This window comes from Microcoleus sp. S1D4, from assembly GCF_036700765.1.
Classification (GTDB): Bacteria; Cyanobacteriota; Cyanobacteriia; order Cyanobacteriales; family Microcoleaceae; genus Microcoleus.
This window is the reverse complement of sequence record NZ_JAUBPP010000004.1, coordinates 57,672-115,342: the sequence shown is the minus strand read 5'-3', so window position 1 is coordinate 115,342 and position 57,671 is coordinate 57,672. Positions and strand designations below refer to the sequence as shown.

The window sequence follows — 57,671 nt, the reverse complement described above, 5'->3', positions numbered from 1 at the left end:
TACGAAAACATCAATCTACCTTTCGGTTGAGGGACAATTCGCCCTAATTCCTGAACAGTCTCAATCCACTCCTGCATAATCACCTCTACATTTTGCAGTGCTGCTTGATAAGTTTCACCATCAGCAGCACATCCGGGCAATTCAGGCACTTCTGCAATAAATGCCTGGTCTTCCTCTACAATTGTTAATTTGGATAAGGGATAATTATTTTACCGCTAACAGCTAAGTTATCATAGCTACTGGCTTAATCTGGAATTCCCCACTCACCTATATCAACTTCTTCGCCAGTTTCTTTTGCTCGTAAAAGAGCAGTTTGAATCTCATCGCCTAACTGCGAAAACTTGACTGTTTGACGACGGGTGGGTTCCCATCGAGGCATATTGAAGAAAGGTCTACTTACATTTTCTTCTTCTACCGTTTTAATTACTGTTTCTTTGCCATCCCATTCATAAGTTATATGGAAAGTAGTTACAAGTGTTTGACCCGCGTAGCTATGATGTTTTTCCTTAACTATATACATAATCCCCTCACAACCTTACTTGATTTTTTTATGAACCTCTCAAACTTTATGAATTTGATTATTACAATTATAGCATTCATTTTGGTTGGCAATAAATACTTTGTAAATATGATAATTTAACTAATTTTTGAGCTTTTAAATTCTGCCTCATTGCTTGGCATCAATTAGTAGAGAGGTTTTATACAACGTCTTTACTAATTGATGCCTACTACAATCCTATTCTACCCCCTCAATCCGATCTTCCACCTCCTGATACAACTCGCGCAAGCGATCCAAATTACTCTCCGAAGTCTCCCAATAACCCCGGCCATTCACCTCAAGCAAAGTGCTGACAATCTTGCGGAACGAATGAGGATTCAGATTCAGCAAACGCTTCTGCATCTCCGCATCTTCGATAAAAGTGGTGTTGACATCCTCATACACCCAATTATCCACCGCGCCCGCAGTCGCACTCCATCCAGTCGTATTCACCAGACGCTTAGAAATCTCCCGCACGCCCTCATATCCGTGCGATAACATCCCCTCGTACCACTTCGGATTCAGCAGCTTAGTCCGCGAATCTAAACGCACGGTTTCTGATAGCGTCCGCACCTGCGCGTTGGCTGTTGTCGTATCAGCAACAAAGGATGTTGGTTGCTTCCCGTCGGCCCGCAAACTGCCGATCAATTTAGTCGGATCGGAATCGAAATAGTGCGACACGTCGGTTAGCGAAATCTCCGCAGAATCTAAGTTTTGGAAGGTGACATCAGCAGTTTTTAAGGATGACTCAAAAATCTGCCTGTCTTGTTCCATAGTTCCCGGATTGTCGGAAGAAAAGGCGAAGGATTTGCGGGTTAAATACATTTCCTGCAACTCGGCTTCGCTTTCCCAAGTGCTGTTTTCTACCGCCAAGTTGATGTTAGATGAATAGGAACCAGAAGCATTGGAAAACACGCGGGTTGCTGCTTGGCGCAAATTGATTCCCATTTCTTCCGCTTGCTTCAAGGCGTGTTTGCGGACGAAGTTCATTTCTAAAGGTTCGTCGGCTTCCGCTGCCATTTTCACGGCTTTATCTAACAAATTCATTTGGTTGATGAACAAGTCGCGGAATACGCCAGAACAGTTAATTACTACGTCGATTCGAGGCCGTCCCAACTCTTCTAAAGACAGCAATTCCAGTTTGTTTACCCGGCCCAAAGCATCGGGTACTGGCTTGACTCCCACCATCCACATTACTTGGGCGAGGGATTCGCCGTAAGTCTTGATGTTGTCGGTTCCCCAGAGCACAACGGCGATGGTTTCGGGATAGTTTCCGCCGTTATCGGTGCGCTGTCTTTCTAATAGTCTGTCAACGACAACTTTAGCAGACTTCACCGCACCCGTCGTCGGGATTGACTGCGGATCTAAAGCGTGCATATTCTTGCCAGTCGGCAAAACATCCGGGTTGCGAATCGGATCGCCGCCGGGCCCGGGGATAATGTATTCGCCTTCTAGGGCGCGCAACAAAGCGCCTAATTCGTTGTCGGCACAAACTTGCTGCAAGCAGAATTCCAGATACTCAAACAGCGGTTTAATCGGTTCTGGATCGACTTTTTTGTAACCGGCTGCGTGCAAGGCATCAATCCAAGGTGTTTTCTTGCCCATGTTGAAGAAATTCAACTTGGAAACTAGGGAAACTCGGCCTTCAGCGTCGGTTTGTTCCTTCACCAAAGCGCTGACTGCATCCCGACAGGCTAGGGTGATGTTTTGCAGCAATTCGACATCAACTAAAATGCCTTTGTCGCTGTTAGTGTAAACTTCTTCGATATCGCGTCCCAGACTGTTAGCGATAATTCGCGGTAAGCTGATCAAGTTGTCTTCTTCGCGATCTAAATTGGCGATATTTACTAAAGTTGCGATCGCCTCTTCGGCAGTTGGCGGCTTACCGATAATATGCAAACCGCAAGGTAACAACCGCGATTCAATCTCCATCAACTTGCGGTAAACCAAGCCAACTAAATTGTCCCGTTCCTGGGCAGTCATCCCCGCAGCAACCCCTCTTTCCTGTTCGGGAGGTAGGTCAATATCTTTGTCTAAATTGACCAAACGGCATTTTTCGACGATCGCATCCACAATCGGCACACCGCGCCCAGTCTCTTTCAAAGTTTGATAGGAAGCAATTAACTCGCTGAGTTCCTGCAAACCTTTGTACAACCCAGCATTTTCAGCCGGAGGAGTCAGATAACTGATTGTTTCAGCATAACTGCGGCGCTTAGCAATTGTTGCCTCACTAGGATTATTAGCAGCGTAATAATAGAGGTTAGGAATCTTGCCGATCAAACTGTCAGGATAACAATCGACAGACATTCCCATCTGCTTACCGGGCATGAATTCTAGGGAACCGTGAGTGCCGAAGTGCAGCACCGCATCCGCACCCCAAATGCGCTCCAAATATGTGTAGTAAGCAGCAAAACCGTGGTGCGGGCTGGCGGAACGAGAGAATAACAACCGCATCGGATCGCCTTCGTATCCAAAAGTAGGTTGCACTCCGATAAACACATTGCCAAAATGTTTGCCGTAAATTAGCAAATTTTGTCCGTCGCTGTTCAAATGTCCCGGAGGCGGGCCCCAATTTTCTTGCAATCGTTCCGAGTAAGGAGTGAATTCTTCATACTCAGCTACGGACATCCGGTGAGCAATATTTAACTCAGGACTTTGGTATTGGGCTGTGGCGTCGTGGATGACTTCTTGCATCAGCTTTTCGGCAGATTCCGGCAGTTCTGGCAAGTCGTAACCGTTGCCTTTTAGGGCTTTCAATACTTCGTAAATTGAGCCGAAAACGTCGAGGTAAGCGGCTGTTCCGACGTTGCCTTTATCGGGAGGAAAACTGAAAACTGTGATCGCAACTTTCTTATCTAATTTTGGTTTGCGGCGCAGCATTGCCCATTTCATGGCACGCTGGGAAATTGCTTCGATTCGGTCTTGTAGGGCGATCGCCTTGCCAGTTGCGCCATCTCTTCCCGACAAAATAATCGGTTCGATCGCACCATCCAACTCAGGAATGGCAACCTGCAAAGCAACTTGAATCGGGTGCAAGCCCAAATCGCTATTTTCCCACTCTTCCGTCGTTTGGAAAACCAGCGGCAAAGCCACCATATAAGGGCAATTGAGCTTTTTCAAAGTATCGATAGCCTTTGGGTGATCTTGTTTCGCCGGGCCACCTACCAAAGCAAAACCAGTCAGAGAAACTACCGCATCAACTATCGGCAGAGGTGTAACACCTTTGGCCCCGACTTCCAAGAAAAAAGTCTCAACTGGTTTAGAGAAGTCCAAACCGCCGGCAAAAATCGGCAAAACCCGCGCCCCCATTGCCTCAAATTCCTGCACGATTGCGACGTAGTGCGCGTCATCTCCGGTAACTAAGTGAGTGCGCTGCAACACTAAACCGATGCAGAGTGCGAGGGGGTCTTTGAGGTCTGCGGAAATATCTGTGCGGGCATTATACCAGTTCAGATATCCTTTGACATCCTCAAACATTCCTGGTGCCAAGGGATGCCAAATCCCCATATCTGGGTAGACAACCGGTTCTTGAAAACTTAGCTGTTCCTGGCCTTTGAAGACATATTTATGGGACAGCATCAGCAGGAAGTTTTCCAAGTTTTCTTGGGAACCGCCCAGCCAATACTGGAAACTCAGCATAAAGTTGCGGGCATCTTGGGCTTTGTCGATCGGCAAATATTTCAGCACTTTCGGCAAAGTTTGCAGCAGTTTCAGCATTCCGTCTTGGAAGGAACTCCCGGATTTTTCCTTCCGTTTTTTCATGAATTCGCCGATCGCGCTTTTGCTTTGTCCCAACTGCGCCATCGAGAAACTGCCCATTTTATTCAGGCGCATCACCCCCGGCATCGACGGGAAGACAACGGCGACATCCAAGCTGTCGCGCAGCGGTTCTACAGCCGCTACCACTTTTTCGGCCAAATCTTCGATAAAAATTAGAGAAGCAATAAATACGTTGGCATCGGCCACATCCCGCTTGAAGGCCTCGTAATTTTCCGGGCTGCGGAGTTCCTCGATCAGGTAGCCGCTGATTTCTATTGCCAGATTCGGATTTTTGTTATTTATCGCTCGAACCGCTGCCGACAGGGCGCTTTGATACTGCGGTTCTAGTACGACATAGACCACCTTCATGAGCGATCGCCCCTGCAAGTTTTCCGGCACGACGTGGCGAATGGTGGGCTTGACGTGAGTGAACATCCGGTTAGGCTCCTTTAAGATGCTGTTTTCGGCAATCGGGAATTTTTTTATCCCATAAGCATTTTTACCAGAAAACGCTTGCCATTGGGCGATTTGAGCCTGCACATGACACAATTCGACAAATTTATGACGATTTTTCGTTACATTATTTGACAAATTCCTTGAGCAAACACTCCAAATTTTATTAGTAAATCTTTACTTGACAGAAAAACAAATATATGAATTCATAAAATATGATAAAAAAATAAACGATAGACCAATCTTTGAGAAAAACGCTCCTGACCAAGGTTCCAAAGTTTGTAGAACTAATTAAACTGGCGATCGAGCAATTAATCAAATGCAGAAAAAAATCAGTTCCGAATCTGCAATTTTCCGTTCTGATGAGTTCCGCATGAGAAAATTTATATATTGGTCGGGAACTTAAAACAGTTTCATAAATTCAGTATTGTATAAGTTCCCGATCCGCGATCGATCGCCAGCGAAATTAATTGCTTTTTATTGTCAGGCTCATCAAAACCCTAGGGGGAAAACATGGCTAACTACGCAATTTTCGACGAACAATACTACCTAGCTCAATATCCTTGGGTCAAACCCGCCATTGATGCAGGAATCATCAAATCCGGCAAAGAACACTTTGAAAAATACGGTCAAGCCGGCGGCTTAACTAAAATATCGCGGTATTTTGACGAAGCTACTTACCTCGCCGCCAACCCAGACCTTCAACCCTTCGTCCGCACAGTCAATCCCAACGCACCTTTTGCAACCGGTCTCGATCACTTTATTCAATTCGGCTACGATGAAGGACAGCGCCGGGCCTCCGTATCTCCCGAATACAACGAAAGCTTTTATTTAGCAAACAACTCAGAACTGCAACCGTTTATTCAGAACGGAACTTTCAAATCTGGGTATCAGCATTTCATTCAATTTGGCGCAAAAGAAGGTCGTTTTGGAACTTCATTTTTTGAACCGGAATACTTAAAGAAAAATCCTGATATTGTGCCATTTGTCAACTCGGGAAATTTGAAAACCGGTCGGGAACACTTCTTCAATTTCGGCAAAAACGAACCCAGCCGGTCTGCGACTTTTGTTGGCAGCCGCAGCAACGATGTCATCACTGGTGCGGGCGCAGGAAATGCCGAACTTATCGGAGTGGAAGTAGGCATCGATCGCAACGGGAACCGGCAGTATGAAAGCTTTGGCACCAATGAATTCGATGTGCTGACCGGCAGTCCGGGCATTGATACATTCGTCCTCGGAGTTCCAGCAGCAGCCCAGAATCCCTCCGCGACACCCCTGTATACGGGTAACGGTCAAGCTACAATTCGGAACTTCGACATAGAAAACGATTTGATCCAACTGCAAGGAAATTCTTTAAACGACGGCTACACTCTGAATCCCGTTGGCAACAATTTATCAATCCAGCGTTTTGGAGATGTGCTGGGCGTGATTGAAGGAGGTGCAACTTTGGGTTTGACTTTCCAAGAATCTAACGGTAACGGTACTTTCTTAATTGGTTAGTCATTAGTCATTAGTCATTGGTCAGTAGTCATTAGTCATTAGTTAGTAGTCAGTAGGGGCAGTTCCCCGTGCGGGCCGTCTTAGTAGTGATTAGTGATTAGTCATCAGTCATCAGTCACTAGCTAATGCTGTTGATTGATGACTTTTGATTGGTTGGGCAATTGTGCCGTAAAATAGTTTGATCGATCGCACTTTTTATTCTTACTTAAAAAAGCAAAAATGAATTACGATATCTTTGACGAACAATACTACCCGTCGCTTTGACACGATCGCTGTTATTGAAGGCGGCGCAAATGTCAAGTTGAATTTATTACCACAACTTAATGGTTCTCTACTTCTACTTGGGTAGAAATCTCGAAGCTATTGGGGATTTGGCTGATTGTTGCTGGGGAGTGCGATCGCTAATTGAGCTTTAATGAGATTAGACAATGAAAAAAAAATCACCCGATAGGGTGATTGTCTCAATTCCAGATGATTGATAAATTGCACAAACAGCCAATTAAAGCCGCAGGAGGAAAACATGGCTAACTACGCAATTTTTGACGAAAAATACTACCTTTCTCAATATCCTTGGGTCAAGCCAGCAATTGACACAGGAGTTATCAAATCTGGACAAGAACACTTTGAAAAATACGGTCAAGCCGGCGGCTTAACTAAAGTATCGCGGTATTTTGACGAAGCTACCTACCTGGCTGGCAACCCAGACATCGCTGCCTTAGTCCGCACCCCCAACAACCCAAACGCTCCTTTTGCGACCGGGCTAGACCACTTTATCCAATACGGTTACGAAGAAGGTCGCACTCGCGTATCGCCTGAGTATGACGAAGCGTTTTATGTAGCAAATAACCGACAGTTGCAGCCGTTTATTCAGAATGGAACTTTTAAAAATGGCTACCAGCATTTCATTGAATTCGGCATCGAAGACGGTCAGTTTGGGACTTCATTTTTTGAAACAGAATACTTACAAAAAAATCCCGATGTTCGGCCGTTTGTCGAATCGGGAGCCTTGAAAACTGGTCGGGAACACTACTTCAATTTCGGCAAAAACGATCCTAGCCGCTCTGCGACTTTTATCGGAAGTTCCGGGAATGACATGATTGCCGGTGCTGGGGTGGGAAATACCGAATTAATTGGAACTGAAGTAGGTTTACGTACAGGTAATGGCTTTGGCGAGGGCCGAGTGTATGAAGGTGACGGCAGCAATGAATTCGATACTCTCATTGGCGGTAGCGGCCGCGATAAATTCGTACTCGGAGACCTTATAGAAGGCAGTAAGGGGAATCCGGCCGGAACCGCAACATTCTATATCGGGCCGGGTTTTGCGACAATTCGGAACTTTACGAAAGGTGAGGATAGCATCCTGCTAGGAGATAATTTATCACCTTTCTCAGATCAATTCTTGATATTGCCGATCAACAACAATCGAGATTTAGCTATCCAAACGAACGGCTTGTTCGTCTCCCGTCCAGATGGAAGTCCGGGAATTAGTAGCTTTGACACGATCGCTGTTATTGAAGGTGGCGGAAATCTCAGTTTGAATGTATTACCAGAATCTACTGTTTTTAGATTTTTACTTGGCTAGAAATCTCTAAGCTATTGGGCATTTGGCTGATTGTTGCTGGGGAGTGCGATCGCTAATTGAGCTTTAATGAGATTAGACACTGAAAAAAAAATCACCCTATAGGGTGATTTTCTCAGTTCCAGATGATTGATAAATTGCATAAACCGCTATTTAAAGCCGCAGTATAAAAACATGGCTAACTACGCAATTTTTGACGAACAATACTACCTTTCGCAATATCCTTGGGTTAAACCTGCCATTGATGCAGGAATCATCAAATCTGGGAAAGAACACTTTGAAAAGTTCGGTCAAGCTGGCGGCTTAACCAAAGTATCGCGGTACTTTGACGAAGAAACTTATCTAGCTCAAAATCAAGATATTGCTCCCTTGGTTCGCACCCCAAACAATCCAAACGCGCCTTTTGCTTCAGGTTTAGACCACTTTGTTCAGTTTGGCTACGAAGAAGGTCGCACCCGCGTATCGCCTGACTACGACGAAGTTTTTTATTTAAAACGTCATCCGGAGATAACTCCATTCGTGGACAACGGAACTTTTAAATCTGGGTTTCAGCATTTTATCAAATTCGGAAAAACAGAAGGTAGGTACGGCACAAGTTTCTTTGAACCGCGTTACTTGCGAGACAACCCTGATGTGGCCGCAGTTGTGGAGGCTGGAGGTTTAAAAACCGGGCGAGAACACTATCTCAAATTCGGGCAATTCGAGGCAAATCGCTCTGCAATTTTTACTGGAACCAACGGAAACGATATCGTAACTGGCTTTCAAACAGGTAAAAATCAAATCAATGGACTTCAGGTGGCTTTATCCAAGAATATATTTACTCCCAATAGCTATGAAACTGTGAAATTCCAGGAATCCACCAGGGAGTTTTTCATTTCTACCAGTGAATTCGATACCCTGATTGGCACTCCCGGCTCTGATTACTTCGTTCTGGGTGATGTTTTTCCTAACAATCGACCGAGTTTGATTGGCCCAATTACATTCTATATAGGTAACGGCGAAGCAACAATTGTCAATTTTGAAAAAGGTAAGGATTTTATCCAGCTTGCAGGGAGTTTGGATCCCTTTAACATATTTCCGTCAGGTGGAGACTTAATCATCGAAAAATTGGGAGACACAATTGCCAAAATTCTGGGCGGTGCAAATCTAAATCTGAAACGGGTTTACATCGTAAATCCTTTCAATATTCCTGACATAGGTTATGTATTTCTCGGCTAGAAAGCAATTAATACTAACGAGAAACCCGATCGCTCCCAGCAACCGGGTTTCTCAACAACTAAGCCCGATCGCCCTTGCCTATTCCGGCAACTCGCCAAAGCGATCGCGGTATCTAACTACCAATTCTTCAGCCGTCAAATACCTGCTACCTCTTTCATCAAACCAATACAAAACTTCTAACTGCCTTTCTCCCTCCCTATATCGACCTCGACCAATGCCTAAACCCACTTCCGGCATCCAAAAAGGTTTGCCAATTTGTTGTTCGTACTCGCCGTTTATCGTTTGGCAAACTTCAAACGGTTGATCGAGTTTTGATTTTCGTTATCCACAGGAGTATCATCCGAAGAAGGAAGCTCGGCACCGGTTGGCAAACGCATTTCTCGATCGAGTGGTACCATGATATAAAAATGGCAAATTTATTAATTAATTGTATCATCCAGAAACCGGATTTATTCAATTAACCCGGCTTCTAAGTCTTTAATATATATCTTGGAAAAGTCAAATTCACCCCCCGCAAGTCCCCCCTCCCGCGGGGGGAAACAAGAAATAATCTTGCCTCCTCCCCGCGAGTTCGGGGAGGGTTGGGGTGGGGTGCACTGTATTTTTGCAAAAGTTCTAATGCCGATCGCGCGCCAGCTTCAAAACCTCAACCACATCTTGATGATGTTCCGAAGATGCCCAAATTAAAGCAGTCCAAGTATTATTATCCTTAGCTTTAATATCAGCACCCGCCTCCAGCAAAACCTGCACAACATCAGCGCGCCCGCTACCCGCCGCACTCATCAAAGCCGTCAAACCAAAATTAGTTTTAGCATTCACATCCGCCCCCGCATCCAGCAAAAGCTGTACAATCTCGCTATGTCCGGCAGCAGCGGCACTCATTAACGGCGTCCACCCGTCATTATCCTGACTGTTAGCATCCGCGCTTGCTGCGAGGATTTTTTTGACAATTTCAGCGTTGCCAGCCTCAGCCGCAGCGGTCAAAGCCGTCGCGCCTTCGCCATCTTTGGCGTTGATATCTGCGCGTTGTTCGATCGCACTTTCCACAGCCACAATATCACTCATCTTGACGGCATCAATTAAATCGGTCATAAATTCTCCGTTGTATCCTTTCAAATATTAAATCCTATGGCAGTCGATATTTTAATCCTCTCCAACGGGCCCGGAGAATTAGCAACTTGGGTGCGTCCCGCCGTGCAAGCATTGCGCCAGCAATTGGCAAACAGCGGCACAGAAGCCCGAATCTCGGTAGTGCTGTCCCCCTGTCCGCACGCCACGGGGAAAGAAGCACAAATCGCATCTTCCTATCCAGAAGTGGACAGAGTGCAAGCACCGGAGCATTTTTTTTCATTCCTATTATCGGGCAAAACTGCCCAAAATTGGGATTGGCACGAAACCGGAGTTGTTTTATTTTTAGGTGGCGACCAATTTTTTACAGTTGTTATTGGCAAAAGGCTAAAATATCGCACTGTTACTTATGCGGAATGGGACGCGCGGTGGTATCGCTGGATTGATAAGTTTGGGGCGATGAAACCGGAAGTTTTTGCTAAAGTTCCGAAAAAATATGCTGATAAATTTACGGTTGTGGGAGATTTGATTGCAGAAGTAGGCGATCGCCAATCGGAGGCAAAAGACGGCGCACCGCCCCCACGGGAAATAGAATTAATTGGATTGTTACCGGGTTCTAAGGCGGCGAAATTAGCTTTAGGTGTGCCTTTATGTTTGGCGATCGCCCAATCCATCCACCGCATCCGACCTCAAACACGCTTTGTAATTCCGGTTGCGCCTACCATAGATGTGCAAACTATAGCAGGTTTTGCCGACCCAAAACAAAATCCTTGCCTGCATTTATTTGACAGCGCCAGCGCCGAACTGCATTTAACAGAATCGCCGTTTTTGCAGACAGCAAATAACTTAAAAATAGAACTTTGGACTGAGACTCCAGCTTATGATTTACTATCGGAATGCAGTTTGTGTTTGACTACTGTGGGGGCGAATACTGCGGAATTGGGTTCCTTAGCTGTACCGATGATTGTGTTGATTCCGACGCAGCAGTTGGATGCGATGAAGGCTTGGGATGGTTTGCCGGGATTGCTGGCAAATTTGCCGTTAGTCGGTTCTGTTTTTGCGACGGCGATTAATTGGGCAATCTTGCAATTGGGGAAGGGAAAACTTTATGCTTGGCCGAATATTTGGGCTGGGGAGGAGATTGTGCCGGAGTTAATCGGGCGGCTGGAAGCGGATGCTGTGGCGGATTTGGCGATCGACTATTTGAGCCATCCTGATAAATTAGCACGAATGGGCGATCGTTTGCGTGCAGTTCGAGGAGAATCCGGTGCCGCGAAAAAAATTGCTGAATTGGTTTGTCAAGAAATTGAGGTGCAATAATCAATAAAACCTTGTAAATATCGTAGGGTGCGGATCTATCAACCATCTCCAAATAAACTCGAAAATTTGGCAGCGACGCACCTTACAAAAATAGCTTAACCTTGTAAATATTGTAGGGTGCGTCGCTATCCACCATCTCCAAATAAACTCGAAAATTTGGCAGCGACGCACCTTACAAAAATAGTTTAACCTCGATCGTGCTTAGCAATCACCCAAACAGCGTGGATCGTACCCGGAAACAAGAAAAAACAGCTTAGAACCAGGTTGATCCAAAAATCTCTGCCGATGCCGACAGTCAAAAATACGCCTAGAGGGGGAACAAAAATTGCAGCGAGTAGGCGAATTAAATTGCTCATCTCAGTTACTCCAAACGACTTTTCTCTTTCAATTTAGCTTCACTGACTGACAGAACCTTTCCCGAAAAACTTAGGCGGTGCTGCCATAGTGTAAACTTCGGTTTCCTCGGCGATTACCCGCCGCAAGTGACCGGGAACTTGCATCAACCCCAACAGTGTAATCCCATCCAACATCCGCAACCCGCCGGTTGTTTTTTCGGCCAGTATTTTGTCGGTAACTTCGGGTTCTGGCCGCGTGTTTATTTCCTGGCTTGAAGCTATGGCAAAACCCCAAGGAGCTCCGTAGGTAGAAATAAAGCTGGTGCAGGATTGAACGTTGGGAAATACCGATTTCAGGGTGTTGACGATGCGGGCGTGCATTTTCATTTCTGCCGGAGAAACGGGGCCCGCTTGTACTACAAAATATCCGTCAGGTGACAGTATTTTGCGGACTTTCTCAAAATACTCCTTGGTAAATAACTGAAAAGATGGGCCTTCTTCAATAGGATCTGACAAGTCAGAAATGACAATATCCCAATCGCTGTCGGTATTGTCTAAATAATCCAAGGCGTCGCCGATTACTACTTCGCAGCGCGGGTCGTCAAAGGCATTTTGGTGCATTTCTGGCAGGTGTTCGCGGCAAGCTTCTACTACTTCGCCGTCAATGTCGATCATCACGACTTTTTCGACTGTTTTCCAGCGCAGCACTTCTCTAATTGTAGCTCCTTCTCCGCCGCCGAGCACGAGCACTTTTTTGGGCGAACCGTGAGCAATCATGGCTGGGTGCACGAGGGGTTCGTGGTAGAGAAACTCGTCGCCGGTACAAGATTGCCATTTGCCGTCCAAAACTAAGCCTTTGCCGTAGGTACCGGTCTGAACTACGTACATTTCTTGATAGGCAGTTTTCTTGTAAGCGAGGACGCTGATGATGCCGTGAACGTAAATATCCCAGGGGGTAATGTACTCGCTCATCCAAAAGTCTGCACGAACTTCGCTACCTGACATCAATTACTCTCCAAATATAGAATGCTGTCTCGATGTTGTCACAAGTAGTATTTCTTAGCACAAAATGGTGCGGGTGCGTAAGTGCGATCGACACACAAGAGTGAAATTTCTCAGCAATCGTATAGTGTGATTGCGTTCTGGGAGATAGGGCACTTGGCTCGTTAGTTGAGATTGCTTGTGGTCGATCGCCCTGGGCGGCTTTTGTACAAATCTTGTCACTCATCTGGCAATTTTTCACGCCCTGGCCCTCCGACAAATGCGCGATCCTCTCGAATGCAAGCAACCCTTGCGGAGTGCGGTGCGATCGACCCCGGGCGATCGCAACGGGAACGATGGCGAGTGCAGGGATGAAAAACTGCGATCGGTTTTAACTTGCTTTGTTGTTAATCTCTTGACATTTTCAATGAATATTAGATAAGATTTTTAGGTCGAGCAAAATAAAGGAGTTATTAATTTTATCAACAAAAATGCCAGAGCGAGCTGCGACTAAATTATAAGTAAGTTAAGCGTGCAACTCAAATTCACAATCTAACTTTTGTGAGATTATTTTTGGGTTTAAAGTAATAGCAAATGGAACCAACAGACTGGGAAAATGCAATTAAAAATGTTGAAGATGAAAATTTAAGCTTGCGACAAAAATTAGAAATTTCGGAAACCGAACGCAGCCTACTAGAACTCCAGAATCAAGAAAAAGAATTTTTGCTAAAAACAGTTACTCAAGAATTTCTCGATTCAGAAAATAAATTAAAAGCAAGAATGTCTCAACTAGAAAAAGCTCTGGAAAATCAGCAAGCAATGCAGATCAAATTGATCGAAGCTGAAAAAATGTCGGCTTTGGGGATTTTGGTGGCTGGTATAGCTCACGAAATCAACAATCCAGTCAACTTTATCTATGGCAATATTACCTATGTCAATGACTACACTGGCGACATTTTAAAATTACTCGAAATGTACCAGAGTAGGTATCCAGAAACTGATACGGAGATTGAGGATTTTATTGAAGAGATTGACCTGAACTTTCTGCGGGAAGATTTGTTAAAAACTCTTTCGTCAATGAAAGTTGGCTCCGAACGCATCCGCGAAATTGTGCTGACTTTACGCAATTTTGCGCGGGTTGACGAAGCTGAAAAGAAACCTGTTAATATTCACGAAGGAATTGACAGCACTTTGTTGATTTTGCAGAACTCAACTAAGGAAAAACCGGATTGTAAAGCTATTAAAATTGTTAAAAATTATGGGCATCTACCGAAAGTAGAATGTTATCCAGGACAATTGAATCAGGTATTTATGAATATCATTAATAATGCTATTGATGCGCTGCGGGAGCAAGAAAAAAACCGATCGCCAGAAGAGATGGAAGCCAACCCCAGCCAAATTGAAATTACTACTTCTAGTCTTGCAGAAGATTGGGCTAAAATTAGCATCAAGGATAATGGTATGGGAATGGATGAAGTTGTAAAAGGGAAAATCTTCGATCCGTTTTTTACAACTAAACCAGTGGGGCACGGGACTGGTTTGGGGCTGTCAATTAGTTATCAAATTGTGGTGGACAAACACGGCGGGAGGTTGGATTGCATATCTGCAGTGGGAGAAGGGACTGAGTTTGCGATCGAGATTCCGATCGTCGCCAAACCCCGAAGTTAAGGCGGTAGGGGGGCTTTCGACTTCGTGAGCGGGTAAAGAGGGGGAGAGGGGGAGAGGGGGAGAGGGGGAGAGGGGAAGAGGGGGAGAGGGGAGAGGGGGAGAGGGGGAGATGGGGATATGGGGAGAGGGAGAGGGGGAGAGGGGGAGAGGGGGAGTTCACTGGTTCTCTGGCTCTGCTTGGGAACCTATATCACTCTTGCTCTGCCTCGACACAGAGTTAGGGAGGCAGAGCCTGCGGATCTGCGTTACCAGGAAGAGCTTGGTAACGAGTAAAACGAGTAAAATATAGGTTCTGTCTAAGTCTCGATCGACTGCGGTAAACTGAGGGATAATCAAAACGCCCTTTGATTGCGGCTCCTCCTAGTTTGATGTGCAACCCTATGTCTACTGTCACTTTTGGTTTATCAACCCCTGCAGCCGCAGAGCCGGGGGCATCCTACGATAGCAACCAAGCGCCCCAGCGCCCCAGCGCGCCAGCAGAGTGGATCGAGGTGTTGGTGGACTCTCCTTTCAGGGGCGCGGGGGACTTGCCGGGGGAGGAAAACAAACTATTTACCTATCGCTTACCAGCCCAATTGAACGTGCAGCCGGGGGATATTTTGAGCGTACCCTTTGGCAGTCAACAGGTAGGGGCGATCGCCATTCGGTTCGTTTCTCAACTGCCAACCGACTTAGATCCGGCGCGGGTGAAAGATGTCGAAGATATTGTCACTACGGGATTTTTTCCGGCTAGTTATTGGCAACTACTAGAACGAGTATCTACTTATTATTGCACGCCATTAATTCAAGTAATTAGAGCTTCGCTACCGCCCGGTTTATTAAGCCGTTCTGTGCGCCGCATTCGCTTAATTAAAGAAGCTATTTCTCCCAATGCCGAAACATTTCTAAATCCCGCTGCTAGTCAAATATTGCAATTGCTGCAAGCTCAAAAAAACGGCGATTACACTTGGAAATATCTTCAGGGACAAGTCAAGGGAAGCTATCGGGGATTGCGAGATTTGTTGAAACGGGGTTGGGTAGAAAGTTATATAGAGCCGCCCAATCCTCCCAAAGCACAATTCAAACCGGCAGTGACATTAATTCCTAGCGCCTTTGTTGTAGATTTAACCAAGCGACAACAAGAAGTATTAGAAGTTTTGCGGCTGGGCGGCGGTGAAATGTGGATGAACGATTTGCTGAGAATTTGCAGTACGAGTTCCTACGTTGTCAAAAAATTGGCAGAAAAAGGTTGTATTGTGATCGATCAAAGGGAAGTGCTCAGGGCCGATCGCGCAATTGCTCAATTACCCGATGCGCCGAAAAATTTAACTCATTTTCAAGCTGAAGCTTTAGCGTTTATTAACAGTTTTTCGGGATTCCGTCAAGTGCTGCTGCACGGCGTTACAGGTTCCGGGAAGACTGAAGTGTATTTGCAGGCGATCGCCCCAATCCTAGCCAGCGGCAAATCCGCCCTCGTGCTCGTCCCCGAAATCGGGTTGACACCGCAACTTACAGACAGATTCCGCGCCCGTTTTGGCGAGCAAATTTGCGTGTACCACAGCGCCCTATCCGACGGCGAACGTTACGATACATGGCGGCAGATGCTCGCTGGAACCCCGCAAATTGTCATCGGCACGCGATCGGCCATTTTTGCACCATTGCCTCACCTCGGCTTAATTATCCTCGATGAAGAACACGACAGCAGCTTCAAACAAGACCAACCAGCGCCCTGTTACCACGCCCGCACTGTTGCCAAATGGCGCGCGGAATTAGAAAATTGTCCCTTAATTTTAGGTTCTGCAACGCCAGCCTTAGAGACATTAGTGGGGACGCGCCGAGATTATCACTCGTTACCAACTATCCATTATTTATCATTACCAACTCGCATTTATTCCCGCCCGATGCCGCCCGTGGAAGTAGTCGATATGCGGCAAGAATTGCGGCAAGGAAATCGTTCAATTTTCAGCACTTCCCTGCAAAACGCCCTGGAACAATTGCAAGCAAAACAACAGCAAGGTATTCTATTTATTCACCGCCGAGGACACAGTACCTTTGTCTCTTGTCGGAGTTGCGGCTACGTGATGGAATGCCCGAATTGCGATGTTTCGCTTTCCTATCACCACGTCGGCGAAGGAACCGCAGAAATATTGCGCTGTCACTACTGCAACCACACGGAACGACACCCTCAAAACTGTCCAGATTGCAGTTCTCCTTACTTCAAAAACTTCGGCAGTGGCACCCAGCGAGTGGAACAGGAATTAACCAGATTGTTTCCCGAATTGCGGGGGATTCGGTTTGATAGCGACACTACTAGAAATAAGGGCGACCACCGCAGATTGTTAACTCAATTTGCGAAGGGGGAAGCTGATATTTTGTTGGGGACGCAAATGCTGACGAAAGGGTTAGATTTAGCAGGAGTCACGTTGGTAGGAGTTGTGTCTGCTGATGGGTTGCTGAATTTATCGGATTATCGGGCCAGCGAACGGGCTTTTCAAACATTAACTCAAGTGGCGGGCCGTGCGGGGAGAGGTGACGATCCGGGGCGGGTAATTATCCAAACTTACACTCCCGAACATCGGGTAATTCAAGCGGTGAGGCGGCATGAATATGCGGGTTTTGTGGAGACGGAATTAGCAGAAAGGGCGCTGTTGAATTATCCACCTTCGGGGCGGTTGGTTTTGTTGCGGTTGAGTAGTGTTGATGCGGCGGAAGTTGCGGTGACTGCGGTACAGTTGGCGTCTGTTTGTCAACAGTATATCGATCGACTTTCGGTGACTGGCTGCGAGATGTTGGGGCCTGCGCCGGCGGCGATTATGCGGGTGGCGAATCGCTATCGGTGGCAGATTTTGCTGAAGTTACCTGTGGATGAGTCTGTGGATTTGTCGGATTTGATCGGGTTGCGCGATTCCCTTCGGGATAGCTTCGCTTCACGCACTTCGCGTTCTGTTAGTCTAACTATTGATGTCGATCCGTTGAATTTTGGTTGATTGGTGGTGGAAAAGATAAGACGGCGGTTGAAACCTGAAGAAAACAACGTAATTTAAACTGCCGGGTATTCAACCCGCGTCGGCGGGTTTTGTCTGTATAGATGCGGTTTCAACCGCCCGGTCTTCTTTGCAATACCAGTGCGATCGCCCATTGATCAAAAATACATGATATCACAATCCTTCCGGGCAGGGTTCACCAACAATCCTTCATTCCCACCAACAATTGAAAAAAACCGCCTCGCCCAACCAACAATTTAAATGTACATTGGATTTATTGTAACAATCTAAATTGTGAATGGTCAACCGCAGATTAAGACTGATTAACGCCGATGCAATTGCGAACTTCAATCGTCTTGCAAGTTAATCTTGCTTGAGTTTAACCATAAAGAAGCCGTCCATTTGATATTTGTGTGGCCAAACTTTCACCCATCCTTCGGGTGATGGCTGTACAGGTAAATCAATGGTTGGCGGTTCGATTTGCCAGTGAGGATTGTTGTCTAAGAACGATCGCACAACTTGTTCGTTTTCTAAGGGATGAATCGTGCAAGTTGCATAAACTAATACGCCGCCGGACTTGACAAATTTCGCTGCATTTGCTAATAATTCTGATTGCAGTTGGGATTGTTGTTGAATGTTTTCAGGTGTGTGCCGCCAGCGGGCGTCGGCGCGGCGGTGGAGGGTTCCGAGGCCGGAACAAGGTGCGTCTAATAAAACTCTGTCTGCTAGGTTGATAAATTCTGGGAATTGGCGGCTGTCTCCGGTATGAATTTTGATAGATTTCATCTGGAGTCTGTCTGCATTTTCTTTAAGTTTTTTGAGTCTGCTGGCGGTTTTGTCGCAGGCGTAAATAGTGCCTGTATCCTGCATTAATTCGGCGCTGTGGGTGGTTTTCCCTCCTGGGGCCGCGCAGGCATCGATGATGATTTCTCCAGGCTGTGGATCGAGTAAATGGGTGACTAATTGAGCGCTGCTGTCTTGGATTGTCCACCAACCTTCTCTATATCCGGGGAGGTTTTTAATTGCGCCGGTGCTGCTATTTAGTCTTAATGCTTGGGGTAAGTTGGGGATTCTGCTAGTTGAGATGTTGCAAGCTGTGAAGGCGGCTTCGATTTGGGCGATCGAGCTTTTTAAGGGATTTATTCTTAGGTCAATTTTGGGAGATTTGTTGAACCATTCACAGAGTTGTTCGGTTTCGGTTTCGCCTATTTGTTCGATCCACAATTTGACAATCCAGTCGGGGAAGCTGTGCAGAATTCCTAGGCGTTCGATTTGATTTTCCGGTAATGTTAGGAAATTCAAACTCCCCCTAGCCCCTTCTTGGTAAGGGGGGGGATTTGATGTGGTTTCAGTCTCTGGTTGCTGAGGGGAATTCGGAATACTCTTAGCCCCTTCTTCTAGGGGTAATGGATGGTGCGTGCGGGCCCCGCTTGAGGGGGTTAAACGGATGTATTGTCGCAGCAAACCGTTGACAAAACTGCTGAGTCCTGAAAATCCGTTTTCTTTTGCTAGTTGAACGGTGGTGTTGACGGCGGCGGAGGGGGGGATGTGGTTGAGATATTGCAGTTGATATAAGCCTAAATGTAGGATGGTGCGGATGTCTGGCGGTTGTTGGGAGGATTTTTTTGTTGCTAGTTTGTCGATGATAAAGTCGATCGACCGCATTCTCCTGACGCTACCGTAAACTAACTCTGTGACTAAACGCCGATCGAGGTCGTTGAGTTGAGAATTGCCTAAAGTGCGATCGAGGGCGGCATCTGCAAACGCACCTCGGCGGTGGACTTCGCGGAGTGCGAGAAAGGCTATTTGGCGCGGATTTTGCATGGCTGGTTGGTTGATATGTCAAGTTATTATAGGTTGTCTGAGGATTGAAAGCGTTGTTTTCACAAGATGAAACGAGGTTGATGTTAAGTGTATAATGTAAATAACTGCTTATTTATTTGACTATTTCGAGTTTCTATACCTGTAGTAAAAGGTGATTTCTGATGACTCAAATATCTGTAAAAAGTACAAGAAATATTGAGCAACCAACTCCTGCTGATGACGATGCGAGTATTCTGCAGCTGGAAAATGGCGATCGGCTTTCACGACCTGGATTTCACGATCGCTATCTCGCCATGCCGCAGGTCAAGAAAGCCGAATTAATTGAAGGAATTGTGTATATGCCATCCCCAGTACGTCACAGAAGCCACGGTAAACCCCATGCTGCGATTACTGGATTGTTGTTGAATTACCAAGTGGCAACACCAGGGGTAGATTTAGGGATTGAAACTACTGTATTTTTAGATTTAGAAAATGAACCGCAGCCCGACGCTTTGCTGCGAATTGAGAATGGAGGAAATTCGCGAATTACTGATGATGATTACGTGCAAGGTGCGCCAGAATTGATTGTAGAAATAGCTGCAAGTACAGCATCTAAGGATTTGCATGATAAGAAAAATGCTTATCGGCGAAATGGGGTGCAGGAGTATATGGTTTGGCAGATTAACAAACAACGTTTGCATGGGTTTAGGTTGGAAAAAGGCAACTATGTTTCTATCCAACCGGATGATAATGGTGTTATTTGCAGTAGAGTTTTTCCGGGTTTGTGGTTGGCTGTACCGGCTTTGTTTTCGGGAGATTTGGCGGAGGTGATGGCGGTTTTGCAGGAGGGGATTAATTCGCCGGAACACGCGGAGTTTGTTGGGATTTTGTCGGGAGAGTCGGGAAAGGGCGATTGAAATCAGTATAGACGTGGTTTCAACCGCTGTCTTGTTTGTTCAAATTTCGTCGGGATTGATGCCCATTTCTCGCAATTTGTCGGAAAGGCGATCGGCTTTTTGTCGTTGTTCTTCCATTTGTTGCTGTTAGTGTTTTTTTGGGTGAAGTTGACACCAACGGTTCTAATCGTTTCCCTACTCTATGGCACTATTCCTATTACCTGCAATCTACAGATTCTCCGATATTTTCAGCGGGTAACTGATGCCGAAACAGTTAAATTTACCTTTTTTTAACCTGTCTGCGCTGCCGATCGATCTTTGCCACAGCAGCACCCGCAACATCCGCCAAAATGCTCACTATCCGATACAACGCCACCGCACTCAAGATTATAGCCACAGAAAAGCGATCGGACAGCAGGGCGATCGCCGTTGCTTCAAATACTCCCATCCCTCCGGGCGCACCCGGTACAACTAAACCCACAACAAACGCAAAACAAAAAGCACCGAACAAGTTCGGAATATCAATCAAATTCACCGGATTTAAAGCCATTACCGTTAGCAAAAAACCGCAGCCCCGCAATCCGATAAAACACATTTGTCCGATTAACGGCACTAAAGGATAGCGTTTAATTGGTAAATTAATTGCCGGCGAAGACTTGACACCAGATGTGTTTTTAGCTAGATTGGAGCTAGACCCCAAACGCCAAGTTGGTCGATCGCCCGCAACCTCCTCAATCTCCTCCCCAATTTCCTCCCCAATCTCAGAATTTTCCCCGTTCTTCTTAGATAACTTCAACCGCTCCACAAATAGGACGATCGGATTTAAAATTCGGGGCTGAATCGCCGTTAAAATCGCAGCACAACCGAAAATCCGCAAAAAACCGTTGAATTTGTCAAAACAAATCAAACCAATCAGCACCCCCGCAGAAGCCATCAGCAGCGGTTCCAACAACACGCTGAGAATAGAAACTTTCGGCGAAATACCAGCCTTTTTTGCCTCCGAAATTCGACCCCAAAAATGCCAAATATTCCCCGGCAAATACTTGGCAATATTAGTTTTGAGAAAAATTTTAATCGCCCACCGGACACTTACAACTTGATTGAATTCCCGCAAAATCAACATCCACACCCAGCCGACAAAAATCAGAGACATTAAAGTAATGCCGAGGGCGATCGCCAGCAAGGGAAAACTTTCGGCTCGAATTTGGATGTTTGCAACTTCTCGCCAGTGAGTGAAAAAAGCTTTCGCAATAAATAAAAACGTCCCGCCCAGAATCACATAGCGAACATAAGGCTTTAAACGCGATTTCGCCAGCTTGAAAAAATTCTGAAGTCGATGCAAGTGTTGTTTTCCCATTTTCCGATCCTGATTAGTGAATTTGGGATTGTAGATTTCTTAACCACAATTTCATGTTTTATATCTAAAATTTAGATCGATCGTACTTAAGGAGTAAATTTCTATGGCCAGCCCGAGTCCAGACGGTCTTTCCTATCTTTTAGATGATAGTCCCAACAGTTTCGCATTAACTCCGGGCTTTTTGACTCCTTATCCTAACGGACTTTTTGCCCTCGGAGGTAACGATTTGATTGTCGGTTCCTCGGATGCCGATCGCCTCAACGGTGACAGCGGTAACGACAGACTCCTCGGCGGCAGCAATTCCGATACACTATTCGGTGGTGTCGGGAATGACTTGCTCAACGGCGGTACCGGCAATGACTTCTTATTTGGCAATTCTGGCAGCGATACCCTGCAGGGAGGTAGGGGAGATGATGACCTCTACGGCGGCCGTGGTAACGACGTTTTAGTAGGCGATGGAGGCACAGATACCCTGACAGGGGGTTTGGGCTCCGATACCTTCGTCCTCCGCAGCGACACGGCAGTCTCCGATCCCGCAGCCGCTGACATCATTACAGACTTTAACAGTTTTGTCGATGCGATCGGACTGACTGACAATCTTACCGAAGCTGACTTGATTCTCGAAGAAATCGCGATCGCCCCCGGCATTTCCAATACATTAATTAAAATTCGCCAATCCAATGCTATTTTAGGCTTGGTAGCCAACGCATCTCCACAAGACCTCGCCGATAAATTTATCTCTGCAAGCACCCTATTGGGAAACCAACTCAGCCAAGCCCGCGATTTAGGCGTTTTGGACAGCACTCAAACCATCACCGACTCGGTTAGCAGCGCTCAACCAGACGACATTTACCGCTTTACTTTGCCCGCAACTAGCGACTTTAAATTAACAGTCAACAATTTTACGGGTGATGTTGGCGTTGCTCTGATTAAAGATATTAATGGCGACAATTCTATTGACTTTACCGATATTATTGCTGCTTCTCAAGAACCTGGTTTATCGCCGGAGTCAATCGACCTCAAAAATTTGGCAGCAGGAACTTACTTTATCCGAGTTTCTCAATACCAAGGCAATACAAACTTTACCCTAAATCTGTCTGCAACCCCTCCAACTATTTCTGATAACAATCCAAGCAACGTGCCTGGTTTTGACAGTCGTTTCGGCTTCGGTTTGGTGAATGCGGCGGCAGCAGTTGCTAAGGCTGCGGGTGTTCCAACTTTTCCTGACGTTCCCGACTTGGGCGGCGACGAGTGGGGTCGAGATTTAATCAAAGCTCCAGAAGTTTGGGCGCAAGGCTTGACTGGAGACGGCATTGTAGTAGCAGTTATCGACAGCGGAATTGACTACAATCACCCGGATTTGACCGGGAATGTTTGGAGCAATCCGGGGGAAAGCGGCGTTGATGCGGGTGGTCGCAATAAAGCTAGCAACGGCGTTGATGATGATGGCAATGGCTTTGTGGACGATTTCCGGGGATGGGATTTTGTCAACGGCGATAATGACCCGATGGATGATAACAGTCACGGCACTCATATCTCGGGTTTAGTTGCTGCGAAAAAAGATGGAGTGGGAATTACTGGAACGGCTCCGACTGCGAAAATTATGCCTTTAAAAATACTCGATAGCGCCGGAGTGGGGACAATTAACAATGAAATTGAGGCGATTTATTATGCGGTAGCAAATGGAGCAAAAGTGATTAATGTGAGTTTGGGTGGCCAACAGTTGAACGATCGAGAATTGACTGCAATTCAAGCTGCCGAAGCTCGCGGCATACTCGTAGTTTCAGCAGCGGGAAATGATGCTCGCCCGCAGGTAGATTATCCGGCTCGGTTTGCAAATGACGTAGGAATTGCTGTCGGTGCGGTTAGCCGCAACGGCTTATTTGCCGATTTTTCTAACCGGGCGGGATCAGAGCTAATTAATTACTTTGTTGCTCCGGGTGGTGATGGTGGCAGGGCAGATTCTGGTGACGTTTATTCAACTGTACCGCTTTCTCTACCGGGGATTCCCTATCGATATTTTGCGGGTACTTCAATGGGAGTGCCGCACGTAGCTGGGGTGATAGCTTTGATGTTGCAGGCAAATCCGAGTCTGACTCCTGCTCAAATTAAGCAGATTCTGGCGGAAACTGCCAATCGATCGGTTTAAATTCAATCCGGTTTGTAGTCAGGATTGTAGTCCTTTCTCATCAAAATCTCAAGAAGGAATAAAGTCCTCACTACAAACTTGATCGTAGGTTTGTATTGATGACTTTAATCCTAATTTTGTATAGTTGCAGCGTCAACCATCAACTCCGATCCTTAATAATTGGCGGCGTAAATCAAGTCAAATTTGCGGCACAGAGTGATGCAGCAGTGATTTGGTCGATCGAATACTAAATCGTATTTCATCTCGCCCTCAATTTTGGTAATCGGCTGCTTTAAGGGGATGCCGTGAATGTCATATTGGCGGCGTTCTAAGGCACTCCAGTCGATAATTTTGATGTCGATTTGGTTCTGCAAGTCACTTGCAATCAGAAATAAGTGCATCTTGTCTTCAGCTTTCCCTGTCAAGGGAATTTTGATTAACACTGACTGAGTGACGATCGGTCTTTGGTCGTTGGGATGCTTCTGGGTGTCGCAGCTTTGCAGTTCGATATCGTAAGGTTCTACCTTAAATTTCTCTCCGCTGGCGATCGCAGACGAGTGCAAGTCTTTCAGGCACTTTTCTAGATGAGGGATCAGTCCTAACTCTGGATCGCACAGCAGTTTGCGAATATTGGAGGTTTCAGTTACTGTCATTGTAGATTTTTTATGTTATTTTTAGATGCTTAATTTCTAGCTTACCCCGAAAAGCAGCCATATTCTACTCTACTTGCGACATACTTTCAAAAATTTAGTTGCTGGGCCGTATTTCACAGCGAACCAGATATTTTTTTCCCCCAATCTTTTAGATTATTTCTTAGTAATTTTCCAGAGATTGAGATCGACATTACTAACCGCCGGATTTATTTGATAGTTTTGTTGGTCAATTGCCGATCGCAAATTTGAGGACGGTCTGTATAAAAACAAGTCGCTGAAACCGCCGGGAATTGTCGGGGGTTCAGGTTTTTTTCGTGCCAATTCTTGATTTTTGTAGCAAGAAGTATAGCAGCGCGGTTCTATTAGCAGTTTGACTTGTGGTTGCAAGCGATAACTCAAAGCCATCATGTATGCGATATTCGCATCGCTGATTATTAAGGGATTGCTGGCAGAATTGACAATCGCCGCTACTTCCAATTCGGCGCGCAGCCAGCCGCTGCCTTTGTTCCACCAACTATCGGCCCCAGAACTAACTCCACCGGATATGATGCCTGCACAAAACAGTGAGACTATAACTATTTTCCACAATCTTTGCTGTTTTAAGTTATCACATTTGTTGCTAATTTTTGTAGACAGCAGGTAAGCAACTGCTAGCTGAATTCCCACATAACAAGGAACTAAATATCGCGGATTTGCCGATCGCCTGCCGCCTTTAAGTATATCGGGTAATGCTAAAAATATTGCGGTTGTGGCAATTAATAACAATACCATCAACCACACCCGCTTTGGTGTTTGCCGGCACAGAAAATAAATCGCATAGCCGACTAAAGCTAGAATCGCGATACCAGCGGGAATTATCAAGGCTAGTTGTGTGGCACTGGCACTTCCATCAATGCCAATATCAAAAAATGCTATGCTGAGGGAGCCCACCCACCTGCTAACTAATCTTAAGAGATTTGTCTGTTCTGCCCATACTGTTGTGCTTCTAATTTGATTTAAATTTTCTACAGTATTTACGAGGGTAGGCATGAAGCCGATTAAAGCAATTAAAGCGGCTACATAATAGGCAATAAATGTTTTAATATCGCGCCAGTTGGCAATCAAGGCGACGTAGATTGCATGGGCGGCGGCGACGCAGACAAATAACAAGTGGGTGTAAAATCCCATTGCTGCTGTGACTGCGTAAAGCGCCCAGTGAGAAACCAGCCAAATTGGATTTTGATTTGCTTCGGGGCGCATTGCTCGCAGCAAGGCTGCACTCGATAAAATAGTAGTTAATGTCCACAAACTGTACTGTCTGGCTTCTTGGGCAAATAAGATTTGGTAGGGAGAAATCGCGAAAATTGCGATCGCTATCCATGCTACTGCTGAGGATTCAAATAACTCCCAAGCCAGCCAATAAATGGCGGGAAATACTAGCAAGCTAATCACGGCGGCCAAACTTCTCATTGCTGTAACTGAAGTGCCGAACCATTGCGCCCAAAATCGCGCTAGTACGTAATACAGCGGCGGGTGTTGCGGGTCTTCGGTTGCTAAGGAATTCAGGCTATCGCTTAAGGTTTTTTCGGAATTTACCTGCTGGTATTTTTGTAAATCCGAGGGCGAGGTTATTTTATTGTAGGAAATTTGCTTGAGCATTTCCGCTTCGGTGTAGCCGGAAACTCTTAAAGAAGTATAGGTTTCGTCTATCCAGTAAAATTTGCCATCGAGATTGACAAATCGAAATAAAATGCCGATTGCTAATACGGTGATTATCAGAAAGCTCAACCAATTTCTAGGTAAATTAAAACGCATTTTTTAAATATTTTTTACTTGGTTCGCAACTTACTCAAAATGGTATCTCCACCTTTTAGAGAATAAATTTTTTCAGTTTCATAGGGAGTCTTTTTTTCAATTTCTGCTTTTACTTCAGGGGAAATTCCGTATAAAAATATCTCCTTAAAATTTGGGGGAATTTCCACTGTTTGAGGCGGGAATACGATAAATTTAGTTTGGGGAACCAGCAGGTAACTCAGACTGAGTAAATTAGCGATTTTATCTACACTATACACCCACAAATCTGCAACCAGTAAAGGCCCAGAAGCTGAGTTAACCGTGCGGGCGATCGGGATGTTAATATAAGAACGGTCTTTATTCCACCAAGTGTCTGCCGGCAAATAGATGCAGCAAGAGATAATCCCAACAGATAGCACAGCAGCAAAAGCCAGCCTCCACAGCTTTTGCAACTGCACTGTAACTTGAGGAGATGTGATTTTGGAAGCAAAAAGATAGGCAACAGCTATTTGCATTCCTAGATAACAGGGAATCATGTAGCGCGTGTTGAGCGATCTAATTCCGCCAAAAATTATATCTGCGGGTAAAAAAATCACGACTATCACGCAGGTTAATGTCATAACAAACAACCAAACACGCTGTTCTGTATACTTCAGGAGTAAATAAAAAGAATATGCAACAATTATTAAAATCAAAAGTAGGAGCAATCTCGAATATAATCGCGGTACATTGGAGTCTATTCCTAGATCAAAAAATTGCTTAGCAATGTTATACACCCAATTGACAGCTAAGTCTGGAAGGGGAATCTTTAAAGACTGCCAAGATGTTTTTTGATTGACATTTTGGGAGTTGATTATAAAAACTAAAATCCAAGGAGAAAAAGCAATAATTCCGGTTATTGATGCTAGTAAATAGCCAATTATATTTTTTTTAAACCGCAGCTTTTCCGAGATAGCTACATATATTCCATGTCCTAGTGCTACCAGTGCAAATAATAGGTGAGAATAAAATCCCAGCGCTACTGTTACGGCATAAATTGCCCAACTACTGTTAGTTTTTAGACGCATTGCCCGCAGCAAAGCAGCGCCCGACAGCAAAATTACTAAGACAAATAAACTGTAAGGTCGAGCTTCTTGAGCGTAAACTATTTGAAAAGGCGATACAGCTAGTAAAGAAACTCCCAACCAAGCTGTTAGGGAGGATTCAAATAATTCTAAGCACAACCAATACATACAAGGCAAGGCCAGCAGGCTAAAAACTGCCGACATACTTCTAGTTACAGCTATTGAATCGCCGAACAGTTGCACCCAAAATCTGGTTGTGATAAAATACAGGGGAGCGAGTTGAGGTTCTTCTAATGCTAGACCTTTGACAGTATCGACTACGCTTTTTTCTGAATTAATCCGCTGGTATTTTTGTAAGTATTGAATTTCTCGAATTTTTCCGTCAACTACTTGCTCAATAAACTCTGATTCTGTATAACCGGACATCCGCAAAGAGGTATAAGCTTCATCTATCCAGTATACTTTTCCTCCGAGATTGCCGAAGCGAAAAAATATGCCTAAAAGTAATAAAACAACGATTAAATATCGCAGCCATTGTGGGGGAATCGCAGGGGAAAGTTTCGCGCTATCGCTGTTTTTAGGAATTTCCATAAATCAATAATTAATTAAATTTTAATGGCGACGATGGATTTATTTAACAATATATACCCTTTCTCAGAAAGATGAGGTGCTAGGAGTGGGCATAGGGCATAGGGCATAGGGCATCGCAACCAACAAGTAACAAGTAACAAGTAACAAATAACAAATAACAAATAACAACAGTTAACAGTCAACAGTGAATTTACTATTCCGATGAAGAGAGGATTTGATATAACCTCTCGAAATGTTCCGCCACAGGTTAAATTCAATGAATTCTGAATTTTTAGGTTGGTGGGGGCGGGTTTTTAAGATACCTCGTTAGGTGTCAAAAATTTTGGCGAACCCACCCCTACAAATTCTAGTTTTTACGATTTATGGTTGTTACGAACTTCTATTCAGAGGACACAAATCCGAACCATCGAATCAAAGAATGATTAATCGTCTACTCCTTCAATCGGCGCAAAACCTTGTCGCTGAATATTTTCGGTTATTGTGCGCGGTTCGAGGAATTGCAGCAAGTAATCCGGGCCGCCGGCTTTGGAACCAACTCCCGAAAGTTTGAATCCTCCGAAGGGTTGCCGCGATACCACTGCGCCGGTGATTCCGCGATTTATGTACAGGTTTCCGACTTCAAAATCGGCTTGGGCGCGATCGATATGCGAAGGCGTGCGAGAATACAATCCGCCGGTTAAAGCGAAATTAGTACCGTTAGCAATAACAATCGCTTCGCTGAAATTTTTTGCCCGAATCACCGACAACACCGGGCCAAAAATTTCTTCTTGGGCGAGAGTTGCAGTCGGCGATACTTCCGTAACAATCACTGGGCCGACAAAATAACCGGTTTCGGGTGCCGCCATTTCTAAGGCTATCTTAGCTTCGGCGCGACCTTTTTCGATGTATTCGCGGATGCGCGACTGGGCGGTGGCATCGATGACTGGCCCGACTTGAGTGCTGGGATTTTCGGCTGCACCGACGTTGAGCGATCGCGCAGCTTCTATCAATCTTTCCACAAAAGTATCGTACACCGATTCGATCGCAATTACGCGCGAACAAGCAGAACATTTTTGACCGCTATATCCAAATGCCGAATAAACCACCCCCGCCACGGCTTGGTCTAAATCCGCACTTTCATCGACAATAATTGCATTCTTGCCGCCCATTTCCGCAATTACTCGCTTCAGGTGTTTTTGGCCAGGTTGCAAAATCGCAGCATCCGCATAAATCTGACAGCCAACTTCCTGAGAACCGGTGAAGGTAATCATGTGAACATCTGGGTGTTTCACCATATACGCCCCCACGGTTGAACCTTTGCAAGGCACGTATTGAAATACGCCTTTAGGAATCCCGGCTTCTAGCAAAATCTCGGCTATTTTGGCAGCAATTACTGAGGAAAATTCCGCTGGTTTTAGTAAAGTACAATTACCAGCAACCAGCGATGCAACTGTCATGCCTACGGGAATTGCGAGGGGGAAATTCCAAGGAGAAATAATCAAAGAAATGCCGCGCGGCTGATAGGTGTAGCGGTTGTTTTCTCCGGCTACATCATAATTTTTCCCTTGTTCCAACCGTTCCATTTCGTCGGCGTAGTAGCGGCAAAAATCGATAGCTTCGGAAACTTCGGCATCGCATTCTCTGACTGGTTTCCCGACTTCAAATACCATCCAAGCTGACAGTTCGTGCCGCCGCTGTTCCATCAATTCTGCTGCTTTTCGCAAAACTCCGGCGCGCTGGCGGACGGGGGTTTTCCGCCAACTCGTAGAGGCTGCTTTTGCTGCTTCTAGGGCTTGTTTGGCTTGCTGTTCCGAAAGCAATCCGATTTTGCCGACTATTTCTGCGGGATTGGAAGGGTTGAGGGAATTGACTGTGGTTTCGGTATTTTGGTACTCGCCATCGATTAGGGGTAAATAGGTTTTTCCTAGGTTGGCGCGCACTGATTTGATGGCTGTTTCTGCTTGTTGCCGCAATTTGGTATTGGCGTAGTCGGTATCGGCGACGTTGGGGAATACTTTGCTGTAAACTAGCTGGTCGTTGCCGTTGGCTACTGGGGCGGCTAATAATTGTTCGATCGGCATTTCTTCGGAACTTTGCCGGATAAACGAACTGTTGGCGGTATTTTCCAGCAATCGGCGGATTAAATAAGCCATTCCCGGCAACAAATCGCCGTAGGGACAGTATACTCGGACGCGATAACCCCGATCGACCAAAAGCTTCGCCAATTTGTCGCCCATACCGTACAATACCTGCATTTCAAAGCGGCGGCGCGGTATGTTGAGAGTTTCGGCAATCGCGATCGCCCTGGCTTGCGATCGCACGTTGTGACTGCCAATTGCTGCATACAAAAAATCATGATTTTCTAGAAGCAACTGCGTCATTGCTTCAAAATTTGCATCCGTAGCAACCTTGTCATTGTATACAGGTTGTGGCCAATCTTTCTGCATCGCCTTGATAGTTTCCTGATCCCAATAAGCGCCTTTCACCAGCCGTACAGTTATGGGATTGCCGCGTTTCTTAGCCCACGCAATAATATCTTGCAAATCTTGTTTGCTGTCGCGCAAATATGCCTGCAATGTGATACCAATATCCGTGCGACTGCGAAACTCTTCCTCTAACAATAAGTCTTTGAGAATGCTGAGAGTTAAACTCTTATAGGCGTACTGTTCCATGTCGAAGTGAACGGCAGTTCCCAACTCCTGGGCGCGGCGCAATAACAGGCGAATTCTCTCGCTGACTTTCTCCTCGCTGCCTTTAGCATCCAGCGGGTCAAACTGAGAATAAAAAGCCGTTAACTTGACAGATACTTGCACTCGCGGCAAAGTTTCGCCATCAGCTTTGTCAATGGCATCTACCTGCGACCAATTATGCGCTGCCTTCGCCAGTTCCGCCATCAATTCCAAATAGCGGTTGAGATAACTTTCCGCTTCAGCTTCTGTAATCACAGCTTCCCCCAAAAGGTCAACTGTAAAACCCATTTTATCTTTGCGAAGTCGTTCTAAGGTTTTAATTACCTGCTTGATATTTTCCCCAGAAATATACTTGTGTGCCAAAGTTTCCACCGCAGGCGCAACCGTTGTCGCAGCCAATTGACCGGGGACAGAATCAGCGTTAGCAAAGCTGAGCAATTTTTTCAAAGCTTCGGGCAATTCTACCTCTTCCACAGTCAGGTATTCTTGCAAGTGGCGGGCAATTTCCGGCTTGCTGCGGAGGGCGGGCAAACAGTCAATAAATCGAAACAATTGGACGCGCAGTCCGGGGCTGGCCATTGCCCAATCCATCAGTTTGTCGTCCCAGCGCATTTGGTCTTGCAATTGGCCGAAAAACGATCGCTTTTTGTCTTGAGTAGCCTTCAGGATTTCTTTAGCTATTTCCTGAGTCTTGGCTTCGTAGATGCTTGGAGATACTTGTGCGACCATTGGTAATTAGTAATTAGTAATTGGTAATTGGCGGGGCGGGTTGATATATTTGGCAACTACCGCCCGAGCAAATTATACTTACTATTTTACTTCTATTTTAACAACGTAGTTTGCTTGGCGATCGCCCGAAATTTCAATAGTATAATCGCCGCTGCTTGGTAGCTGACCTTGCCACTGACTCGCGCTATCTGCAGTGCCGATTTTTTCACCGTTAGGAGCACTGATTGCCGCGTTAACTTGACCTTCTTGAACCTTGATTGTCATGCTTTGGCCGCTATTGCATTCTACCAAGTAGCGCTTGGATATATTGGCTCGCAAACTATTGTTGAGAGTAGTTCCCGTAGCACCTCCTGGAAAGTTAACTCGCTCAGTTACAGGAGTTTCCACCGCAGCGCCAGAAGGAGATGGAGAAGAGTTCGGCAACGGCGAAGCAAGTGGCGGAACCCCTGAGAGCGAGGGAATTGGAGTCTGACCGGCCGACGGCGGGATGGTGAGGGGCAGTGTCTGCTGGGGTGCTGGGGGAAGTCCGGGCCGGCGGTTGAGGCGCGCTGCTGGGACAGGCGGAGGGCTTTCCCGCAGGGGTACGTCAGCGGGTAGTCTGATTTGAATGTTCGCTCTTTCCTGATACATTTTCCACGCTAGGAAACTGCCGAGACTGAGCACTGAACCGACTAACATTCCGCTGAAAAAAATAGCCAAAATTTGCCAAATTTTAGTTGGTTTTGGTTCAGGATTTGCTGTGTGAATTATTGGAGGCGGATAAGTTGCGGGTTGAGTTGTTTCCGCAGCGATATCGGCGGCAAATGGAATTGCTTCTGTTTCTGTTTCAAGATTGGTAATGAAAATATCTTGTTTGACGGCAGTTTTAGTCGGACTTTGTGTGGCGGTATTGGTAGTTAAACTATTTTCGGTTTGGGGTGTTTCACTGGAAATTTCTGCTGCTTCAGAAGTGACAGTTAAATCATCTTCGATAGCGGCATTTTTCATTGGAGTTTCTGCTGGTGCGGAATCTGCATCGAAACTGCCAATTGTTTCTGGCTGCTGAGTCAATATTTGATTTTTTTCAAGTTCTTCACTCATGGGATAAAATTCTCGTATAAAGATTGCTTTTTAGCATTTTACGCGATCTGTGCGATCGGCTGCAGTGAAATAATACCGCAAGGCGATTGACAAACTGCCCGAAAACGCGATCGAGTAATCTGTCGGCTGGGGCGATCGGAAATTTACGAACTTTTAAAACCTATGATATTTATCGAGATGGACGATTGACTCGAACCAGCATTCCTTTGAGTGTTTCCACATTAGCAATAGCCTCCGAAATTCGTGCAGCCATCCTCTGTCTGTCTTGTTGGTCGTCTTTACAGACAATGATACCAGAATGGTTGGGTTGTGAAGCGTGCAGTCGGATAAAATCGATTCTATTGAGTGTTAAAACTGCGCGTTCCTTTGTAACAGCAAAAGCCAGGACATCTTCATCAGGAATGCCCAGATTTGCATTCCTCGCTTGTTGTACGGTAAACACATCGTGACCTAGAGCGCGAAGTAATTCAACTACTACCCTAGGGAATTGTTCATCTGCATACAAACGTGCCATTCTGTTAATCTATATCGTTCAAATTAATTGCTGCTTCAATCTCGTCAGGAAATGCTTCAGCATAAGCCCAGGCATTTTTCAAGTCGCTAGCGCTAAGATGCGGATAATCTTCTAAAAGTTGAGCATCAGTTGCACCTAATCGGCGAGACTCTACCAGTCCCCAAACAGAAATTCTAGTGCCTGCAATCCTGGCATTACCGCCGACAGTACCGGGAGTTTTTTCAATTCCCTGCCAGGTGTTGGCTAAACTTTGAGCTAATATCTGTATTGCTAGAGCTTTCTCAGGCGGAGTCAGGGAAAGCAGTTGCGGTTCTAATTCTTTTAGTGTCATAGTCTATGGCGGGTTTGGCTGCTGGGAATGTCGTATCTATATTATAGCGATCGAGCTTTTTGCAGGGTAGCCATCTCTTAAACTCCTAGCACAGTTTTGCTAAATATTAGCAGAGGAATGCGAGTCGGGATTTGCGGTGGGGTGGGGGCGGGTTTATGAGATTATTCGTTACAGGCGAGTATTGTTGGTGAAATCCGCCCCTACAAATTACCAATTTCCGACTCCCAATTCCCGATTACTAATTATTAGGCAAAGTCTGCCAAAAAGGCTGCAGTTCAGGCTTCCTCACAGTATTCGTTGCCGACTGCACGTTTCCTTTCAATTCTTGATAATAGCGATCGTTTAGAAAACTCACACTAACACCAGCAGGAAGCAGCAGTTGGCGCAATCTTTCTTGAGTGTAATCTCTGCCGTCAATCATCGGGCCGCGCGGATTAGAAACTAACAAATTGCCGTTGACTGGTACCGAATTGACCATATTCGGCCACCAAGCATAACCGCTGTAGCCAAACATCGCTGGAACTTGAACGATTTGGTCGTCTGTCAGTGAAAACTCTCTTTTCAACTTGTCTAATATCGGGTTAATTTTCTGCTTTTGCAAATTGAGATTGTGTTGCATTAAAGCTTGATTTTTCAAGGCGGCGCTGACTGTAGTTTCATTGCTCAAACCGCGATTGATAGTAACCTCGCCGTAACCTGTTTTTGACAATTCTTCTAACAGTCTAACTCCTGCTTCTGGACTGGCGATCGCCATTACATATTTTCCGGGAGTTTGACTGGGAATAAAATTGATAATTTCATCGACTTGGCGAGTCAAAAGCCAAGAAGTATCAATATCCACCGCAGGCCCTTGAATTCTTTGAGCTTGAATAAAATCAAGTACCTCTGGATTAAAACTAGCATTTCCCGAATTTCCGTAATAAGCTCTACCCATTGGATATCCGGGAATCGGCGGTGTCACCTGCAAATTTCCGTAGCCATTTGACCACTGACTTACGGGGTTGTCGTCGCGAGAGTTGCCAATTTTAATTACTCTCAAGTTACGCTCTTCACTTGATTTATCCGGCGGGTTTTTATTGGGTTCGTCAGTGCTTTTGAGAGCCACATTCAATTGGCGTATATCAGATTTTTCGGGAAGTTGAATGTAACCGTTTTTCTGAATATTTTGCATCCAAGCATTCTCGCCCTGGATGATTTTTAATTGAGCGCCAGTGGGTTCTACTGCTTGTTTCAGTTGCGAGATAAATTCACTGTTGGCGGCCCCTCTGTCGCTGACTTGAACTTCTGTTACTGGTGCGGTATTGGCTGGTATTATCCAAGGACTGACACCCATTTGGATTGTGGTGGCGGCGATTTGTTGACCGTTGTTTTCGGCAGTTGCTTTGAGATTGACTTTGCCGTTCCAATTGCGATCGGCAAATTGTTTTGCTTCGACACCTAAAACAATATTCGTGCTGAAAACTAGGGGTTTTGTACCGGATATATCTACAGCTTGCCATCCATCGCCTATTTTCTGAAAAACGTTGACATGAGGGCTGGCGATGCTATCAGCAGTGATAAATAATTGAGAGGTTTTGAAGTTTTCAGACAACGTTAAGTTAACTTGAGAAAGCATGGCGGCGCGGCGGGGGACGCTAACTTTGGTTTGTTTCCAAGGGGCTATTTTTGTGCGATCGTTCTTGGGATCATTAAACACAATTAGCGCGCCGTTAGACAATGACCATTGTTCTTTTCCGGCTTCGTCTAGTTGATTAATTTCGCCGTCTCTGTTAGTATCTCCCGCAAAGAAGAAGTTGGTCGGCGAGGCTGCGAGGTCTACAGGGGCGGGAGTTGCAGTTGCGGTTGACTCAGGAGTTGGTTGAGGAGTTGCTTGCTGATTTATTTCTAATTCTTGGCGGGCGAGTTCTTGGCGGGCTAATTCCTGCTTTTCTAATTCTTGGCGGGCGAGTTCTTGGCGGGCTAATTCCTGCTTTTCCAATTCTTGGCGGGCTAATTCCTGCTTTTCTTGTTCTTGGCGGGCTAATTCTTGTTTTTCTCGTTCCTGCTTTTCTAATTCTTGGCGGGCTAGTTCTTGGCGGGCCAATTCTTGTTTTTCTCGTTCTTGACGGATTAATTCTTGTCGGGCAAATTCTTGTCTTTCTATTTCTTGGCGGGCGATTTCTTTTTTCTCTTGTTCTTTTCTCTCTATTTCTCGGCGGGCGAGTTCTTTTTTCTCTTGCTCTTTTCTGGCTAGCTCTCTTACCTGTTCTTCCTCGGCTCTAGTTTTTTGTACAGAACGTGCTACTTGCCATTCGTAGGTAGCGACAGTGAGGTTTCCTTGATATTCGATGGTTTTGTCGATCGCCCGCTCAGTCAAAAAAGAACCGTGAGGGATGAGTCGCAGGTGGTTGAGCGCCATTTGCCACAGGCGTTGTGACTCTTCCCAAGTAGCAGGGTCGGCTTTAGAAGTGCGTCCAATTACAACAGCTCTGGCGGCTATTTTAGCAGCATCGTCCCAATTATTTTTAGCTCTTTCTTCTGTTTGAATCTGACTTTGAGCGTTTTGGAGTTGCTCGGCCAGATTTTTGGATTGCTGGCGGTTCCAATGTTCTGGAGAAAATAGGTTGTTGTCGGGATTTTTGGTGCTGTTATCTAATTCTACCTTGAGGCGATCGCGCAATTTGTATAGTTCCGGGAGCGATTGCGGAGTGTCGCCGTCTGACTCTCGCCCTGAGAGTGCGAGTTGGTAGTTGAGGGAAGGTTGAGCCACTGTTGCGGGCACAGCAACCCAAATAATACCGATGACGACACCGAAAGTATTGACAATCGCGATCGTAATATATTTAACCCAGCGCATATAGTTTATCCTCTGACACACAAATTATTTTACCTAATCTTGGTGCCTTTGGTAAGATTTTACGGTGATTTGGGCGAATAGGACTTAGCATGGGGCCGAGAAACCGGGTTTTTCTCAAAAATACTTTGTTGCTACCGACAGATTAGATAAAAAACCCCGTTTCTTTGTCGGAGTCGGTAAGTTCTGTTATGGGATATTTACGCCATCTTTTAGGCTTCCTCATTTTCTTTGATTGCTTGTTCAATTTCCTCTGGATCAGCATCAGCATAAGCCCAAGCATTTACCAAGTCAGCGGCGGTTAAATGGGGAAATGATTATAGAATGATACCATCGGAAGCACCTAAACGGCGATCGCCCACGAGCGACCAAACGGGTATGCGAGTATTGCCAACACCAGCATCACCGCCGCACCAGCCGGGAGTTTTTTTTATGCCGAGGGAACCGTTGGTTAAAGTTTGAAGTAAAATTTCTATAGCTGCTGCTTTATCTGCGATCGTTAAGGAAGCAAGATTGACTTTTAATTCGGTTATTATCATAGCTTAAGCTTCGGTTATGCCATAAATATATGATAAAAATTGTAGTTCAAAACTTTTAGGAAATATTTTTGCAAAAAACCCGGTTTCTGCCTTCCCACAAGTTATATCGTTTCCGGTTGGATCGGAATGATTTAATCGGCGCTAGAACACAGAGTACACAGAGTCCGAGAATATATATCTGAATCATTCCGATGCTACCGGATTTGATATTAGAAGACTCGGCGATTGAAATCGCGACTAGACAAACGAAGTCAGCCTCCGCCGACTGAAGAGTATTGATATCAAAACCCAATCAAAACACAAACCCGGTTTCTTGGAGAAACCGGGTTTAATTATCTGCGTTAATGTGCGTTAATGTGCGATCGGAAAAATCCTACAACTGCTTCACCTCAGCAACTAATTTCGCAACCACATCCTTAGCGCTACCAAACAACATCATCGTCTTATCCTTGTAAAACAACTCATTGTCAACACCGGAAAAACCAGCACTCATCCCGCGCTTGATCACGATAGTATGCTTAGCCTTATCAACCTCCAAAATCGGCATCCCGTAAATCGGGCTCGCCGTATCGTGACGCGCCGCCGGATTCACCACATCATTCGCGCCGATTACCAACGCCACATCCGTTTCTTCAAATTGCGGGTTGATATCGTCCATATCGTACAACTGCGGATAAGGCACGTTTGCTTCCGCCAACAACACATTCATGTGCCCCGGCATCCGCCCAGCCACCGGGTGAATCGCGTATTTCACGTCAACACCCATTTTTTCCAAACCGTCGGCTAACTCGCGTACCGAATGCTGGGCTTGCGCTACAGCCATTCCGTAACCGGGAATAATTACCACCGATCGCGCATAACCCAACATCATCGCACTTTCTTCGAGATTGATACTGCGAACAGTTTTGTCAGTAGCACCAGCAGCAGCCCCAGCAGCCCCAGCACTAGCACCACCGCTACCAAAGGCGCTAAACAACACACTACCAAGCGATCGATTCATCGCCTTACACATGATCTGCGTCAAAATGATTCCAGACGCGCCAACAAGTGCACCAGCGATAATCAGCATATTGTTCATCAAAATGAACCCAGCCACACTCGCCGCAATCCCCGAATAGGAGTTAAGCAGCGACACCACAACCGGCATATCGCCACCGCCAATCGGGAGCACAAACATGATACCCAGGATATTAGAAATAGCCACCAAAGCCAGGAATACCGGTACATCTTCCGGGTGAAACACCATATAACCGCTGCCGGCTAAAAGCGCGATCGCCAGCATCGCATTAAACGGCTGTTGCAGCGGAAACGTCATGGGCGCACCCGGTAGCAATTCTTGCAGCTTCGCAAACGCCACAAGGCTACCAGTGAAAGTAATCCCGCCAATCAGCACACCCAAAAGGATCGTGATTGTCGCGTCTGGAGTTGGCGATTCCGGGATGCTGAGATAGCGCCAGAATTCGCCCACAGCAACGAGTGCAGAAGCCGCGCCCCCAAAACCGTTAAGCAAACCCACCATCTGTGGCATATCCGTCATCGCGACGGTTTTCGCCATAATTGTTCCCAAAATGGAACCGATGATTATTCCGACAGCAATCAATTCGTAGCTGATAACTTGCCTTTCGAGTAAAGTACCGACGATCGCAATAAACATCCCGATCGCAGCTAACACGTTTCCTTGACGCGCAGTAGCCGGAGAACCCAATTGTTTCAAACCGACGATAAATAAAGATGCAGCCACTAGATAGCCTAGCTGAATGCCACTGGGCAGAAAATCGCTCACGCTTTGACCTCTTTTTTCTTGAACATTTGCAGCATTCGATCGGTTACTAAGAAACCGGCGACAACGTTAATTGTGGCCAGGGCGATCGCGATCGTCCCCAAAATCGAAGTAACAGTCACATTTCCCTGGCCCGAAATCAGAATTGCGCCTAAAACCGCAATTCCCGAAATCGCATTCGAGCCCGACATCAAAGGTGTGTGCAGCGTCGGCGGGACTTTATTAATTACTTCAAATCCCACAAACGACGCTAGCGTAAACACTACTAAACCTGCAATCAATCCTTCTGCCATGACAATTGGTAATTGGTAATTGGTAATTGGTTATTAGTCATTAGTCATTAGTCATTAGTCATTAGTTGTTAGTTGTTAGTCATTAGTCCTTAGTCATCAACTGTAAAAGCTTTACCGTTTCCCAACCAGGTCAAACGTCTTCACAGACTGCTGTTTACTGCCGAGATCAGATCCCCCCTTAGCTTGCCCCCTACTCCCCCTTAAGAAGGGGGGGACAAGAAGCATTCAAAGTCAACCCCTACTCCCCTTCTTAAGGGGGATTTAGGGGGATCTGGCCTTGACTACCAACGAGATTTATCAACGGTTTTAGATTTAAGCTGACACTAATGAAATCACCCATTTTCCTACTAATGACTAATGACTGTTGACTATTAACTAACTAACGGCTGAAGCCTCAGCAGCCAAAGCATCCCGAACTCGCTGGTTGCTAATTTCGCCATCGCGGGCGACGCAAGCACCAGCAATGATATCGTCTTCAAAATTCAAATTGAGTTCCTTATCTTTCAGCATCAACTGAACCAAAGCCGAGATATTCTTCGAGTAAGTTTCGCTAGCGTGTACCGGCATCGACGAGGGCAAATTAATCGGCCCGATGACATTAACACCGTTCCATTCAACATCTTTCCCTGCTTCCGAACACTCGCAATTGCCGCCTTGTTCCGCCGCGAGGTCAACAATTATCGATCCCGGTTTCATTTGAGAAACCATTTCTCGGGTAACTAAAATAGGTGCTTTTCTGCCGGGAACTTGAGCGGTGGTAATCACTGCATCGGAGGCGCTGACGTGTTGGGTGAGCACTTGGCGGGTGTATTCTTTAGCGGCTTCTGATAGCTCTTTTGCATAGCCACCGGCGGCGACGGTTTCTTCTTTTAGTTCGACATCAACGAATTTAGCACCCAAGCTTTGCACTTGTTCTTTGGTTTCCGGGCGGATGTCGAAGGCTTCGACAACTGCACCCAAACGGCGCGCTGTGGCGATCGCCTGCAAGCCCGCAACGCCCACACCCATTACCAATATTTTCGCGGGGCGAATTGTACCCGCCGCCGTTGTCAGCATTGGGAAATATTTTGGCAATGCACAGGCTGCGATCAGTACGGCTTTGTAACCGGCGACGTTGGCTTGGGATGACAGTGCATCCATGCTTTGGGCGCGGCTGGTGCGCGGGATCATTTCCATGCTGAATGCCGTTACTTTGCGATCGGCCAACCGCTGCACTAAAGCCGGATTTCCCAAAGGATTCAAAAATCCGATGAAAACGCCTCCTTCGCGGAGTTGATGAACTTCAGATTCTTGGATCTCCCCGATTTTGACGACGACATCGGCTTCGCCCCACAGCGTAGCGGTATCACCGATAACACGAGCTCCGGCTTCTTCGTAAGCAAGATCCGAGAAAAACGATTTTTCCCCGGCACCGGCCTCAACCCAAACTTCTACGCCCTGTTTGACTAATCGGGCTACAGCGTCGGGCACTAAGGCCACCCGGCGTTCCTCTGCTTTAAATTCTTTGGCGATCGCTAATTTCATAAGAAAAACTCGGCAAGTGGGAAACTCAGCGACTTCAGTCCTGAGAGGAAAACGGCTCGGCGATTTCAATCGCCTTGAATCCCCTTTCGGGGGTCGGAGAGGAAATTTAATTAACCTCTCCGATGAGGTATGGTTGCCTCAAACTCCCATTTCTGGGGTAATGTTCGCTTGTCGGCCAAGGTTATAAAGGCTTGTTAGGCTAGCAGCACTGTCTCAGTGACTTTAAGACTGTTTAACAACTAGCGACAGAGCAGAAAACTAGCGTCGCATTCTCCGGTGTCGTGACCTGAATAACGTAGTCAGTTAAGACTTAGGCTGGTCAGAATAGCTTGTAATTTCTTACAAGCTCAGCGGCTTTAGCCCTGAGTTCCTGACTAACTCTCCTTTACTCTAGACATAGACAGGGCGGTTTCAACCGCACGCATACATGGCGGTTTCAACCGCGCCTGGACGAGACATGGCGGTTGAAACCGCGCCTGGACGAGACAGGGCGGTTGAAACCGCCAGCAGAAAGTCAGACAAAACCTGCAGACGCAGGTGGAAATTCAAATTTCCCAGTCCGCAGAGGTGTTCGGCGAGGGAAGCCGAGTCGCGGACATCGTTTGACAAGAAGCGATTTCAATTGCTGGCCCGGTGGCGGTTGAAATCTATTCTGCTGGCTTCTCACGTTGATAGTAAAGCCGATCGCCAAAAATACACTCGCTTCTTTAACTTGTCTTATAGATTCAATTTCGTTAAACTATTCAATTTGCAGCCGAGTATGGTATAATAAAACGCTGCCTAATTCTGTAGTGTAAATGTCTGTTGTCAGTATTACGCAAAAAAAAATTGATTGAATTCGGGCGATCGCACTCATCAAATTGCCAAAACAATCGCTATATTAAAGGCATTCATTGCCAATTGCCCGCAGTAAATATTTAAGGTTCCATTCTAATTTTGGTCAGAGGAGCGATTATGAGACGATTATTTTCAGCACTAGCAGTTACAGGTTGTTTGCTGACAGGCTTACCCGCCATCAGTTTAGCCCAAGGAATGCCGGGATTCACAATTTTCGGCGGCCCCGAGCGCGCCAACCAATTAAACTATCGCTTGGATTACGGCAAAGCAGGGATGAACGGTGACAGATACCGGCTGCGAATTCCTTCCAAAAAAGTAAGTTTGGCGATCGCCCAACTGAACATATCCTATCCAGACTACTACAAAGGCGAATTCGACCAAAAAGATATTAAAGTGCGCGTCAAAGACAAAACAATACAATTGCAAGAAGTAATCTGGGATAAAGAAAATCGATTCATAGAAATTTATCCTGCAGAACCAATTCCAGCAGGTAGCAACGTTGAAGTTGTGCTCTCCAACGTCCAGAACCCAAGTCCCGGCGGAATGTACAATTTCAACCTCCGCATCCGCACCCCAGGGGACGTTCCATTGATGCGTTACCTGGGGACTTGGCTGTTAAGCATTGAGTGAGGAAAAGGGCAGAAACCGAGTTTGTTTCGACAAAATACGCGGTAACAGCCCGCAAATTCCCCAAAAAACCCGGTTTCTGAGCAACCCGCGATCGCCCAGAAACCGGGCTTTTTGTCGAAAAATACGCGGTAACAGCCCGCAAATTCCCCAAAAAACCCGGTTTCTGCGATCGGAGCGCATAAATCCTGAATACTCAAATGTCCACAAATACGTCAAAAGTATTATTTTTGGGCGATCGGACTCCCAAATCAACGAGCATCCTCTATACCTTAAGAAGGAGTCAACAACACAGTTAAATTCCCCATTCGATTGGGGGATGCGAGGCGGAGGGAGACTCCGCTATAAACAATAAATACAAAGGTTTTTAGGCGATTGTGGAAATCAATAGCCCAGAGGCGCTAGCTACAAAATATTTACCAATCAAATAGGATTGCTCGATCCCTACTGATACATGAATCTACAAGCAAAAATCAAATCCATAAAACTTCCTCCGGCCCTCAAATCTCGAAATTATCGCCTGTTTTTTGCAGGACAAGGCATCTCACTCATTGGCAATTGGATGACCCAAGTCGCTACTATTTGGCTTGTATACCATTTGAGCGATTCACCTTGGATGCTGGGCGTAGTGGGATTTACCAGTCAAATTCCCACATTAATTTTATTGCCTTTTGCAGGAGTTTTCATCGATCGCTGGAACCGGCACAGAGTCATAATTGCCACTCAAGTATTAGCAATGGTTCAATCCTTAGCTCTAGCATTTTTAGCGCTAACAGGAGTCGTGAACATCTGGCAAATTCTAGTATTGAGTTTCTTTCAAGGGGCAATTAATGCGTTTGACGCACCAGCACGACAAGCTTTCGTGCCCGAAATCGTAGACAAAAAAGAAGACTTAGCAAATGCGATCGCCCTCAACGCTTCCATGTTCAACGGAGCCAGATTGATCGGGCCGGCAATTGCAGGTTTGCTGATAGCGACAATCGGCTCTAGTTATTGTTTCCTGATTGACGGACTCAGCTACATCGCCGTAATTGCAGGCTTATTAGCGATGAAAATCAAGCCGCGCCAAATTGCCGCAACTAATACAAAACCCTTACAAAGATTAAAAGAAGGATTTGTTTACGCCTTCGGCTTTCCGCCGATTAGAGCAATTCTCATCTTATTATCATTAGTCAGCTTCGCCGGAATGTCACACACAATATTAGTCCCAATTTTTGCCACAAAAATACTCCACGGCGACGCAGAAACCCTCGGCTTTTTGATGGCAGCTTCTGGAGTCGGAGCATTTTCAGGCGCGATTTATTTAATTGGACGAAAAAGTGTCGTCGGTCTCGGCAAATTAATTGCTATTTCCCCCGCCGTCATGGGATTCGGACTGATCGGTTTTGGTTTATCCCGAGTCTTGTGGCTGTCATTAATCATGATGTTATTCGTGGGGTGGGGTTTCATCATCCAATTTGCAGCAGGAAACACATTCTTGCAAACAATTGTAGAAGACGACAAACGCGGCAGAGTGATGAGCATCTACACAATGGCATTTTTTGGAGTCACACCATTTGGCAATTTAGTAGCCGGCGGATTGGCCAATTATATCGGCTCTCCCAACACAGTCATACTTGGCGGTATAATTTGTATTTTAGCAGCAGTAGTTTTCAGCAAACAGTTGCCCGCTTTAAAACACTTAGTCCGACCAATTTATCAAAAAATGGGTTTAATTTCCTAAACAACCTGTAAACTTCTATCCTTCCCTCTTCCCATCTCTTTCTCAGCGCCCTCTGCGCCCTCTGCGGTAAAAAAATCCAAATTAAATACGCAACCAGAGGTTAAACCAATGGCAAATACCAGTGCAATTCCCCAACAGCAAAGCGACGATCACGTTCCCTTAAAAACCTGGATCGGCGTCATGGCAACAATGATCGGCGCTTTCATGGCGGTTTTGGACATCCAAATCACCAACGCTTCTCTGAAAGATATCCAAGCAGCTTTAGGCGCAACTTTAGAAGAAGGATCTTGGATTTCTACCTCTTATCTAGTCGCAGAAATTGTAGTAATTCCGCTGACTGGTTGGCTATCGCAGGTGTTTTCTGTCCGCCGCTACATTTTGGTAAATGCCGCTTTCTTTGTATTCTTTTCTATGTGCTGCGCTTGGGCGTGGGATTTGAATTCAATGATTGTTTTTCGAGCTTTGCAGGGGTTTACGGGCGGCATTTTAATTCCGATGGCTTTTACGTTTTTGCTGACAAATTTACCGCCCAAAAAGCAACCAGTCGGCATGGCGATGTTTGCACTCACAGCTACTTTTGCACCATCCATCGGGCCGACATTGGGAGGTTGGCTGACGGAGAATTACGGCTGGCAATATGTCTTTTATTTAAATTTGGTTCCGGGGCTGCTGCTGCTAGCAGGTGTGTGGTATGCCGTCGTCCCGACGCCGATGCGGCTCGAACTGCTAAAAGGGGGCGACTGGTGGGGAATTACCTCAATGGCGATCGGCCTGGGTTCCCTGCAAGTTGTGTTAGAAGAAGGCAGTCGCAAAGACTGGTTTAGTTCTGATTTGGTTTTGCGTTTAAGCATAGTTTCTGCCATATTTCTCAGCGCTTTTTTCTGGATTGAACTAACTAGAAAAAAACCGTTTATTAACCTACGATTATTGACTCGCCGCAATTTCGCTTTAGCAACTGTTGTGAATGTTTCTTTGGGGGTGGGATTGTACGGTTCGGTGTTCATTTTGCCCCTGTATTTAGGTCAGATTCAGCAGTATAATGCCATGCAAATTGGCGAGGTGATTATGTGGGGCGGCGTGCCGCAGTTATTCCTCGTGCCGATGGTGCCGAAATTGATGCAGCGAATAGATACGCGGCTGATGATTGGCATCGGTGTGAGTTTGTTTGCGGTGAGTTGTTTTATGAATGCCAGCATGACTCACGAGACGGGCATCGATCAGTTGCGTTGGTCGCAATTAGTGCGAGCAATGGGACAGCCTTTGATTATGGTGCCGCTGTCAAGTATTGCCACGGCTGGTATGGCAAAACACGAGGCTGGTTCTGCTTCGGGTTTGTTTAATATGATGCGAAATCTGGGAGGTTCGATGGGGATTGCGGCCCTAGGAACTTTGGTGACGATGCGCGAGCAATTTCACTCGAATCGATTAGGGGAATCTGTTTCTTTGTACAATCAGGCAACGCAGGAGAGAATGAATCAAATGACTCAGTATTTTGTGAGTCGCGGTGCTGATGCAAGTGTGGCGCATAACCAAGCAATTCAGGCAATTGATGGTCTGGTTCGTCGGGAAGCTTATGTCATGGCTTTTAATGATTGTTTTTACTTTGTGGGAATTGCTTTGTTGTTAAGTGGGATTGCTATTTTGGGTTTTAAAAAGGTGAAACCGGGTGCTGGTGGTGGAGGGGGCGCTCATTGATTCTGTAGCGCCTCGGCGCACCCTACAAATGTTCACCATTCTTGTTCTGCTTCTGCTTCTGCTTGGATTAAATTTTGCCGCAGTTGCACCCAATTTATTTGATGAGATGCGGAATATTCGAGGAGTTTTCCGCGCTGTAAATGCAGGACTCGCGTGCTAAACTGTTCGGCTAATTCTAATTGGTGATTGACCATTAAAATTGTGGTTTGATTGTTAGTTAGCTGTGTCAATACTTGCAAAATGTGGGCGGCTTTTCCTGCGTCTAGGGCGGATGTTGGTTCGTCTAAAAGCAAGATTTTGGGTTCCAAAATGATGCCGCGGGCGATCGTCACTAACTGTTTTTGGCCTGTGGAAAGCTGCAATTCGGTGCGATGGAGCCATTCTTGGGGTATGTGCAGTTGTTCAGTAACCCCGCTAATTCTCTGTGCAATGTTTGATGGAGTCACGCCCCGCAACTTCAAAGGATAAGCCAACGCCTCGCGCACCGACATCCCCAAAAGCTTGGATTCTTGCAAAATTAGGGTGATTTGTCGCCGAAGTTCGATCGCAGGTATTTGTCGGTAATCCCGATTTTCCAGATAAATCGAGCCGCTGGTGGGGCTGCTGAGTCGGTTTAACAACCGCAACAGCGTAGTTTTCCCAGCCCCCGAAGGGCCGACAATTGCGACGCGATCGCCAGAGTGCACATCAAACGAGATATTGTTTAATAAGTAGCTAGAGGCGATCGGTGTTTTCAAACTTACATCATCAACGCGCAATTGAGGAATTGTTTCTGTATTATTTTCTGAATAATTAAGCATTTAATTTATTTAAAATAGGGAATAATTAGTCTTATTGAACCGCGAAGACGCAAAGGACACGAAGGGGAGCATCTCAATGAAAGCAGCCCAGCTAAAAATTGGAGGTCGGAGGTAGGAGACAGGAGGAAAGAGGAAGAAAGAAGCAGTCAAAAGAAGTCTTTTTACAAATATGAGAGGCTCCCACACGAAGTCAGAATCAGGAAGAAGATCGGAAAAATAATAGCCAGATTTCCAACTTCTTTAAGAAGTCGGAAATCTAATAAATTTATCCGTGTATCCGTGTCCGCATCCTTGTATTGCCGCTCTTCATTCTCAAAGTTTTACTGTTTTTTCCAATGGAAAACCCAACTGTTCGCGCTGTTCCAAATAAAGCTGAGCCACCCGTCGCGCCAAATTCCTAATTTTGGTAATGTAGCGAGTTCTTTCCGTTACCGAAATCACGCCTCTAGCATCGAGTAAATTGAAAGTGTGAGAACATTTTAACACATAATCAAGACTGGGCAAAACCAATCCTTTTTTTGTCAGTTGTTCGGCTTCTTGCTCGTACAATCCAAACAAAGTAAACAGCAATTCAGGATTGGAATCTTCAAAGTTATAAGTACACTGTTCTATTTCTCCTTGCAGGTGAACGTCGCCGTAAGTTACGCCATCTTTCCACTGAATTTTGGTCATGGCATCAACTTCTTGGAGATACATTGCGAGACGTTCTAGTCCGTAGGTAATTTCAATAGATACCGGGCGACAATCTATGCTACCGCACTGTTGAAAATAGGTAAATTGAGTAATTTCCATGCCGTCGAGCCAGACTTCCCAGCCCACACCCCAAGCTCCGAGGGTAGGCGATTCCCAGTTGTCTTCTACAAAGCGAATGTCGTGGTCTTCGGGGCGAATTCCTAATGCTCTCAGGGAGTCTAAATAAACTTCTTGAATGTTGGGAGGAGATGGTTTAATCAGGACTTGATATTGATAGTAATGTTGGAAGCGATTGGGATTTTCGCCGTAGCGTCCGTCGGTGGGGCGGCGACAGGGTTCGACATAGGCGACTGACCAAGGTTCGGGGCCAATTGCTCTGAGGAAGGTGTGGGGATTCATGGTTCCTGCACCTTTTTCTGTGTCGTAGGATTGGGCGATCAGGCAACCGCGATCGCTCCAGAATTGATTTAAAGTTGCAATGATTGATTGAAAGTTCACTGGTTTAAATAGGGCTAGTATGTATCTCAACTTATTTAAGCATAAAAAAGGCAGGGTTTATTTGCATAAACCCTGCCAAAGTCATGTGAGGTGTAAAAAGTTAGGTCGTTTGAATCGAGTTGTGATTTAGTCTGCGGGAGTGAGGGAAACTAATAGGGTGATGTTGTCAACGCCGATGACATAAACGGTGTCTCCCGGTGTGAGTGTGATTTGGCGATCGCAACGTGCGGGCCACCAGCTACCTTGAAAGCGGACGCGACCTGTTTGATTCGGATAAATCGATTCATCGACGATTGCTTCTTCGTTGAAGTAGTGAAAGTTGGTATTGATGTAGTTGTCGATTAACATATTATTTGCTGTGCTGTAGGTGTGGACAGAAAAAATAGAACCGAAAGCTTTTGCTAAATTGAACATTTTACGAACTCCTTTTGTGTTAAAATATAGGAAATTTTTAGATGCTGTTTCTGCTATTTAAAAGGCTGCATTTCCTGATTTTCGATGCTGTGATTTAGTCGGCGGGAGCGAGGGAAACTAACAGAGTGATGCTGTCAACGCCGATGACATAAACGGTGTCTCCCGGTGTGAGGGTGATTTGGCGATCGCACCGTGCGGGCCACCAGCTACCTTGAAAGCGGACGCGACCTGTTTGATTCGGGTAAATCGATTCATCGACCACGGCTTCTTCGTTGAAGTAGTGAAAATTGGTGTTAACGTAATTTTTGATTAACATATTGTTGGCGGTGTTGTATCCTTGAGTAGAAAAGATTGAGCCGAAAGCTTTTAATACGTTGAACATGATATTTACTCCGGTTGTGTTAAAATATATGGATGTGTAATTGTCTGTTTCTGCTATTTGAGAGGCTGCATTTCCTGGTTAAGATTGATTAATTGCCCAGATATTTCATTGTTCTTGTCTGGGGTGCTTTCATCCGGATCAAAAATAAAAATCTTTTGATTTTTTTGGGGGATTTGAGCGACGGTTGCGGGGAGTCTAAATTGAGTAATTCCAAGGTATTGAATTAAGGATTTAGCTGTCGCTTAGTTGCTGGGATTTGTCTCACTGGTAGATGTTGTTAGCTACATTAGCGCTTGGGTGATTCCGCATTACTACTGCTGTGAAGATGTTTTCTTTTTGGATTTGAGGATTTTTTGAATCGGTTGTGACTCGCTTGCTTTACACTTACTAATTTATAAAAAGTCGAAGGTCTATGGTGCGATCGATCTGACACTTTCCGTCTCTGGTACTGGCACAGGACAGTAAGCAACGGTAAAACAACGATTAATCAATGGTTTGAGGCTGATTCTCTGGCTGGTGGCTGTGCCAATTTAGCAAAGTGGACTACCGCAGGCGGTGAATTCTAAGTTTACGCAATGTCGATCGGCCAATCCGGAACATCCGTACATATCTAGCCCGTGACTCATAGGTGCGATCGTTCGGATTTCAGCCCCCTTTCATCTGATCGGGACTGAAGTGCGATGCTGCGAACCGATTTTAAGTTTGATCGTTCGGACTTCAGTCCTCTCTCGTCTGATGATGAGCACTAAAGTCATCACTACGAACCGAGGCTGTAATCGCAATTATTCAACAAATCGAACTTAAAATCAATTCATAAATTCAGCATCTTAAATTCATAAAAGTCCTAATTATCAAGAACCTTCTCGATACTGCATAATAGTTACAGGAATTCTGAATAAAATTTTAGCTAACTGAGACAAACCAAACTTAAATTTCAAGGACTGCGGCAAATCTTGCACAGAAACTGCTACAAAGCCAAAGCGACTGTAAAATGCTGCGAGTCGCTTTCCCAAACATTCTAAATATAGCGGTTCCGTAGCCTGTTGAATTAAATATTGTGTGAGATAGGTGCCCAAACTGCGATCGCGCCAATCCTTCGCCACCACCAAACTACCCAACTCTTGCGCGCCGGAAAAGTTCCGCAACTGTCCGCAAGCAGCCAACTTTCCCTCACATTCGATGACCCAGAATTGCTCCCAACGCAACTGAGTAGGATCGAGTTTAGCGCTCCACACCAACCTTCTAATTGATTTGATATCTTGTTTCAACGCTGGTCGGATTGTGCATTTTGGGGGTAAGGAAAAATGACTTTCATTCATGATGATTCCTGTTGGCTTTCTCGTTTGGCTTGGGCTTTCAACATCCTTTCTTTTAACCGTGCATTTCTCTCGGCAATTTCGGGATTTCCCTCATACCAAGGCGGAACATCGTCATAATCGGGGATTCCATCATCTATCAGATAGCGCGCGTTGGGTTGCCTGGGATAACCTGCGGCCAATCCTCCAGTACAGATCGCAAATAAAGCTGTATTTTCAGCAGCTTTTAATGCTCTCTTTGCAGCAGGAGAAACTCTCACAATATCGCCGCCCTCAAGTGTCAATAGTTCCCCATCTACAACCATCAAGCCCTTGCCTTCAACTACAATATAGACTTCTTCTTGTTCTGCGTGGCTGTGAGTAAAGGTGTAGCCCTCGCCAGCCGGCAAGCGAATCAAACCTAAAGCTACTCCTTGCAGATTTAGCTGTCGCCAAGGGTTGGTGAGTTGGGGCAAATTCTTAAAATCAAAGTGAGCTTTACTGAATTTATTGTTATTTTCAGAATCTAGTTCCATATTATCTATTTAAGTAGAAGAGGTGTTAATAAAAATTATACCAGCGACGCGCTTCAAAATGCGAAACACTTCGTAACAATCCTTGGCGCGATTACGAACTCATAAGATAAAGCGTACTGCGGATTGTCTTATTTAACCAATTTAATCAATCTGAAGTTGCTGCCATTTGTCAGAAGCCCAAAAGTTGGTCTATCAGGATTGGGGTTACTCAGCTTTTACGGTATCTTCTATCATGGGGTACTCGGCACTGTTAATATACCCAACATTTACTTTGTCTAAATATCGCTTTTCTTCCTCAGTAATTTCTGGTAAATCGTCAATCCATTCCCGAAAAAATTGTTCATCTTCAGCAAGTTGGAAGTTGAATTTTGTCTTGACATCACCGAGTGTCAGTGCTTTTGCTTGAATGCTTTGTGTCATAATTTTCTGTAGCTCTTAGCTAGTTGTAACTGATTGTAGCAGATCGATTGTCGATCGCCCCCAGCAACACCTCCGCGCCAAACCGCACCGGATAGGTACAAGATAATCCCGTTTCTGCTTGAATTTCAGCTATTACTAACAGCACATCGACCTCATTTAAGTGATGAGTGTTAAGGGCGATTGCGCTCACTTTTGCCCGACAAAAATACCCGCCGCCGCAGCCACCATTCGTACAATTCAACCACTTTCAACAAACTCGGAATCGATACCCGCAGGTGATGCGGCAAGCCTGCTTTTTTACCCAGCCAGTTGTGGGTTGCCATGTCGATGGCGGCGCGGGCTGCGGTATATTGTGGCATAATTATAGTTAGGTAAAGTGCCCTGCCGCGCGCGCTACATTAACAGGTAAAAAGGTAAGCAAGTAATACCAATCTTCCAAATTAATGTAACAGTATATGTAGGGTGTGGATACATCGAAAATTTCTCAAAAAGAGTGACAATCTAATAGCGACGCACCTTACACATTGGGCGAACAAAACAACCCTTCGTTTCACTCCGCCCAACAATTTTATTGTTGCAACATTTTTTCTAAATGGTATAAATTCAAGAGGGTAGACTAAAGTCCTGACTGCGAACATATGATAAAGCAGGACTTATTTAATTGTAAGTCCTGCTAGGCTGCTAAGGGAGCATTTTCTAAATTTTATTAAACAGGCTGACTCAAAAATCCGCCTGACCAATTGTCAAATTCTGTGCCAATCTCCTCAGACTGTTCTAGTAGAGGGTTTAGCCTCTCCTCGGAGACTGCAAAGCAGGGGAAACGGTAAAAACCCTGCACCACTTTTTTTGTTTTAACCACGAAGGTCAACCAGAATTAGCTTTTATCGCCGCAGTTACAGCATTGTTCGCCAGTCGCTTCCCGGACACCGTTCTCCTATGGTTGGCGATTTACAGGTCAAACAGCAAAACACCTGTTCTGGCTAAAGTTGGTTGTTTATTTATGCTGTATTGTTCTATTCTGTACGATTTTGGAAAAATGTTAGCGATCATACAAAAAACTTTACATTTTTCAGCTATTAGACTTTGCCAGAACAGCGAATCAAAGGCAAGATATATGCCTACCCACAATAATTATTGTTTATGTCTTCTGCACCTTTTGCTAAAAGTAGAAGAAAAGTCAGTGGTTTGTTTTTGACCTATTTGTTGACTGTGGCGCTTAGTTGTCGTAGTTGATGTTGAATTCGGTTAAATTCTTTCTGTTCTTCGCTTAGCAAAGTATTGTCGATCGGCGATCGCATATCCCACTGCAATTCAGACAATAACAGCAAACAACCGGCCATAATTATGCCTGTGGTTAGATATTGCCAAGGTGCGACAAAAGGCAATATTCCGATCGCAAATAGATGAGCTAATCCGATCGCGATAAAAGTGCGCGATCGCAAACCGAGTCCAGTACAAAAATAGCCGATCGCGCTCACCCCCAACCACAAATCGCACAGGTGCTGCAACAAACCACCCCAACCCAGAAAAATACTGCAATCCGTCAGCACCAAACCAGTTATCATCAGCATCGCCCAACAATACAGAATCCAGCTAACTCGCTCGACTTTTACCCAAAACAAAGTTAACACAGCCATCCCAGCAGTGCCAATAATCGTCAGTGTTGACCACAGAATCGCCTGAAAGCTCCAACTAAGCGGCACAAATTGAGCCGTGAAAAAAATCCCCGCCGTCACCAAACCCCAAAGCAGAAAAGTTTGGTCAATCCGGGTATAAAATCCTGAGAAAAGAGTAATATTTCCAATTTTCCAGTTTAGTTGCAACAAGCCCGATCGGTCTTGTACGTCGAGATGTTCCTGTTTGCTGCGGATTAGGGGTTCGGAGACGTTGAAAAAGGTCATCCAGTGTGGTTTAAAATATTAGGTTTTGCCTATTGTAACAAAACTACATAAATATTTTTAAAATTTTATTGCATTTTTTCTCATTCCCCGGATCTGCCTGGGGAGGTAGATCCCGAGGAACAGCCTCCCCAGAGTCTAAAGCTGGCGACGAAGCTGCGTTAAGTTTAGACTGACACAGCTTAGAATTTTGAGTTTAAGCAAGCCTTCAATACTAATTTTTGAGAGAAAAAATGAAGGCAACATTCACAAGCATTGAGCCATTTTAATTGTCGAGTAAATTTGTCACGTACCTGTGGCAATTTTCAGCAGATAAAGTTTATTTTTCGTGGCGTTGCTGATTTACGGTAGGACAGGCTAAATATGTAATTCATCAAAACTAGCAGAAAGCTTCTGGATTTTGAGATTATTTGTTTCTCGCCCAGCGAGCAAAGTCTCTGCACAATTTAAGGCGGACTTGCACTGGTTTTTAAGCCGCTGGATAAATTATATCAAATCCTCTATTCATCGGAATAGTAAATTCACTGTTGACTGTTAACATCATGTATGAGTGCAACCGGAATTGATATTAGACTGCAATTGCATTGATGCGATCGATTCAAAATTATTTGCGTCAATCAGCGTTCATCTGCCTGAAATCTGCGATTGCTCCATCGGACAAAAATTTATCTTGTAAAATAAACCAACTTTCCTAAAATTTTGTGAAAAAAATCGGCTTAAAAAAGAGGTATTACCTATTGACTTTTCCAGAAATTCTATGGTATTATTTAAATAATGGGAGTGGTAACTTGGATTTTAAAAATCTCACCATTCCCATTATCTAATAATATCTCATCGATTACTCAAAGTCAAGCATTAAGCCGAAAAAAAAAGGCGTTTTTTTTTTAATTTCTTCAACTAAAATTAGTCTGCGTTGATTACCAATTCCCCGTTTCCGTCAATAACTTCGCCGATCGCCCAAGCAGCAATTTCCTGAGACTCAAACCATTGAACGGTGGCTGCGACTTGGGCGCGATCGACCAACAGGACAAACCCAACACCCATATTAAAAGTATTGAACATATCTGCGATCGCAACTTGCCCAGCTTCAGCAATCCAGTCAAAAATCGGCAAACTCGGCCAGCTATTAATGTCAATTTTCACAGATTGATTTGCGCCCAAACAGCGGGGCAAATTTTCCGGCAAACCGCCACCAGTAATGTGAGCCATCCCGTGAATTTTTAAACCGCTGTTAATGGCTGCGAGGACAGGCTTAACATAAATCGCAGTCGGAGTGAGAAGAACCTCTCCCAAACTTTGGCCGCCCAACTCAGAGGGTTGGGAATGCCAATCAAAACCCCTCACGCCCGCAATTTTCCTTACCAAACTAAAACCGTTGCTGTGGACGCCAGAACTAGCGAGCCCCACAGCCACATCTCCCACCCGCACCTGCGAACCATCAAGCAACTTGCTTTTTTCGACAATTCCCACACAAAAACCAGCCAAATCGTACTCACCCGCTTGATAAAAACCGGGCATTTCTGCGGTTTCACCTCCGAGCAAAGCACAGCCTGCTTGCTTGCAACCCTCAGCAATCCCTGTCACCACAGCAGCTAATTGTTCAGAATTTAACTTTCCCGTGGCTAAATAATCGAGAAAAAAGAGGGGTTCCGCCCCGGATGTCAGCACGTCGTTGACGCACATCGCCACCAAGTCGATACCTACCGTGTCGTGGCGATCGAGCTCGCTGGCCAACTTCAACTTAGTCCCAACGCCGTCAGTGCCCGAAACCATCACCGGCTCTTTTAAACCCTCCGGGACGCTGAAAAACCCGCTAAATCCGCCGAATCCGCCCAAAACTCCCGCTCTGTGGGTGCTTTTGACCGTATTTTTGATGCGCGAGACAAAAGCTCTGCCCGCCTCAACATCCACACCTGCTTCTCGATAATCCATAAATCCGCCAAATCGATTTCTAAGTTTTAGTGTATGCCCATAACGGTTAACGCTTAACAGTGGACAAACAGCTTTTTTCAGGCTAAGCATTAGACCCTTCCTCCAAAGGCCTGTCTAGAACAGGCTCGAAAAGCCTCTTCCAGAATAATTATGGGAGAGGTCTAGTACACAGCAATAAAATCCGGTGAATCTTTGTAAAGTTTTGTAAATTTTTCAGGAATTGCGAAAACCTCTGCAAACACTGGAATCAAAGCATTATCTGAGACATAAATTTGTGAAAAATCCCTCGATTTTTGGTAAATTTCGTGCTGTGAGCGATCCCCAAGCGCAAAAGTTTGTGGTAGTCTGTTGCAGTTCGTTACCAAAACACAAATTGCGGATCGAGTATGAGTTGTCAAGTATCGGGAAAGTTTCGACCAAAATTTTTGGGTCAGAAGCATAAAAGCACTCAAAGCAGCCCGATACTCTGCTGTGACTCTAGGAGGAATCGCGAAAAGCAAACAGAAAAATCTGTAGCGCCCGATCGCATCTTGGCAAATCCTCCAATCTCGCTTGGCAATGGCTCTTCACAAAAATGGACGTATGAAGGAAAAATTTGTTGGTGGTCTACTCGCTGTCCTGTTAGTTCCTGTCGTAGGAACGGCCTCTTCTTGTCACGCACAAGCAACAGATGCCGTCAAGCAAAACTCTCAGTCCCAGCAAGCAATTGCCACCCAACCGTCCCCGCAGTTAAACGCGAAGCGGGTCGAAGCACAAAAAGTCGGACAGTATCAGTATCAAGCAAGAGCTGAGATTAACCGAGACTCGATCGCCAAAATTCAGTCCCACGACTTAGGCGGGCGACAAGCAGCGACAGTCTACGTGCGAAACATTCCAGTCATCACCTTTCTCAACGCCAGTCCGGAAAAAAATGCCAAAATCGGAGAAACAGGCGACAGCCAAGCCGATGCTCGCAGTCAGTTAAAAGTAGCAGACCAAAAAGACAATCCCAAAGTAGGAAACATCGCCAGCAACGCAATCAGCGTCCAAGCAGATCCTGTGTCGCGGGCATCGAGCTTAGCAGCAAGACTCAACCAGTTAGCCCGCAACAACATCGATCCCAACAGCATTACAGTGAAGTGGGAAGAACGAGACCGCTACCTGATCCAGGCAAACGGCGAGGACTTGGTAAACATCAACGCCGAAACCATCCTCCCCGACACCACCAGCGACTTTAGTCGAGACGCGCTGCAAGTAACCAATCGCCTCCGCCGACTGCTGGGGAACGCTCCACCCCTGGCAGCAGTAGCAGGCCAACCCCAACCAGAACGCCCCCTGCTCTCTGTGGGCCCCGTTCAAGTGCGGCTCAACGGCTGGGCTTCCTGGTACGGCCCGGGCTTTAACGGCAACCTCAGCGCCAGCGGCGAGCGTTTCAACCAAAATGATTTAACCGCAGCCCACCGCAACTTGCCCTTCGGAACTAGAGTGATGGTGCGAAATCTCGACAACGGCCGCACCGTAGTCGTCCGCATTAATGACCGCGGCCCCTATGTGGGCGATCGGCTGATTGACTTGTCCGCAGGTGCCGCCAGCGTCCTGGGAATGATCGGCAGCGGTGTGGCGAGAGTGGAAATCGAAGTAATGGAACCGCAGCAGCCAACAACTGTGGGACAGTAAACGGAAGACAGTACAGTAAAAGGCCAGATATTGCAGCATTCTGCCTCGCAAAGGGTTTCTGGCCTGCTGCACAAAGAATTAATTTTCTTGTGGAGCCCGCATGAGAGTCCGTTCATCAAAAGGCGATCGAGAATAGACTTGGATTGCACAAGTCCTCGATCTTTCAACCGCAGATTTCAGGTAGATGCAACGCGGCTCAACGCAGATAATTTCAGATAACTTGTGAGTCAGTAACTCAGGGCTTTAGCCACTGAGCTTGTCAGAGAAATTGAGCAAGCTATACTGACGGGCCTGAGTCTTAACTGACTACGTTATTTAGGTCACGACACTCCTTGAATGCGACGCTAGTTTTCCGCTCTGTCGCTAGTAGTTAAACAGTCTTAAAGTCACGCTCGACAGTGCTGCTAGCCTAACAAACCTTTATAACATTGACCGACAAGCGAACATCACCCGAAAGGGATTTTTCGGAGACAACCATATCTCCACAGAGGAGCAATTATACCCCTCTAACCCCGAAAGGGGATTCAAGGCGGTTGAAACCGCCGAGCCGTTTTCCTCTCAGGACTGAAGTCGCTCAGTTTCCCACTTACCGAGCTTTTTTATGAATGCCAGAGGTATAGTGATGCCAGATCTCCGATCGACACTAATATCTGGCTCTCGCGGCCAAAATCGCGCTCTCTTGGGGGCGAACTTGTTGCTAACATCGGTGCAAGATATCAGATGAAACAAATTCTGAGTCAACAAATCTGGCTTCTGTCAAAGGCCTTCAGGAGAAAATAACGGTGCGTCTGTTTACTGCGATTGCAGCACTTCGCTGCTACTTAAATTCACAAAAATCTGCTGCACCTCATTTGACAGTCGGTTTAGTTCCGACGATGGGAGCTTTGCACCGAGGACATCTGAGCTTGCTCCAGCGAGCAAGACAAGAAAATGCGATCGTCGTGGTGAGCATTTTTGTCAACCCGCTGCAATTTGGGCCGAGAGAAGATTTTCAAGATTATCCCCGGAATTTGGAGCAAGACCAATTGCTGTGTTCGGAAGCTGGGGTTGATGCCATTTTTGCTCCCCCAGCAACGGAAATGTTCGGCAACTCAGGGGTCAATTCCCTACGGGATAGCTTCGCCGCGCGTGCAGAAACACACAAAACCGCCCAAACACAAATTCAGCTTTCATCCTTAACTCAAGTAGTACCGCCACCGGCGATGACATCAGTATTGTGCGGCCTAGTTCGGCCCGGTCATTTTCAGGGTGTCGCGACAATTGTGACTAAACTTTTGGGTTTAGTGCAGCCGACAAAAGCTTATTTCGGTCAGAAAGATGCTCAGCAGCTAGCAATTATCCGCCAACTGGCTGTTGATTTTAATTTGCCTGTAGAGATTGTTGCTTGCCCGATCGCCCGCGAAGAGTCTGGACTGGCGATGAGTTCTCGCAATCAGTATTTAACAGCAGAGCAAAAACAGCAAGCCTGCGCCCTCTACCGCGCGCTGCAACAAGCCTCAAAAACTTTTGCTTCAGGCGACCGCACTGCCTCCGCCGCACTTGCTGCCACGCGCGCCGAAGTCGCCAGAGAGCCTGCTGTTAAGCTCGAATACGCCGAACTCGTCGATCCCGAAACTCTCGCACCGTTGCAGGTTGTGGAAACAGCAGGACTTTTAGCCGTAGCAGCCAGAGTAGGCTCTACTCGGTTGATTGACAATATAATTCTGCTGAACCGACGGCCGATTGTGGCGATCGACGGCCCGGCGGGCGCTGGCAAATCCACCGTAACTCGCCAAGCAGCAAAAGCTCTCTCGCTGTTTTATCTGGATACCGGGGCGATGTATCGGGCGCTGACTTGGCTGGCTTTGAAAACGGGGACGCCGATTTCTGACGAATGCGCGATCGCCGAATTAGTCAGTTACAGCTATTTAGAATACAACCTCGATCCCGGAGCTTTGACACTAAAGATTAACGGGGAAGACGTAACCGAAGCAATTCGCAGTTTGGAAGTGACATCCCGCGTCTCAGAAATGGCAGCGATTCCCGCCGTGCGGCAGTTTCTGGTGGAGGAACAGCGGCGCTGTGGCAAAAAAGGCGGAATTGTGGCAGAAGGCAGGGATATCGGCACTAATGTGTTTCCCGATGCGGAGTTGAAGATTTTTTTGACGGCTTCGGTACAAGAGCGATCGCGCCGGCGACTGTTACAACTTAAAGAGAGCGATCGGGCTAATATTAGTTTGGCGCAGTTGGAACAAGACATCGCCCTGCGGGACGAAAAGGACAGCACCAGGGAGGTTGCACCTTTGCGAAAAGCTGCCGATGCTGTGGAAATTCAAACAGACAATCT

The 57,671-nt window shown here is 45.9% G+C and carries 47 protein-coding genes and 1 pseudogene (2 of these 48 cut by a window edge); 15 read left to right on the top strand and 33 right to left on the bottom strand.

All coding sequences use genetic code 11. From position 1 onward, the window contains the following. The 3 genes from QT998_RS06090 to QT998_RS06080 form a co-directional block, all read right to left on the bottom strand. Nucleotides 1-149: the 5' portion of a type II toxin-antitoxin system HicB family antitoxin gene (locus QT998_RS06090; RefSeq protein ID WP_333114694.1), read on the bottom strand. The gene continues 1 nt to the left of window position 1, outside the view; 149 of the gene's 150 nt are visible here — the first part of the coding sequence; its start codon is at nucleotides 147-149; its stop codon straddles the left edge of the window (only 2 of its three bases are visible, at nucleotides 1-2). A gap of 95 nt (nucleotides 150-244) precedes the next feature. Then, nucleotides 245-520, bottom strand: a complete 276-nt coding sequence (locus QT998_RS06085; RefSeq protein WP_194068132.1) for a hypothetical protein — start codon at nucleotides 518-520, stop codon at nucleotides 245-247. 216 nt (nucleotides 521-736) lie between these two features. Then, the gene (locus QT998_RS06080; protein WP_194068141.1) at nucleotides 737-4,732 is read right to left on the bottom strand and encodes a magnesium chelatase subunit H; all 3,996 of its coding nucleotides are present in this window, start codon (nucleotides 4,730-4,732) and stop codon (nucleotides 737-739) included. 531 nt (nucleotides 4,733-5,263) lie between these two features. Here QT998_RS06080 and QT998_RS06075 point away from each other — a divergent pair. The 3 genes from QT998_RS06075 (at nucleotide 5,264) to QT998_RS06065 (ending at nucleotide 9,047) form a co-directional block, all read left to right on the top strand. After that, complete coding sequence (locus tag QT998_RS06075; protein WP_333114692.1) at nucleotides 5,264-6,250, top strand: calcium-binding protein; 987 nt, start codon at nucleotides 5,264-5,266, stop codon at nucleotides 6,248-6,250. A 520-nt stretch (nucleotides 6,251-6,770) separates the two neighbouring features. Then, on the top strand, nucleotides 6,771-7,832 hold the full coding sequence (locus tag QT998_RS06070) for a calcium-binding protein (RefSeq protein WP_333114690.1): 1,062 nt from the start codon (nucleotides 6,771-6,773) through the stop codon (nucleotides 7,830-7,832). A gap of 171 nt (nucleotides 7,833-8,003) precedes the next feature. Continuing rightward, entirely contained in the window at nucleotides 8,004-9,047 is a 1,044-nt protein-coding gene (locus QT998_RS06065; protein WP_333089087.1) for a calcium-binding protein, read from the top strand. Between the two features lie 78 nt (nucleotides 9,048-9,125). On the opposite strand, the gene QT998_RS06060 is transcribed toward QT998_RS06065, so the two are convergent. From QT998_RS06060 to QT998_RS06050, 3 genes are all read right to left on the bottom strand, one after another. After that, a complete protein-coding gene (locus tag QT998_RS06060; RefSeq protein WP_333089088.1) occupies nucleotides 9,126-9,284 on the bottom strand; it encodes a hypothetical protein in 159 nt (52 codons plus the stop codon). Nucleotides 9,285-9,322: 38 nt separating this feature from the next. Further along, nucleotides 9,323-9,445: a hypothetical protein gene (locus QT998_RS06055; RefSeq protein ID WP_333089089.1), complete on the bottom strand. Its 123-nt coding sequence runs from the start codon at nucleotides 9,443-9,445 to the stop codon at nucleotides 9,323-9,325. 217 nt (nucleotides 9,446-9,662) lie between these two features. Next, a complete protein-coding gene (locus QT998_RS06050; RefSeq protein WP_333089090.1) occupies nucleotides 9,663-10,139 on the bottom strand; it encodes an ankyrin repeat domain-containing protein in 477 nt (158 codons plus the stop codon). 36 nt (nucleotides 10,140-10,175) lie between these two features. Between QT998_RS06050 and QT998_RS06045 the strand changes: the two genes are divergently transcribed. Next, nucleotides 10,176-11,435: a lipid-A-disaccharide synthase gene (locus QT998_RS06045; protein WP_333089092.1), complete on the top strand. Its 1,260-nt coding sequence runs from the start codon at nucleotides 10,176-10,178 to the stop codon at nucleotides 11,433-11,435. Between the two features lie 185 nt (nucleotides 11,436-11,620). Here QT998_RS06045 and QT998_RS06040 read toward each other — a convergent pair whose 3' ends face one another. Both QT998_RS06040 and QT998_RS06035 read right to left on the bottom strand, forming a co-directional pair. Next, nucleotides 11,621-11,791, bottom strand: coding sequence for a YqaE/Pmp3 family membrane protein (locus QT998_RS06040; protein WP_333089093.1), 171 nt, complete (start codon nucleotides 11,789-11,791; stop codon nucleotides 11,621-11,623). Nucleotides 11,792-11,830: 39 nt separating this feature from the next. Beyond that, a complete protein-coding gene (locus QT998_RS06035) occupies nucleotides 11,831-12,775 on the bottom strand; it encodes a fused MFS/spermidine synthase (RefSeq protein ID WP_333089096.1) in 945 nt (314 codons plus the stop codon). 175 nt (nucleotides 12,776-12,950) lie between these two features. On the opposite strand from QT998_RS06035, the gene QT998_RS06030 reads away from it, so the two are divergent. The 3 genes from QT998_RS06030 (at nucleotide 12,951) to priA (ending at nucleotide 17,385) form a co-directional block, all read left to right on the top strand. Next, nucleotides 12,951-13,193: a hypothetical protein gene (locus QT998_RS06030; RefSeq protein WP_333089097.1), complete on the top strand. Its 243-nt coding sequence runs from the start codon at nucleotides 12,951-12,953 to the stop codon at nucleotides 13,191-13,193. Between the two features lie 152 nt (nucleotides 13,194-13,345). Next, nucleotides 13,346-14,419 (top strand): sensor histidine kinase, encoded by a 1,074-nt coding sequence (locus tag QT998_RS06025; RefSeq protein ID WP_333114689.1) that lies wholly within the window; start codon nucleotides 13,346-13,348, stop codon nucleotides 14,417-14,419. A 380-nt stretch (nucleotides 14,420-14,799) separates the two neighbouring features. Beyond that, complete coding sequence (gene priA / locus QT998_RS06020; RefSeq protein ID WP_333117842.1) at nucleotides 14,800-17,385, top strand: primosomal protein N'; 2,586 nt, start codon at nucleotides 14,800-14,802, stop codon at nucleotides 17,383-17,385. A 360-nt stretch (nucleotides 17,386-17,745) separates the two neighbouring features. On the opposite strand, the gene QT998_RS06015 is transcribed toward priA, so the two are convergent. Then, the gene (locus QT998_RS06015; RefSeq protein ID WP_333089103.1) at nucleotides 17,746-19,206 is read right to left on the bottom strand and encodes a 16S rRNA (cytosine(967)-C(5))-methyltransferase; all 1,461 of its coding nucleotides are present in this window, start codon (nucleotides 19,204-19,206) and stop codon (nucleotides 17,746-17,748) included. A 161-nt stretch (nucleotides 19,207-19,367) separates the two neighbouring features. Here QT998_RS06015 and QT998_RS06010 point away from each other — a divergent pair, with 161 nt between their 5' ends. After that, on the top strand, nucleotides 19,368-20,102 hold the full coding sequence (locus QT998_RS06010) for a Uma2 family endonuclease (protein WP_333089105.1): 735 nt from the start codon (nucleotides 19,368-19,370) through the stop codon (nucleotides 20,100-20,102). A gap of 259 nt (nucleotides 20,103-20,361) precedes the next feature. On the opposite strand, the gene QT998_RS06005 is transcribed toward QT998_RS06010, so the two are convergent. Beyond that, nucleotides 20,362-21,438 carry a lysylphosphatidylglycerol synthase transmembrane domain-containing protein gene (locus QT998_RS06005; RefSeq protein ID WP_333117840.1) on the bottom strand — a complete coding sequence of 359 codons (1,077 nt, stop codon included), beginning with the start codon at nucleotides 21,436-21,438 and terminating at the stop codon, nucleotides 20,362-20,364. A gap of 103 nt (nucleotides 21,439-21,541) precedes the next feature. Between QT998_RS06005 and QT998_RS06000 the strand changes: the two genes are divergently transcribed. Then, entirely contained in the window at nucleotides 21,542-23,587 is a 2,046-nt protein-coding gene (locus tag QT998_RS06000; RefSeq protein ID WP_333117838.1) for a S8 family serine peptidase, read from the top strand. A 152-nt stretch (nucleotides 23,588-23,739) separates the two neighbouring features. Here QT998_RS06000 and QT998_RS05995 read toward each other — a convergent pair whose 3' ends face one another. The 12 genes and pseudogenes from QT998_RS05995 to QT998_RS05940 form a co-directional block, all read right to left on the bottom strand. Next, a complete protein-coding gene (locus QT998_RS05995; protein WP_333089109.1) occupies nucleotides 23,740-24,219 on the bottom strand; it encodes a hypothetical protein in 480 nt (159 codons plus the stop codon). A gap of 153 nt (nucleotides 24,220-24,372) precedes the next feature. Continuing rightward, nucleotides 24,373-26,013 carry a glycosyltransferase family 39 protein gene (locus QT998_RS05990; RefSeq protein WP_333117836.1) on the bottom strand — a complete coding sequence of 547 codons (1,641 nt, stop codon included), beginning with the start codon at nucleotides 26,011-26,013 and terminating at the stop codon, nucleotides 24,373-24,375. A gap of 14 nt (nucleotides 26,014-26,027) precedes the next feature. Beyond that, entirely contained in the window at nucleotides 26,028-27,647 is a 1,620-nt protein-coding gene (locus tag QT998_RS05985) for a glycosyltransferase family 39 protein (protein ID WP_333117834.1), read from the bottom strand. A 422-nt stretch (nucleotides 27,648-28,069) separates the two neighbouring features. Beyond that, nucleotides 28,070-31,045, bottom strand: coding sequence for an L-glutamate gamma-semialdehyde dehydrogenase (gene pruA / locus QT998_RS05980; protein ID WP_333117833.1), 2,976 nt, complete (start codon nucleotides 31,043-31,045; stop codon nucleotides 28,070-28,072). Nucleotides 31,046-31,126: 81 nt separating this feature from the next. Next, nucleotides 31,127-32,125, bottom strand: coding sequence for a hypothetical protein (locus QT998_RS05975; RefSeq protein ID WP_333089118.1), 999 nt, complete (start codon nucleotides 32,123-32,125; stop codon nucleotides 31,127-31,129). Nucleotides 32,126-32,294: 169 nt separating this feature from the next. Further along, entirely contained in the window at nucleotides 32,295-32,639 is a 345-nt protein-coding gene (locus QT998_RS05970; RefSeq protein ID WP_333089121.1) for a DUF5615 family PIN-like protein, read from the bottom strand. Between the two features lie 4 nt (nucleotides 32,640-32,643). Next, complete coding sequence (locus QT998_RS05965) at nucleotides 32,644-32,970, bottom strand: DUF433 domain-containing protein (protein WP_333089123.1); 327 nt, start codon at nucleotides 32,968-32,970, stop codon at nucleotides 32,644-32,646. 238 nt (nucleotides 32,971-33,208) lie between these two features. Continuing rightward, the gene (locus QT998_RS05960; protein ID WP_333117832.1) at nucleotides 33,209-35,806 is read right to left on the bottom strand and encodes a protein-arginine deiminase family protein; all 2,598 of its coding nucleotides are present in this window, start codon (nucleotides 35,804-35,806) and stop codon (nucleotides 33,209-33,211) included. Nucleotides 35,807-36,015: 209 nt separating this feature from the next. Next, nucleotides 36,016-36,342 (bottom strand): annotated as a pseudogene (locus tag QT998_RS05955) (DUF433 domain-containing protein). A 373-nt stretch (nucleotides 36,343-36,715) separates the two neighbouring features. Beyond that, nucleotides 36,716-38,125, bottom strand: coding sequence for an NAD(P)(+) transhydrogenase (Re/Si-specific) subunit beta (locus tag QT998_RS05950; protein ID WP_333117830.1), 1,410 nt, complete (start codon nucleotides 38,123-38,125; stop codon nucleotides 36,716-36,718). Beyond that, on the bottom strand, nucleotides 38,122-38,415 hold the full coding sequence (locus tag QT998_RS05945; RefSeq protein WP_106150865.1) for an NAD(P) transhydrogenase subunit alpha: 294 nt from the start codon (nucleotides 38,413-38,415) through the stop codon (nucleotides 38,122-38,124). The genes QT998_RS05950 and QT998_RS05945 overlap by 4 nt, the downstream gene beginning before the upstream one ends. A gap of 375 nt (nucleotides 38,416-38,790) precedes the next feature. Continuing rightward, a complete protein-coding gene (locus QT998_RS05940; protein WP_333089129.1) occupies nucleotides 38,791-39,939 on the bottom strand; it encodes a Re/Si-specific NAD(P)(+) transhydrogenase subunit alpha in 1,149 nt (382 codons plus the stop codon). 427 nt (nucleotides 39,940-40,366) lie between these two features. Here QT998_RS05940 and QT998_RS05935 point away from each other — a divergent pair, with 427 nt between their 5' ends. The 4 genes from QT998_RS05935 (at nucleotide 40,367) to QT998_RS05920 (ending at nucleotide 44,821) form a co-directional block, all read left to right on the top strand. Beyond that, on the top strand, nucleotides 40,367-40,708 hold the full coding sequence (locus QT998_RS05935) for a hypothetical protein (RefSeq protein WP_333117828.1): 342 nt from the start codon (nucleotides 40,367-40,369) through the stop codon (nucleotides 40,706-40,708). 185 nt (nucleotides 40,709-40,893) lie between these two features. Next, the gene (locus tag QT998_RS05930; protein ID WP_194067891.1) at nucleotides 40,894-41,406 is read left to right on the top strand and encodes a DUF2808 domain-containing protein; all 513 of its coding nucleotides are present in this window, start codon (nucleotides 40,894-40,896) and stop codon (nucleotides 41,404-41,406) included. Between the two features lie 451 nt (nucleotides 41,407-41,857). Further along, nucleotides 41,858-43,126, top strand: a complete 1,269-nt coding sequence (locus QT998_RS05925; protein ID WP_333089132.1) for an MFS transporter — start codon at nucleotides 41,858-41,860, stop codon at nucleotides 43,124-43,126. 108 nt (nucleotides 43,127-43,234) lie between these two features. Continuing rightward, nucleotides 43,235-44,821, top strand: coding sequence for an MDR family MFS transporter (locus QT998_RS05920; protein ID WP_333089133.1), 1,587 nt, complete (start codon nucleotides 43,235-43,237; stop codon nucleotides 44,819-44,821). A 32-nt stretch (nucleotides 44,822-44,853) separates the two neighbouring features. Here the strand turns inward: QT998_RS05920 and QT998_RS05915 are convergent, their stop codons facing one another. From QT998_RS05915 to purM, 11 genes are all read right to left on the bottom strand, one after another. Beyond that, nucleotides 44,854-45,621, bottom strand: a complete 768-nt coding sequence (locus QT998_RS05915; RefSeq protein ID WP_333117827.1) for an ABC transporter ATP-binding protein — start codon at nucleotides 45,619-45,621, stop codon at nucleotides 44,854-44,856. Nucleotides 45,622-45,933: 312 nt separating this feature from the next. Continuing rightward, the gene (glyQ, locus tag QT998_RS05910) at nucleotides 45,934-46,812 is read right to left on the bottom strand and encodes a glycine--tRNA ligase subunit alpha (protein ID WP_333117825.1); all 879 of its coding nucleotides are present in this window, start codon (nucleotides 46,810-46,812) and stop codon (nucleotides 45,934-45,936) included. A 126-nt stretch (nucleotides 46,813-46,938) separates the two neighbouring features. Continuing rightward, nucleotides 46,939-47,226, bottom strand: coding sequence for an NfeD family protein (locus QT998_RS05905; protein WP_194067886.1), 288 nt, complete (start codon nucleotides 47,224-47,226; stop codon nucleotides 46,939-46,941). A gap of 94 nt (nucleotides 47,227-47,320) precedes the next feature. Beyond that, on the bottom strand, nucleotides 47,321-47,608 hold the full coding sequence (locus QT998_RS05900; protein WP_194067885.1) for an NfeD family protein: 288 nt from the start codon (nucleotides 47,606-47,608) through the stop codon (nucleotides 47,321-47,323). Nucleotides 47,609-48,459: 851 nt separating this feature from the next. Further along, nucleotides 48,460-48,927 (bottom strand): GNAT family N-acetyltransferase, encoded by a 468-nt coding sequence (locus tag QT998_RS05895; protein ID WP_333117823.1) that lies wholly within the window; start codon nucleotides 48,925-48,927, stop codon nucleotides 48,460-48,462. Next, complete coding sequence (locus QT998_RS05890; RefSeq protein ID WP_333089144.1) at nucleotides 48,924-49,439, bottom strand: cupin domain-containing protein; 516 nt, start codon at nucleotides 49,437-49,439, stop codon at nucleotides 48,924-48,926. The genes QT998_RS05895 and QT998_RS05890 overlap by 4 nt, the downstream gene beginning before the upstream one ends. A 204-nt stretch (nucleotides 49,440-49,643) precedes the next feature. Next, on the bottom strand, nucleotides 49,644-49,859 hold the full coding sequence (locus QT998_RS05885) for a hypothetical protein (RefSeq protein WP_333089145.1): 216 nt from the start codon (nucleotides 49,857-49,859) through the stop codon (nucleotides 49,644-49,646). A gap of 19 nt (nucleotides 49,860-49,878) precedes the next feature. Then, a complete protein-coding gene (locus QT998_RS05880) occupies nucleotides 49,879-50,049 on the bottom strand; it encodes a DUF1611 domain-containing protein (RefSeq protein ID WP_333117822.1) in 171 nt (56 codons plus the stop codon). Then, entirely contained in the window at nucleotides 50,030-50,218 is a 189-nt protein-coding gene (locus QT998_RS05875; RefSeq protein WP_333117821.1) for a hypothetical protein, read from the bottom strand. The genes QT998_RS05880 and QT998_RS05875 overlap by 20 nt, the downstream gene beginning before the upstream one ends. Before the next feature lie 837 nt (nucleotides 50,219-51,055). After that, nucleotides 51,056-51,760 (bottom strand): hypothetical protein, encoded by a 705-nt coding sequence (locus QT998_RS05870; RefSeq protein WP_333117819.1) that lies wholly within the window; start codon nucleotides 51,758-51,760, stop codon nucleotides 51,056-51,058. A 900-nt stretch (nucleotides 51,761-52,660) separates the two neighbouring features. Then, nucleotides 52,661-53,689 (bottom strand): phosphoribosylformylglycinamidine cyclo-ligase, encoded by a 1,029-nt coding sequence (gene purM / locus QT998_RS05865; protein WP_333089153.1) that lies wholly within the window; start codon nucleotides 53,687-53,689, stop codon nucleotides 52,661-52,663. 582 nt (nucleotides 53,690-54,271) lie between these two features. On the opposite strand from purM, the gene QT998_RS05860 reads away from it, so the two are divergent. Both QT998_RS05860 and QT998_RS05855 read left to right on the top strand, forming a co-directional pair. Continuing rightward, nucleotides 54,272-55,345, top strand: coding sequence for a septal ring lytic transglycosylase RlpA family protein (locus QT998_RS05860; protein WP_333089155.1), 1,074 nt, complete (start codon nucleotides 54,272-54,274; stop codon nucleotides 55,343-55,345). 782 nt (nucleotides 55,346-56,127) lie between these two features. Then, a protein-coding gene (locus QT998_RS05855) for a bifunctional pantoate--beta-alanine ligase/(d)CMP kinase (RefSeq protein ID WP_333117817.1) crosses the window boundary here: on the top strand, nucleotides 56,128-57,671 show its 5' portion. 79 nt of this gene lie beyond the right edge of the window; the window shows 1,544 of its 1,623 coding nt (coding positions 1-1,544); the start codon lies at nucleotides 56,128-56,130; its stop codon lies off the right edge, out of view.

What these genes read in the sequence shown, in the direction of transcription:
- QT998_RS06085 (WP_194068132.1), bottom strand. Translation starts at nt 520, where the DNA reads ATGTATATAGTTAAGGAAAAACATCATAGCTACGCGGGTCAAACACTT.
- QT998_RS06080 (WP_194068141.1), bottom strand. Translation starts at nt 4,732, where the DNA reads ATGTTCACTCACGTCAAGCCCACCATTCGCCACGTCGTGCCGGAAAAC.
- QT998_RS06075 (WP_333114692.1), top strand. Translation starts at nt 5,264, where the DNA reads ATGGCTAACTACGCAATTTTCGACGAACAATACTACCTAGCTCAATAT.
- QT998_RS06070 (WP_333114690.1), top strand. Translation starts at nt 6,771, where the DNA reads ATGGCTAACTACGCAATTTTTGACGAAAAATACTACCTTTCTCAATAT.
- QT998_RS06065 (WP_333089087.1), top strand. Translation starts at nt 8,004, where the DNA reads ATGGCTAACTACGCAATTTTTGACGAACAATACTACCTTTCGCAATAT.
- QT998_RS06060 (WP_333089088.1), bottom strand. Translation starts at nt 9,284, where the DNA reads ATGCCGGAAGTGGGTTTAGGCATTGGTCGAGGTCGATATAGGGAGGGA.
- QT998_RS06055 (WP_333089089.1), bottom strand. Translation starts at nt 9,445, where the DNA reads ATGGTACCACTCGATCGAGAAATGCGTTTGCCAACCGGTGCCGAGCTT.
- QT998_RS06050 (WP_333089090.1), bottom strand. Translation starts at nt 10,139, where the DNA reads ATGACCGATTTAATTGATGCCGTCAAGATGAGTGATATTGTGGCTGTG.
- QT998_RS06045 (WP_333089092.1), top strand. Translation starts at nt 10,176, where the DNA reads ATGGCAGTCGATATTTTAATCCTCTCCAACGGGCCCGGAGAATTAGCA.
- QT998_RS06040 (WP_333089093.1), bottom strand. Translation starts at nt 11,791, where the DNA reads ATGAGCAATTTAATTCGCCTACTCGCTGCAATTTTTGTTCCCCCTCTA.
- QT998_RS06035 (WP_333089096.1), bottom strand. Translation starts at nt 12,775, where the DNA reads ATGTCAGGTAGCGAAGTTCGTGCAGACTTTTGGATGAGCGAGTACATT.
- QT998_RS06025 (WP_333114689.1), top strand. Translation starts at nt 13,346, where the DNA reads ATGGAACCAACAGACTGGGAAAATGCAATTAAAAATGTTGAAGATGAA.
- priA (WP_333117842.1), top strand. Translation starts at nt 14,800, where the DNA reads ATGTCTACTGTCACTTTTGGTTTATCAACCCCTGCAGCCGCAGAGCCG.
- QT998_RS06015 (WP_333089103.1), bottom strand. Translation starts at nt 19,206, where the DNA reads ATGCAAAATCCGCGCCAAATAGCCTTTCTCGCACTCCGCGAAGTCCAC.
- QT998_RS06010 (WP_333089105.1), top strand. Translation starts at nt 19,368, where the DNA reads ATGACTCAAATATCTGTAAAAAGTACAAGAAATATTGAGCAACCAACT.
- QT998_RS06005 (WP_333117840.1), bottom strand. Translation starts at nt 21,438, where the DNA reads ATGGGAAAACAACACTTGCATCGACTTCAGAATTTTTTCAAGCTGGCG.
- QT998_RS06000 (WP_333117838.1), top strand. Translation starts at nt 21,542, where the DNA reads ATGGCCAGCCCGAGTCCAGACGGTCTTTCCTATCTTTTAGATGATAGT.
- QT998_RS05995 (WP_333089109.1), bottom strand. Translation starts at nt 24,219, where the DNA reads ATGACAGTAACTGAAACCTCCAATATTCGCAAACTGCTGTGCGATCCA.
- QT998_RS05990 (WP_333117836.1), bottom strand. Translation starts at nt 26,013, where the DNA reads ATGCGTTTTAATTTACCTAGAAATTGGTTGAGCTTTCTGATAATCACC.
- QT998_RS05985 (WP_333117834.1), bottom strand. Translation starts at nt 27,647, where the DNA reads ATGGAAATTCCTAAAAACAGCGATAGCGCGAAACTTTCCCCTGCGATT.
- pruA (WP_333117833.1), bottom strand. Translation starts at nt 31,045, where the DNA reads ATGGTCGCACAAGTATCTCCAAGCATCTACGAAGCCAAGACTCAGGAA.
- QT998_RS05975 (WP_333089118.1), bottom strand. Translation starts at nt 32,125, where the DNA reads ATGAGTGAAGAACTTGAAAAAAATCAAATATTGACTCAGCAGCCAGAA.
- QT998_RS05970 (WP_333089121.1), bottom strand. Translation starts at nt 32,639, where the DNA reads ATGGCACGTTTGTATGCAGATGAACAATTCCCTAGGGTAGTAGTTGAA.
- QT998_RS05965 (WP_333089123.1), bottom strand. Translation starts at nt 32,970, where the DNA reads ATGACACTAAAAGAATTAGAACCGCAACTGCTTTCCCTGACTCCGCCT.
- QT998_RS05960 (WP_333117832.1), bottom strand. Translation starts at nt 35,806, where the DNA reads ATGCGCTGGGTTAAATATATTACGATCGCGATTGTCAATACTTTCGGT.
- QT998_RS05945 (WP_106150865.1), bottom strand. Translation starts at nt 38,415, where the DNA reads ATGGCAGAAGGATTGATTGCAGGTTTAGTAGTGTTTACGCTAGCGTCG.
- QT998_RS05940 (WP_333089129.1), bottom strand. Translation starts at nt 39,939, where the DNA reads ATGAAATTAGCGATCGCCAAAGAATTTAAAGCAGAGGAACGCCGGGTG.
- QT998_RS05935 (WP_333117828.1), top strand. Translation starts at nt 40,367, where the DNA reads ATGGCGGTTTCAACCGCGCCTGGACGAGACATGGCGGTTGAAACCGCG.
- QT998_RS05930 (WP_194067891.1), top strand. Translation starts at nt 40,894, where the DNA reads ATGAGACGATTATTTTCAGCACTAGCAGTTACAGGTTGTTTGCTGACA.
- QT998_RS05925 (WP_333089132.1), top strand. Translation starts at nt 41,858, where the DNA reads ATGAATCTACAAGCAAAAATCAAATCCATAAAACTTCCTCCGGCCCTC.
- QT998_RS05920 (WP_333089133.1), top strand. Translation starts at nt 43,235, where the DNA reads ATGGCAAATACCAGTGCAATTCCCCAACAGCAAAGCGACGATCACGTT.
- QT998_RS05915 (WP_333117827.1), bottom strand. Translation starts at nt 45,621, where the DNA reads ATGCTTAATTATTCAGAAAATAATACAGAAACAATTCCTCAATTGCGC.
- QT998_RS05905 (WP_194067886.1), bottom strand. Translation starts at nt 47,226, where the DNA reads ATGTTCAATTTAGCAAAAGCTTTCGGTTCTATTTTTTCTGTCCACACC.
- QT998_RS05900 (WP_194067885.1), bottom strand. Translation starts at nt 47,608, where the DNA reads ATGTTCAACGTATTAAAAGCTTTCGGCTCAATCTTTTCTACTCAAGGA.
- QT998_RS05895 (WP_333117823.1), bottom strand. Translation starts at nt 48,927, where the DNA reads ATGAATGAAAGTCATTTTTCCTTACCCCCAAAATGCACAATCCGACCA.
- QT998_RS05890 (WP_333089144.1), bottom strand. Translation starts at nt 49,439, where the DNA reads ATGGAACTAGATTCTGAAAATAACAATAAATTCAGTAAAGCTCACTTT.
- QT998_RS05885 (WP_333089145.1), bottom strand. Translation starts at nt 49,859, where the DNA reads ATGACACAAAGCATTCAAGCAAAAGCACTGACACTCGGTGATGTCAAG.
- QT998_RS05875 (WP_333117821.1), bottom strand. Translation starts at nt 50,218, where the DNA reads ATGCCACAATATACCGCAGCCCGCGCCGCCATCGACATGGCAACCCAC.
- QT998_RS05870 (WP_333117819.1), bottom strand. Translation starts at nt 51,760, where the DNA reads ATGACCTTTTTCAACGTCTCCGAACCCCTAATCCGCAGCAAACAGGAA.
- purM (WP_333089153.1), bottom strand. Translation starts at nt 53,689, where the DNA reads ATGGATTATCGAGAAGCAGGTGTGGATGTTGAGGCGGGCAGAGCTTTT.
- QT998_RS05860 (WP_333089155.1), top strand. Translation starts at nt 54,272, where the DNA reads ATGAAGGAAAAATTTGTTGGTGGTCTACTCGCTGTCCTGTTAGTTCCT.